Here is a 54774-nt window from a genome sequence, read left to right as displayed (position 1 = left end):
CGATCTCGGGGCTGGGCGGGTCCATCAGCCGATAGTGCAGCCCGCCCGGCGGCGGCGCGTAGTCGGGCGCGGCGAAGACGCGAGGGGGCTTGAGCTCGACCGAGGCGCCGGATTCGACGATCTCGGACACCACCTTGAACCCCACCCAGGCGCCCGAGAAGCGGCTGAGCGCGTAGCCGTATTCGCCGAACTCCAGATACTCGGCCACCGAGGCGGGCGACAGCACCGGCATGAACCAGCTCAGGAACGCCGCGTCCGACTGGTGCGGCATGGACGAGGACACGCAACCGTGATCGTCGCCCGCCACGGCCAGCACCCCGCCATGGGGCGACGAGCCATAGGCGTTGGCGTGCTTGAGCGCATCGCCCGAGCGATCGACCCCCGGGCCCTTGCCATACCACATGCCGAACACGCCCTGGACCTGGCGGTGGGGGTCGGTCTCGACCTGCTGCGAGCCGATGACGGCGCTGACGGCCAGATCCTCGTTCACGGCGGGCAGGAATTCGATGCGGTGGGCGTCGAGCAGCTTCTTCGCGCGCCACAGCTCCAGGTCCAGCCCGCCAAGCGGCGAGCCGCGATAGCCCGAGACGAAGCCGCCGGTCTTCAGCCCGGCGGCGCGGTCGCGGCGGGCCTGGTCGATGAGGATGCGGGTCAGCGCCTGCGTGCCGGTCAGAAAGACGCGGCCGCTTTCGGCGGCGTAGCGGTCGTCAAGCTTGTAGTCGCGAAGGGCTGGGGCGGCGTCGAGCATGGCGGCTGTCCTTGCGGGCGTCCTGGCGGGTTCGCGGCTCAGGATAGGCGGTTGCGCGCGGAAAGTTTCACCGTTTTTGCCGTCTTGCGTGGTGCAAACGGAAGGAATTTTCGTTTATGACTGAATTGCGAAAGGATTTGCCGATGACCGCGCCCAAGCTCGATTCCGCCGACCGCGCCCTGCTGCGCCTGCTCCAGACCGATGCGCGGCTCAGCAACGCCGAGCTGGCCGAGCGCGCGGGCCTGTCGCCCTCGGCCTGCTGGCGGCGCGTCCGGGCGCTGGAGGAGGCCGGCGTGATCCGCCGCCATGTGGCCGAGCTGGACCCGGCGCGCGCCGGCATCGGCTTTCGCGCCATCGTGCATGTCTCGCTGATCCGCCATGTGAAGGAGAACGCCGAGGCCTTCGCCCGCGCCGTCGCCGCCCGCCCCGAGGTGCGCGACTGCTGGTCCACCACCGGCGAGGCGGACTATCATCTGCATGTGGCCTGCGCCGATCTGGCGGCCTACAACGCGTTTCTCGAAATGCTGTTCGAGCTGCCGGGCGTGTCCAACGTGCGCACCAATCTGATCCTGCGCGACGTCAAGACCGGCGGTCCCCTGCCGCTTTGAGGCGGCGCAAGGCGAAATGCGAAAGGCTTGCGATGACCCGCATCGTCACCGTCACCCTCAATCCCGCGCTCGACCTGTCCACCAGCACGCCCAGGGTCGAGCCGGGGCGCAAGCTGCGCTGCGCGCCTGCGCGCATGGACCCGGGCGGGGGCGGGATCAACGTCTCGCGCGCGATCGCGCGCATGGGCGGCGCCAGCGTCGCGCTGGCGGCCATGGGCGGCGGCGTCGGGCGCGACCTGCGCGCGTTGCTCGAGGCCGAGGGAATCGAGACGCACGGCCTTGGGGTGCGCCGGCCCACGCGCCAGAGCCTGGCCGTGACCGAAGAGGAGACGGGCGCCCAGTTCCGCTTCGTCCTGCCCGGTCCGAGCTGGAGCGCCGAGGACTGCGAGGCCGCCGCCCGGCGCATCGCGCGCGCCGTCGGCGCGGGCGATCTGGCCGTGCTCAGCGGCAGCCAGCCCCCCGGCGTGCCGGCGGGCTTCGCGCCCGATCTGGCCGACCGGCTGGCGGCGAAGGGGGCGCGGCTGGCGCTCGACACCTCGGGCGCGCCGCTGCGCGCCGCCGCGGCCCATCGCGGCGCGCCCTTCGAGCTCTTGCGCATGGACTCGGTCGAGGCGGCCGAGCTGGCCGGCCGCCCGGTCGATCGGCCCGCCGAGGCCGCCGCGCTGGCCGCCCGGCTGGTCGCCGAGGGCGCCGCGCGCATGGCGGTGGTGGCGATGGGCGCGCGCGGCTCGGCGCTGGCGTGCGCCGATGGGCGGTGGATGTGCGCCCCGCCCCCGGTCAAGGTCGTCAGCGCGGTCGGGGCGGGCGACAGCTTCGTGGCCGCCTTCGTGCTGACGCTGGCGCGCGGTGGCTCGGCGCTCGAGGCGTGCCGCATGGGCGTGGCCGCCGCCGCCGCCGCGGTGCAGACCCCCGCCACCGAGCTGTGCGAGGGCGACGAGGTGCTGCGGCTTGCGCCCCTGGTGACCTGCGAGGCGCTTTGAGCGGGGCGCGGGGCATGGGGGCCTGAACCAAGGCGCCGCCTTGCGCGGACCGCGCCCTCTGGACGCGGCGCGCTCGGGCGGCGATAGTCGAGCCGACCGCGCGGCCCGCGACGCCGCGCCAGATCGGGAGGAAGGCGAAAATGGCTCGCAAGATCATGGGCGAAACGCGCCGCGCGGCGGCGCAAGGCTGGACGCGCCGCGCCGCGCTGGGGCTGGCGGCCGGCCTCGGGCTTGGCCTGGCGATGGCGGCGGGCGCCGCGGCGGCGGCCGAAAAGGTGGCCGTGGGCGCGCTGCGCTTCACCTCGCACGCGCCGACCTTCATCGCCTACGAGCGCGGCTATTTCGCCGATGAGGGGCTGGACGTCGAGCTCAAGTTCTTTCAGGCCGCGCAGCCCGTGGCGGTGGCGGTCGCCTCGGGAGACGTGGATTTCGGCGTCACCGCGCTGACGGGCGGCTTCTTCAGCCTGGCCGACAAGGGCGCCGTCAGGGTGATCGGCGGGCTGATGTCCGAGCATCCCGATCACGACGGCTCGGCGGTGCTGGTCTCGAACAAGGCGTGGGACGAGGGCGTGCGCTCGATGGCCGACCTGCGCGGGCGCAGCTTCGCGCTGACGCAGTTCGGCTCGTCCTTCCACTACATGGCGGGCCGCATCGCCGAGGCGAACGGCTTCGCGCTCGAGGACATGCGCCTTGTGCCGCTGCAGAAGGTCGGCGCCATGATCGGCGCGCTCAAGTCGGGGCAGGTCGACGCCATGGCCATCGTGCCGCACATCGCGCGGCCGCTCGATGCGGCGGGCGCGGCGCATATCGTCGGATGGGTGCGCGATCTGGGGCCGTATCAGGTCACGACCATCTTCACCTCGGCGGCCAACACGACCGAACGCCCCGAGCTGGTGCGCCGCTTCATGCGCGCCTATGCGCGCGGCATCGCCGACTATCGCGCCGTGATGCTGGACCAGGACCGCGACCCCGCCGCTACCGAGGCGATGGTCGATCTGATCCACAAATACGTCTATGCCGACCGTCCGCGCGAAAAGGCCGCCCCTTCGATCAAGGCCGGCGCGGTGCATCTGAACGCGGGCGCGGCGCTGGACGTCGCGGATGTCGAGCGGCAGTTGACCTGGTTCAAGAAGCATGGCCTGGCCCCCGCCGGGCTGACCATGGACAAGCTGGTCGATCCGCGCTTTCAGCCCGCGGGCGAGTGAGCGCGAGGAGAAGCCGATGGATCTGCGCGTCGTCGGCCTGACGCATGTCTATGCCGGCGCGCCGGTCCTGCAGGACATCGACCTCGAGATCCCCTCGGGGCGCATCCTGTGCGTGGTCGGCCCGTCGGGCTGCGGCAAGTCCACGCTCTTGCGCATGCTGGGCGGGCTCGAGCGGCCCGACGCGGGCGCCGTCCTTCAGGTCGGCGAGCCGCCCGAGGGCTGCCTGAACCCGCTCACCTACATCTTCCAGGACTTCGCGCTGCTGCCCTGGCGCAGCGTGGCGGGGAACGTGGCGCTGGCGCTCGAGGATCGCCGCCTGGGCCGGGCCGAAATCGCGCGCATCGTCGACGACGTGCTGGCGCGCACGCGGCTGAGCGCCTATCGCGACGCTCTGCCGCGCCAGCTTTCGGGCGGGATGCGCCAGCGCGTGGCCATCGCGCGGGCGCTGGCGGTGCGGCCGGCCTGCCTGTTGATGGACGAGCCCCTGTCCGCCCTCGACGCCCAGACGCGCGAGCTGCTGATGGACGATCTGGTCGGCCTGTGGCTGCGCGAGGGCTTCACCGCCTGCTACGTCACCCACAACCTTGCCGAGGCGGTGCGCCTTGGCCATCGCGTGGCGGTGCTGTCGCGCCGGCCCGGCCGGGTGCGCGAGGTGATCGAGATCGACATGCCGCTCGAAGAGCGCGCCGAGCGCATGCCCGAGCTGGCCGTTCACGAACGCCGCCTGTGGCAGCTTCTGCGCGAAGAGGCCGCCGCCGCCGATCAGGAGCTTGCCGATGTCTGAACCCGCCTGCGCCCATGCGCGCGAGGGCGCGCGGCCCGTGCCCTATCGCGGCGGCGGCTTTGCGCCGCGCCCGCGCCGCTGGGCGGGGGCGGCCTTTCTGGCGGGGCTGATCGCGTTCTGGGAGATGTGCTCGCGCCTTGGCTGGATCAGCCCGCTGGCGCTGCCGGCGCCGTCCGAGGCGCTGGCCGCGTTGCGCGACCTGGCCCAGTCGGGGCTGCTGGCCAAGCATCTGGGCGCCTCGCTGGGACGGCTGGCGCAGGGCTGGACGCTGGGCGTGCTGGCGGGGATCGCGGCCGGGCTGGCGGCGGGGCTGTTCTCTCTGGCGCGGGCGGGGATCGTGCCGCTGGTGGCGGCGCTGTTCCCGATTCCCAAGATCGCGCTCTTGCCGCTGTTCATCATCTGGTTCGGCATCGGCGAGGAATCCAAGGTCGCCACCATCCTGTTCGGCACGTTCTTTCCCATGACCATCGCGGTCTATGGCGGGGTCGACAACGTGGATCGGACGCTGATCCGCATGGGGCAGAGCTTTGGGCTGTCGCGGCTGTCGATCATCCGCAAGATCGTGCTGCCCGGCGCCATGCCGGCGATCCTGTCGGGCATGCGCATTTCCGCCTCGATCGCCATCATCCTGCTGGTCGCGGCCGAGATGATCGGCGCCGAATACGGCGTGGGCGCCTATATCCTGCTGGCGGGCAACCTGATGGCGACCGATCAGCTGATCGCCGGGGTGATGATCCTGTCGGCCATGGGGCTGACGGTCAGCTGGCTTCTGGGCATGGCCGAGCGCCGCCTGCTGCGCTGGCGCGCCTGAGCCGGATGCGCGGGCCGTGGCCCGGTTCAGCGGTTCAGCTGCCAGAAGGCGCCGTTCAGGACGGCGGCGAAGCTCACCCAACCAAGATAGGGCAGAAGCAGCAGCGCGGCGATGCGATCGACCCGCCAGGCGAGCGCCGCCAGCAGGGCGATCGAGACCAGCAGGCAAAGGATCACGGCGAACGCGCCGCGCAGATCATGCGCGCCGAAGAAGACGGGCGTCCACAGGGCGTTGAGCACCATCTGCAACGCCCACAGCCCGATGCAGGCGGCGACCGTCGCGCCGCCGCCCGACGCAAGCGCCAGGCGCGTTCCCGCCGCGGCGATCATCAGGTAAAGCACGGTCCACACGGGGCCGAACACCCAGGCCGGCGGGCGGAAGGACGGCGCGGCAAGGCCTTGATACCACGCTCCGCCCACGTCGAAGAACGCCCCCGAGGCCGCCGCCGCGAATGCGGCCGCGAAGAAGGGCAGGGCGACGAGCAGGGTCGTCATGTTCATGGAGCTTCTCCTTGCGCTTGCGCTTCGCGCTCTTCGGCCGCCGCCTTGGCGCCAAGGGCGCGATGCGCGTCCAGCGCCCGTTGGCGCGAAGCGGCCAGATCGACCAGCGGGCGCGGGTAGTCCCGCCCCAGCCGCAGCCCCGCCTGCGCCAGGACTTCGGCGGGGGCGGACCATGGCGCGCCCAGCCAACGGTCGGGCAGGCGCGCAAGCTCGGGGACGAAGCGGCGGATGTAGTCGCCTTGCGGGTCGAACTTCGCCGCCTGGGCGGCGGGGTTGAAGACGCGGAAATAGGGCGCGGCGTCGGCGCCCGATCCGGCCACCCATTGCCAGCTTGCCAGGTTCGAGGCGGGGCTGTGATCGACGAGGCAGTCGGCGAACCAGCGCGCGCCCGCGCGCCAGTCGATCAGCAGGTTCTTGGTCAGGAACGAGGCGACCACCATGCGCACGCGGTTGTGCATGTATCCCGTTTGCCACAGCTCGCGCATGCCCGCGTCGACCAGCGGAACGCCCGTGCGCCCGCGCCGCCATGCCTCCAGCCCCTCGGGGTCGTCGCGCCAGGGCATGGCGGCGAATTCGGGCCGCAGCGGCGCGTGCGCCAGCTTCGGGAAGTGGAACAGCAGATGGGCGCTGAACTCGCGCCAGCCAAGCTCGGCGCGAAACTTGGCCACGTCCTCGGGCGGGCCCGCCGCCTCGACCGCGTGCCAGACCTGGTTGGGCGAGAGCTGGCCATGCGCCAGATACGGCGACAGGCGCGAGGTCCGCCCCAGCGCCGGGAAATCGCGCCCCTTGGCGTAGCCGGCCAGGCGCTCCTGCACGAAGCCTTGCAGCGCGTCGTGCGCGGCGTCCTCGCCGATGCGCCAGAGGCGCCCCAGCCTGGCCTGCCATGGCGCCTCGTCGGGGGCGGCGAGGCCCGGCTCGTCGGGCGCGCGCGGCACAAGGTCGAGATGCGGCGCGGGCAGCGGCCGACGCGGCGGCGCCGCGCCCAGACATCCGCGCCGGTAGAAGGGCGTGAAGACGCGATAGGGCGCGCCGTCGGGCTTGAGCGTTTCCCACGGTTCCCAAAGCAAGGCGCCGTTGGCGCTGCGCGCCTGCAGCCGGGCGCCGGCAAGCGCGGCCTTGACGGCCGTGTCGCGCGCGATCGTCCAGGGCTCGTAGGCGCGGGTCCAGGTGATCAGGCTTGCGCCATGGCGCGCGGCCAGGGCCCGCAGCGCCTCGGCCGGGTCGCCGCGCAGCGCCCGCAGCGTTCCGCCCAGCGCGCGGTCGAGCGCGGCCAGCGCGCGCCCGCGCCACCAGGCGAAGGCGGCGCCGGCGGGGTGCGCGGCCACGAGCGCGGGATCTTCGATCGCCACCGGGATCACGCGCCCATGCGCCGCCGCCGCCGCAAGCGCGGGGTTGTCGGACAGGCGCAGATCGTTGCGGAACCAGTGGATCGCGACCGGGGCGGAAGAAGCGGCGCCCATGTCAGATGCGGAAGATCGGCTGCAGCGCCCGCGGGATCAGGCCGCGAAAGCGCAAGGGGGCGTCGGTGGCGGCGAGGCAGATGCAGGGCGCGCCCTCGTCGGCGACGGGCGTGTGCTCGAGGCTCTCGTCGGCGTATTCGACGTCGCCGACGCCAAAGCGCCCCGTCTCGTCATGGAAGGCGCCTTGCAGGACCAGCGTCAGCTCGCGCCCCTTGTGGCCATGATCGGGCACGGCCCGGCCCGGCGGGATGTAGAGAAGCCGCAGAGAGCCGTCCGGCCCGGCATGCAGCATGGCCTGCCGGATGCCCGCGCCCATGCTGCGCCATCGCGGCGGGCGTCCGCCCAGCGCCGCCATCACCGGCCCGGGGTAGATGCCCGAGGGCCGCGGCGGCTCGGGCGGCGCGGCGGCCGGATCGTCGAGGCGGGCCATGACGCGGGCCATCAGTTCGTCCGACACGGGTTCGGGGGGCAGGGTCTCGAGCACGGCGCCGCCCGCCGCCTCGTGCGCGGCCAGCCGGGCGCGGCATTCGTCGCACAGCGAGACATGCGCCGCCGTCGCGACCGAAAACGCATGCCCGAGGCGGCCCGCGGCGTAGTCCGCCAGCATCGGCTCGGGGATATGGTGCGTGACGTCGTGGGTCATGGGCGGCGAAGGTCCTTGAGTTCGTGGCGCAGGCGCGTCAGCGCCAGGCGGATGCGCGACTTGATGGTGCCCAGCGGCAGGCCGGTGACGGCGGCGATCTCGCCATGGGACAGCTCGCCCAGATAGGCGCGCTCGACCATCTCGCGCTGGGCCGGCGGCAGCGCGCCAAGCGCGTCGCGCAGGCGCCGGGTCTCTTGATCCAGTGCCAGCGCGTCGGCCGCGTCGGGGTCGTGCGCGGGCTCTTCGGCCAGCTCGTCGGGAACGGGACGCCCCTCGCGGCGGAACATGTCGATCTGCCGGTTGCGGGCGATGCGATAGATCCAGGCCGAGGCGCTGGCGCGCGCGGGGTCGAACTGGGCGGCCTTGCGCCAGACGGCCAACATGGCCTCCTGCACCACCTCTTCGGCCTGGGCGTCGGCCATGCCGCCGCGCCGCAGCATGGCCTTGAGCCGGGGCGCGTAATGCGCGAACAGCGCCGCGAAGGCCTGGCGGTCGCGCCGGTCGCGCACCGCGATCAAAAGCCGCGTCTGCTCGCTGAGCGCTTCGCCCGTTTCGCTCATGGATCCTGCCTGCCTCTTGCCCGCAGCGCGCGCGCACGCCGTCTTGCGCCCGTCGCCTTTCGCGCGAGCGTAGCCGAGCGGGGGCGCGGGGCAAAGCGCCGCGCGCGGGGCCGGCCCGGCCTTTGGCGCGGCGCCGCGGCAGGTTTCCATGTCGATCGCGCTGGTCATGCATCCTTTACGCGGCGCCGGGCGGGGCGGATCACTTGCGGCGCCGAAAAAACCGGGCCGCGCCCGCGCGAGTGATCCGACAGCGGTCTTCATGCGTATGTTCACAAAGACTTCACGCAGGAGAGCGACATGGCATTCGATTTGCGGCCCTCGGCCCCGCGGCGCATCGCGATCATCGGGGGCGGGGTGACGGGGCTTTACGCCGCGCGGCTTCTGGCGCCGGGGCGCCATGTCACGCTGTTCGAGGCCGCGCCCCGCCTTGGCGGACATGCGCGCACCGTCGCCGCGGGCCGACGCGGCGACAGGCCGGTGGATACGGGCTTCATCGTCTTCAACCACGCCAACTACCCGCATCTGGGCCGGCTGTTCGACGAGCTGGACGTGCCCCTGCTCAAGACCGACATGAGCTTCGGCGCCTCGCTCGAGGGCGGCGCGATCGAATACGGGCTGCGCAATCCCGGCGCCGTCTTCGCGCAGCCGTCCAATGCGCTGCGCCCGGCGTTCTGGGGCATGATCCGCGACGTCCTGCGCTTCAACCGCCTGGCGCCGGCCGCCGCCCGCGACGACATGACCCTGGCCGAGCTGTCGGCGCGCCTTGGCCTCGGGCGCTGGTTCGAGCGCCACTACCTGCGGCCCATGTGCGCGGCGATCTGGTCCACGCCCGCCGCGCAAATCGGCGCGTTTCCGGCGCGGCGGATGGTGCGCTTCTTTCTCAATCACGGGCTGATGTCGGTCTCGGGCCAGCACCAGTGGTGGACGGTCGCGGGCGGGTCGATCTCTTACGTCGAGCGCCTGGCCGCCGATCTGCGCCGCCGCGGGGTCGATCTGCGCATCGGCGCGCCGGTCGCGGCGGTCCTGCGCGGCGAGGGGGGCGTGCGCGTGCGCGCCGCGGGGGCCGAGCCCGAGCGCTTCGACGAGGTGGTCTTCGCCTGCCACGCCGACGTGGCGCTGCGCCTTCTGGCCGATGCCGCGCCCGAAGAGCGCGCGGCGCTGTCCGCCGTCCGTTTTCAGGACAACCGCGCCGTGCTGCACGCGGACGCCGCGCTGATGCCGCGGCGGCGCAAGGCATGGTCGGCGTGGAACTATGTGTCGGGCCGCGGCGGCGGCGACGCGGGCGTGGGGGTGACCTACTGGATGAATCGCCTCCAGAGCATCCCCGAGGACGATCCGCTGTTCGTCACGCTGAACCCGCCCGCCTCGCTGCGCGACGAGCTGATCCAGGACGAGACGACCTTTCGCCACCCGGTCTTCGACCACGGGGCCATTGCGGCGCAAGAGCGCATCGCCGCCATGCAGGGCGCGCGCGGCGCATGGTTCGCGGGCGCCTGGCTGCGCCACGGCTTTCACGAGGATGGCTGCGCGACCGCGGCCCGCGTCGCGCGCGCCATCGCGGCCAGGGGCGAGCGCGGCGCGGATGTGCGCTCGGGGGCGACGGCATGATCGCGCGCGCCTCGGGAAACGCCCCGCCCAACGCCCCGCCCGCGCGCCTGCCCCTGCGCCTTGCGGGCGCGACGACCCATCTGCGGCGGGGTTCGGTTCGCCACAGGCTGACCCATCGGGCCGAGATGGTGCTGATCGATCCCGAGTCGCCCATGCCCCCGCCCTTTCCCCTGCGGCGCAACCGCTTCGGCCTGCTTTCGGTGTCCGATCGCGACCATGGCGGCCCGCCCGGGCGCGGGCGCGGCGCGGCATGGGCGCGCCAGACCCTCGAGGCGCGCGGCGTGACGGCCGACCGGCTGGCCCTTCTGACCACGCCGCGATTCCTGTGGTGGGGGTTCAACCCCGTCAGCTTCTGGCTGGCGTGGCGGGACGAGGCGCTGGTCGCGGTCATCGCCGAGGTGACCAACACCTGGGGTCAGCGCCACGCCTATGTCTGCCGCCATGAGGACGGCCGCCCGATAACCCCGGACGACAGGCTGACCGCGGCCAAGATCTTTCACGTCTCGCCCTTTCAGGACGTGGCGGGCGACTACGCCTTCCGCTTCGACTTCGACTTCGGCGCGCGCGCGCTCGACATCCGCATCGTGCACCGGAACGGGCCCGAGGGCGTGGCCGCCAGCCTGGCGGGGCCGCTCATGCCGCTGGGCCGCCGCGCGCTGGCGGGCATGATGCTGCGCCATCCCTTCGGGCCGCTGCGCACGCTGGCCCTGATCCACTGGCACGCGCTGCGCCTTGCCCTCAAGGGCGCGCGCTGGCGCGAGCGCCCCGCGCCCCCCGCTTCGGAGACCAGCCCATGACCGCCCCTCTCGTCCGCCTCGCGCCCGCGCCGCGCGCCCGCCAGCCTGGCCCAAACGCGCGCTCGGCCTTTCTCGACGCCTGCGCGGCGATCGCGCACGGCAGCCTGCGGCTGACCACCCCCGAGGGCGCCGTGCGCCATTTCGGCGCTGGCGCGCCGCAGGCCGAGCTCATCCTGCACGACTGGGCCGCCCTGGCCGCCGCGCGCGATCGCGGCGAGGCCGGCTGGGCCGCGGCCTATGCCGCGGGCCTGTGGGACAGCCCCGACATCGAGGCCGTCTGCGCGCTGGCGCTGCGCAACCCGCGCGCGCCGTTCGGCTTGGGCGCGCCCCGGCCCGCGGCGCGGCTGGCGGCGAGGGCGGCGCGCGCGCTTGGGGCCGAGTCCCGCGCCGATGGCGGGCCGCTGATGCTTGTCCGGCCCGAGCTGGGCGCCGAGTTCTACCGCCAGTGGCTGGACGAGGGCATGCATTGCTCCGCGGCGCTTTTCGCGCGCGAGGGCGATTCGCTCGAGCGCGCGCAGCTTGCCAAATGCGACCGGATCCTGGATCTGCTCGGCCCCGCGCCGGGCGCGTTGCTCGAGCTCGGCTGCGGCTGGGGCGGCTTTGCCGAGCGCGCCGCCGAGCGCGGCCACCGGGTCACGGGCATCGCCGCCACGCCCAACCACAAGGCCTATGCCGACGCGCGCCTCGACGGCCGCGCCGAGATCCGCCTGCAGGGCGACCGCGAGGACCGGGTGCAATACGACGCCATCGTCGCGATCGAGTCCATCGGCGCCGTCGGCGCGCGCCGGCGGCCCGCCTGGTTCAAGAGCCTTGCCGCGCGCCTCAAGCCCGGCGGGCGGGCGGTGGTGCAGGCCGTCGTCACGCCCGACGAGGCGGCCGAAGCCGGGCCGGGCGCATTTCCCGGCGCCCTCGCCCCGCGCGAGGCGGCGATCGCGGCCGAGGCGCGGCGGGCCGGATTGACCGTGGCCGGGCGCCTGGCCTTCGGCGAGCACCATGCGCGCACGCTGCGCGCCTGGGATGAACGGATGCAGGCCCGTGCCGGGCGGCTGGCGCAATACGGCTTTGACGCCGCGACGCTGCGGCGCTGGCGCTATCGTCTGAACGCCGGCGCCGCGGCCTTCGCCGCCGGGCGGGTCGATGTGGTTCAGCTGGCGCTCGAACATGGCTGAGTCCGCGCCCCTTGCCGGCGCGCCGGAGGGCGCGCGTTGGCGCATGGCGCTGACGGCGGGTCTGCTGGCCTCGGCGGGGCTGCCGCTCTATGTGCATCTGCCGCGCTTCGTCGCCGCGCTGGATCTGCCGCTGGCCGCGGCGGGCGGGCTGCTGCTGGCGCTGCGCGCGCTTGATTTCGCGCAGGACCCGCTGCTTGGCCGCCTTGTGGACCGGATGCGCGCGCGCGCCGGGTTGCTGGCGGCGCTGGCGCTGGGCGGCCTTGGCGCCGGCTTCGCCGTCGTGTTCGCCGCGCAGCCCGGGATATGGGCGCTGACGGGCGGGCTTGCGCTTTTGTTCACCGCCTACAGCCTGGGCATGATCCTGCTTTACGCGGCGTCGGTCGATCTGGCGGCCAGTTCCGAGGCCGGGCCGCATCTGAACCTTGCCGCCTGGCGCGAAAGCGGCGCGCTGGCGGGCGTGCTGCTGGCCGCGGTCCTGCCGGCGGCGCTGACGGCGGCGGTGGGGCCGCGCGCGGGCTACGCCGCCTTCGGACTGCTCATGGCCGGGGCGGCGCTGGCGGTGTGGCTGGCGAGCCGTCCGCTCTGGCGCGCGCTGGCCCCGCGCCGCGCCCCGGCCTTCGCGCTGCGCCCGCTTTTCGCCGCGGGCGGGGGCTGGCTGCTGGCGCTGGCTCTGGCGAACACGCTGCCGGTGGCGATCACGGCGACGCTGTTCCTGTTCTTCGTCGAGGATCACCTCAGGCTCGGCGCGCTGGCGGGGCCGTATCTGGCGGCCTTCTTTCTTGCCGCCGCAATGGCCGCGCCCGGCTGGGCGGCGCTGGCGCGGCGTCTTGGAACCCGGCCGGTGCTGGCGGCGGCCATGGCGCTGGCCGTCGCGGCCTTCGCCTGGGCCGCCCTGCTGCCGGCCGGGGCGGCCTGGGCCTTTGCGGCGATCACGGTGGGCTCGGGCGCGGCGGTGGGGGCCGAGCTGGTGCTGCTGCCGGCGCTGTTCGCGGCGCTTCTTGCGCGCCATGACCTGCCGCAGGGCGTGGCCTTCGGCCTGTGGTCGCTGGCCGGAAAGCTGGCGCTGGCCATCGCCGCCGCCGTGGCGCTGCCGGCGCTGGCGCTGACGGGGTATGTCCCCGGCGCCCCGCCCGGGCCGGAGGCGGCGCGCGCCCTTGTGCTGGGCTACGCCGTCCTTCCCTGCATTCTGAAGCTGCTTGCGCTGGGCCTTCTGCTGGCGCTTCCACGAAAGGTGTTCTGATGCTCAAGCTCCTTGCCGCGCTGTTCGTCGTTCTTGCGCTGGCGCTGGCGATCCAGCGCCACTTCTTCAGCTTCGCGGCGCAGTCTCCGGCGCGCTACGCCGGCTCTGAGCCCGCCTTCGATCTGAGCCGGCATCTGGGCGGCGACATGATCTCGGAGGGCGTCATCTTCGGCCCCGCCGGCGCCGTGGTCAGCCGCTTCACCGCCCGGATGCGCGGCGTCTGGTCGGGCGCCGAGGGCCGGCTGTCGGAAAGCTTCCGCTATGCCTCGGGCGAGAAGCAGGAGCGCGAATGGACCATCGTCCGGGGCGAGAACGGCCGCTTCTCGGCGACGGCGCCCGACATCGTCGGCGTCGCGCGCGGTCAGGTTTCGGGCGCGGCCGCGCGCCTGACCTACAGGCTGCGCCTGCCGCAATCCTCGGGCGGGCATGTGCTGAGCGTGGTGGACTGGATGTATCTGACCCCGGACGGCGTCATCATCAACCGCTCCGAGATGCGCAAGTTCGGCGTCAAGGTGGCCGAGCTGATCGCCACCATCCGCCCGGCCGGGACGGATGCGCGATGAGCGCCGTCGCGGGGCTGCGCTGGTGGATCGTCGGGGCCAGCTCGGGCCTTGGGCGCGCGCTGGCGCTCGAGATGGCGCGCGCGGGCGCAGAGGTGATCGCCTCGGCCCGCAGCGCCGACGCGCTTGCGGCGCTGGCGGGCGAGGATGCGCGCATCTCGCCGCTGCCGCTTGACGTGACCGATCCGCGCTCGGTCGCCGAGGCGGCGGCGCGGATCGGCGCGCCCGATGGCGTGATCTACGCCGCCGGCGCCTATGAACCCATGCGCGCGCAGGACTGGCGTTTGGGTGTGGCCGAGGCGGTGGCCGAGGTCAACTTCATCGGCGCGCTGACCGTGCTGTCGCATGTCGTGCCGGGCATGGCCGAACGCGGGGCGGGGCGGGTGGTTCTGATCGGCTCGCTGGCGGGCTTTCGCGGTCTGCCCGGCGCGATCGGCTACGGCGCCTCGAAGGCCGCGCTGATGCATCTGGCCGAGAACCTGCGCGCCGATCTTGCCGGCTCGGGCGTGACGGTGCAGCAGGTCAATCCGGGCTTCATCCGCACCCGGCTGACCGCCAGGAACGATTTCCACATGCCGCAGATCATGACGCCCGAAGAGGCCGCGCGCCGCACGCTGGCGGCGATCCGCTCGGGGCGTTTCTCGACCAGCTTTCCCGCGCCCTTCGCCTGGCTGTTCACGCTGGGCCGCTTCGCGCCGCTGCCGCTGTTCCACGCCCTGTTCGGCGGCGGCGCGAAGGCGTCGGGGCGCGCCGACAGGAAGGAGAAGAAGGGATGATCCGCCGCCGAGACATCTTCCGCCTGGCCGCCGGCGCCGGCGCGCTGGCGCTTGCGCCGGGGGCCGCGCGCGCCGCCAGCGCCTGGGATTTCGTCTTCGAGGCCCTCGAGGGCGGGCCGATGCCCCTTGCGCAGTGGCGCGGCAAGGTGCTGCTCGTGGTCAACACCGCGTCCTTTTGCGGCTTCACGCCCCAGTATCGCGCGCTTGTCCGCATCTGGCGCGAATATCGCGACCGGGGCCTGGTCGTGATCGGCGCGCCCTCGACGGATTTCCGGCAGGAATACGCCGAGAAGGACAAGATCAAGACGTTCTGCGAGCTCACCTATGGCGTCGATTTTCCAATGACGGCGCCGGTGCATGTGGTGGGGCCGGACGCGCACCCCTTCTTCGCCTGGGCCGCGGCCGAGACCGGCGAGCGCGTGCGCTGGAACTTCAACAAGTATCTGATCGGCCGCGACGGTCGCGTCATCGCCTGGATGCCCAGCACGCTCGACCCCGCCGCGCGCAAGGTCCGCGAGGCGATCGAGGCGGCGTTGGCCGCGCCCGAGGCATGAGCCCCGCGCGCGCGGCGGCGCTTCTTGGCGCGGCGGGGCTGGGTCCCTTCTGGGGATTCGCGCTGGCCGCGCATGTGGCCGCCGCAAGCCCGGCCGCGGGGACGGCGCTTCGGGCCGAGCTGGCCTGGGGCGCGACGATCCTGGCCTTCATGGCCGGCGCCCGCTGGGCCATGGCGCTGGCGGCCGGGGCCGGCGCCGCGCGGCTGGCGGCCTTTGCGCTGGCCAGCCTGCCGGCCTTCGGCGCGCCGTTCATGCCGACGCCGGCCGGCCTTGGGCTGCTGGCCGCGGCCTTCGTCGCGCTGCTGGCGGTCGAGCTTGCCCCCGCAAGCCGGGCCGAGGCGCCGCCCTGGTATCCGGCGCTGCGCATCCGGCTGACATCGGGGGTTCTGGCGGCGCTGGGCGTCGCGGCGCTTGCCGCGTGAGGGGCGCGTCGGGGGCCGGCGGCGTGCCGGCTTGGGGCGGCCTTGCGGGCCGGGGCGCAACGGCGCCGGGGCGCGATCGCGGCGCGTCAGGGCGCCCGGCGCATGTCGGCGAAGGCCCGCGCGAGGCGCAGGCGCGCCCCGGCCGGCCGGAAAAGGCGCGCGGCGCGGTCGGCGCGCCCGCCGCCTGACCCAGCCGGGCCGCCGGCGGGCGCGCCGCAGACGGCCTCACCAGGCGGCGCGCAGCAGTTCGAGCGCGGCCTGCTCGGTCAGCTCGACCGGGTTGCCGCCCGCGCTCGGGTCCTTGACGGACATGGCGGCGATCTGGGCGAAGCTGTCCTCGGTCACGCCCAGCTCGCGCAGCCGCGCGGGCACGCCCAGATCGGCGCGCAGCCGCTCGAAGAACCGCACGAAGCCGTCGAAGCCGCCCTCGACGCCCAGATAGGCGGCGGCCTGGACGATGCGCTCTTCGATCGCGGGGCGGTTGAAGGCCATCACCGCCGGGATCAGCACCGCGTTGGTCGCCCCGTGATGGGTGTTGAACATGGCGCCGATCGGGTGCGAGAGCGCATGGACCGCGCCCAGCCCCTTCTGGAAGGCGACCGCGCCCATGGCCGCGGCGCTCATCATGTGGGCGCGGGCCTCGAGATCGCCGGGGGTGGCGTAGGCGCGGGGCAGCCACTCCTTGACCAGGCGCATGCCCTCGAGCGCGATGCCCTGGCTCATGGGATGGTAGAAGGGCGAGGAGAACGCCTCGAGGCAGTGCGCGAAGGCGTCGAGCCCCGTGCCGGCGGTGATGGCCGGCGGCATCGAGACGGTCAGCTCGGGGTCGCAGATCACCTGCGCGGGCAGCATGCGCGGGTGGAAGATGATCTTCTTCTCATGCGTGGCCGAGTTGGTGAGCACGCCCGCGCGCCCCACCTCGGACCCCGTGCCCGCCGTGGTCGGCACGGCCACGATCGGGGCGATGGCGTCGGCGTCGGCGCGCGACCACCAGTCGCCGATGTCCTCGAAATCCCAGACGGGGCGGGTCTGACCGGCCATGAAGGCGATCAGCTTGCCCAGGTCCAGCGCCGAGCCGCCGCCGAAGGCGACGACGCCGTCATGGCCGCCCTCGCGGAAGGCGGCGACGCCGGCGGCCAGGTTGCCCTCGTTCGGGTTGGGGTCCACCTGGCTGAACAGCGCGCGGCCCAGCCCCGCCGCGTCGAGCGCGTCGAGCGCGCGCGCGACGATGGGCAGCGGCGCGAGGCCGCGATCTGTGACCAGCAACGGACGGCGCATGCCCGCCGCCGCGCAGGCCTCGGGCAGCTCGGCGATGCGGCCGGCGCCGAAGCGGATCGCGGTCGGGTAGCTCCAGTTGGCGACGAGCTTCATGGCTCAGACCTTCTTCTTGAGGTGGTAGGATTTCGGACGCGTGAGGTTGTGGAACCCGATCACCGACAGCGCCCCGCCGCGGCCGGTGTCCTTGCAGCCGGTCCAGCACAGCGCGGGGTCGAGATAGTCGCAGCGGTTCATGAACACCGTGCCGGTGCGCAGCCGCTCGCCCACCCGCGCGGCGCGCGCCGCGTCGCGGGTCCAGAGCGAGGCGGTCAGCCCGTAGTCGCTGTCGTTCATCAGCGCCACGGCCTCGTCGTCGTTCTCGACCTTCATGATGCCGACGACGGGGCCGAAGCTTTCCTCGCGCATCACGCGCATCTGGTGGTTGACGTCGGTCAGCACCTGCGGCGCCAGATAGGTTCCGCCGTCATCCTCGGGGAACAGGGCCGGGTCGATATGGGCCTTCGCGCCCTGGGCCAGGGCCTCGGCGATCTGCTCGCGCACGGTGCGGGCCACGCGCAGATTCGCCATCGGGCCAAGAGTGGTGGCCTTGTCCAGCGGGTTGCCCAGCCGGTATCCCTTGACGATCTCGACCGCCTTCTCGACGAAGGCGTCGTAAAGCGGCGCGGCGACGTAGATGCGCTCGATGCCGCAGCAGCACTGGCCCGAGTTGAACATCGCCCCGTCGATCAGCCCCGCGGCCGCGGCGTCAAGGTCGGCGTCGTCCATCACATAGCCCGGATCCTTGCCGCCCAGCTCGAGCCCGAGCGGGGTGAAGGTGCCGGCGGCGGCGCGCTCGATGGCGCGGCCGGCCTCGACCGAGCCGGTGAAGTTCACGAAGTCGAAGCTGCGCGCGGCGATCAGCCCCTCGGTGGTCTCGTGGTCGAGGAAGAGGTTGACGAAGACATCCTCGGGCACGCCGGCCTGGTGGAAGGCCTCGGCCAGGCGCTCGCCGGCCAGAAGGGTTTGCGTGGCGTGCTTGAGCACCACCGCGTTGCCGGCCATCAGCGCCGGGGCAAGGGTGTTGATGGCGGTCAGATAGGGGTAGTTCCACGGCGCGATGACGAATACGACCCCGTGCGGCTCGCGGGCGATGCGGCGCTCGAAGGCGTCGGAGTTCTCGATCACGAGGGGGGCGAGCGCCTCGTCCGCGATCGAGGCCATGTAGGCCGCGCGCTCGCGCACGCCGCCGAACTCGCCGCCATAGCGCACGGGCCGGCCCATCATGTGGGCCAGCTCGACCACGAGGCGGTCGTTCATGCGGCCCAGATTCTCGACGCCCTTCATCACCAGCTCGACGCGCTCGGCCAGCGGGCGGGCGGCCCAGGCGGCCTGGGCGACGCGGGCCGCCTCGACGGCGTGCGCGGCCTGAACGGGGTCGGCGACGGGCCGCTCGGCATAGACCGAGCCGTCGATGGGCGAAATGCAGCGCAGGGTCTTGGTCATGGGTCAGGCTCTTTCGAATCCGCGGCGCAGCTCCCAGTCGGTCACCGCGCGGTCATGTTCCATCTGCTCCCAGCGGGCGGCGTGGACATAGTGGTCCACCACCGCGTCGCCGAAGGCTTCGCGCAGCAGCGCCGAGCGGTCCAGAAGCTCGGTCGCCTCGCGCAGCGTGCGGGGGATCTCGGCGACGTCCGCGCCGGCATAGGCGTCGCCGACATAGGGCGGCTCCAGTTCCATGTTCTTCTCGACTCCGTCAAGCCCCGCCGCGATCAGGGCCGCCATGGCCAGATGGGGGGTCAGATCGGCGCCGCCGATGCGGCACTCGACGCGCACGGCCTTGCTCGCCTCGCCGACCACGCGGAAGCCCGCGGTGCGGTTGTCCAGCGACCAGACGGTCTTGGTCGGCGCGAAGGTGCCGGGCGCGAAGCGCTTGTAGGAGTTGACGTGCGGCGCGAGGAAATAGGTGATCTCGCGCGCGTGGCGCAGCAGGCCGGCCAGCCAGGCGCGCATCAGCGCCGACATGCCGTGCGGCGCCTCGGGGTCGAAGAACAGCGGCTTGCCGTCCATGTCGACCAGCGACTGGTGGATGTGGCTGGAGTTGCCGGCGTGGCGGGCGCTCCACTTGGCCATGAAGGTGACGGCGTGACCCTTGGCCCAGGCGATCTCCTTGGCGCCGTTCTTGATGATGGCGTGCCGGTCGGCCATGGTCAGCGCGTCGGCGTAGCGGACGTTGATTTCCTCCTGCCCGGCGTCGGCCTCGCCCTTGGTGTTCTCGATCGGGATGTCGGCGCCGTAAAGCCCGTTGCGGATGGCGCGCATCACCGCCTCTTCCTTGGTGGTCTGGAAGATGTGGTAGTCCTCGTTGTAGGCGCTGATGGGCTCGAGCCCCACATGGCCGGCGGCCTGGGCCTGCTCGTAGCTCTGGCGGAACAGGAACAGCTCCAGCTCGGTGGCCATCATGGCGCGCATGCCCATGGCTTCGAGGCGCGCGACCTGCTTCTTGAGCATCGCGCGCGGCGAGTGGGGCACGGGCGCGTGGTCGTGGTGGTCGAGCACGTCGCAGATCACCAGCGCCGTGCCCTCGAGCCAGGGAACGCGGCGCAGCGTGTCGAGATCGGGCTTCATGACGTAGTCGCCATAGCCCGACTCCCACGAGGTGGCCTTGTAGCCCTCGACGGTGGACATCTCGAGGTCGGTGGCCAGCAGGTAGTTGCACGAATGCGTCTCCTCCCAGGCGGAGTCGACGAAATGGCGCGCGTGGAAGCGCTTGCCCATCAGGCGGCCCTGCATGTCCACCTGCGCGGCGAGAACGGTGTCGATCTCGCCCGTTTCGGTCAGCGCGCGAAGCTCGTCCAGTGTGAGTTTGCCAGGCATGGGCGTGTCGTCCTTCGTTCTCGTCGCGGCGCCGCCCCCGGCGCGCGGCGGCGGCGGGGGCGGCGGATGATCGGCCTTGGCGGGCCGCTCAGTCGTAGCGGTAGGGGCGGCCGGCCTTGGCCATGACCTCGTTGTATTCCTTGAAGATCTGCACCACGCGGGCCGCGCGCGGCGAGGTCTGGGCGATCTCGTCCCAGAACTTGTGCGCCTCGGCCTCGACCTTGGCCCATTCCTCGTCCGGGATGGTGGTCAGCTGCATCTTCTTGCCATGCACGCGCAGCTTGGCCTCGCCGCCCCAATACCAGTGCTGGCGGTAGTAGTGCGAGCTGTCCATGCACACGCGGAACAGCGCCTTGAGGTGCTCGGGCAGCTCGTTCCAGCGTTCTTCGTTGGCGAAGTAGCTGCCGATCCACGCGCCCGAGATGTTGTTGGTCAGGAAGTAGTCGGTCACGTCGGCCCAGCCGACGGTGTAGTCCTCGGTGATGCCCGACCAGGCGATGCCGTCAAGCTCGCCGGTCTGCACGGCGACCTCGACGTCCTCCCAGGGCAGCGTCACGGGCACGACGCCGAAACGCGACAGGAAGCGGCCCGCGGTCGGGAAGGTGAACACGCGCAGCCCCTCCAGATCCTTGAGCGAGCGGATGGGCTTCTTGGTGGCGAAGTGGCACGGGTCCCAGGCGCCGGCCGACAGCCACTTGACGCCCTCGACCTCGTCATAGGCCTCTTCCCAGATCTCCTTGAGGCCGTATTGCTCGAACAGCACCGGCACGTCCAGCGAGTAGCGCGTGGCGAAGGGGAAGTAGCCGCCGAACACGCTCACATCCGTCGGCGCTGCGATCGAGTCGTCGTCCGACTGCACCGCGTCCACCAGCCCGCGCTGCATGGCGCGGAACAGCTCGCCCGTGGGCACCAGCTGGTCGGCGTAGTAGAGCTGGATCTCCATCTCGCCGTTGGCGATCTTGTTGAACATGTCGATCGACGGCTTGATGACGTGCTGCGCCAGCGCCGGGCCGGCATAGGTCTGAAGGCGCCACACGATCTTCGACTGCCCGTGAACGGCGGGGGCGGCCAGCGCGCCGGCGCCCGCGGCCGCGCCGACGGCGGTGGTGCGGAGGAAATCTCGTCTCGTCGTCATGGTCGTTTTCCCTGTCTGAGGGGCCCTCGGGCCCGGTTTGCGCCCGCCTTGTGCGCCGGCGGGTCTTGTGGTTGTCGCTCGCCCCATCCTTCGGCCTCAGCGCCCGTAATGCTGCTCGGGCAGCCAGAGGGCGATCTGCGGGAACATCATCACCAGCGCCAGCGCCAGGATCATCACCCCCACGAAGGGAATGATCGAGGCGTAGATGTCCCGCAGCCGCACCTCGGGCGGCGCCATGGCGCGCATCAGGAACAGGTTGTAGCCGAAGGGCGGGGTCATGTAGGCGATCTGGCAGGTGATGGTGTAGAGCACGCCATACCACACCAGGTCGAAGCCCAGCGCCTTGACCAGCGGCACATAGAGCGGCGCGACGATGACCAGCATGGCCGTGTCGTCCAGGAACGTGCCCATGAGCAGGAAGCTCAGCTGCATCAGGATCAGCACTTCCCACGGGCCAAGGCCCAGATCCTGCAGGAAGAAGCCCTCTATGGCCCGCACCGCGCCCAGCCCGTCGAACACCGCGCCGAAGCACAGCGCCGCCAGGATGATCCACATGAACATGCAGGTCACGCCAAGGCTCTTTTGCAGGATCACGCCCATGACCTGCCGGTTGAGCCGGCCCTTGGCCAGCGCCGCCAGCGTCGCCGCCAGCGCGCCCACGGCCGAGCTTTCGACCAGGCTGGTGTAGCCCATCAGGAACAGCCCGGTCATCGAGAAGAAGATCGCCAGAGGCGTGATGCCCGCGCGCAGCAGGCGCAGCTTGTCGGCCAGCGGCATGGCGCGCTCTTCGGGCGGCAGGGCCGGCCCCAGCGCCGGGTTCAGCCTGCAGCGCACGACGATGTAAAGGATGAACAGCCCCGCCATCATCAGGCCGGGGAACACCCCCGCCAGCCACAGCTGCCCCACCGGCTGGCGGGCGATCATGCCGTAAAGCACCAGAACCACCGAGGGCGGCACCAGGATGCCAAGGCTCGATCCCGCCTGAATCACCCCCGTGACCATGCGCTTGTCATAGCCGCGGCGCAAAAGCTCGGGCAGGGCGATGGTCGCGCCGATGGCCATGCCCGCCACCGACAGCCCGTTCATGGCCGAGATGGCCACCATCAGCACGATGGTCCCGATCGCCAGCCCGCCCGACAGGCCGCCGAACCAGACGTGGAAGGCCTCGTAAAGGTCGTCGGCGATGCGGCTTTCGGACAGGACGTAGCCCATGTAGATGAAAAGCGGCAGCGTCAGCAGCGGATACCACTTCATCAGCTTCATCGCCGCCGAGAAGGCGAACTCGGCCCCGCCGTCGCCGTAAAGGAACAGCGCCGACAGCGCGCCCACCGCTCCGATGGCCGCGAACACGCGCTGCCCGGTCAGCAGCATGACCATCATCGAGGCGAACATGGTCGTGGCGATCAGCTCGTAGGACATGTCAGAGCTCCTCGCCGCGCAGCTTGGCGACGTCCTTGAACAGCAACGCGAAGGCCTGGAGCAGCATCAGGAAGATGCCGATGCAGGCCACGATCTTGATCGGCGCCATGTAGGGCGCCCAGGACGAGTAGCTGCGCTCGCCATATTTCAGCGCATAGGCGGTCGAGGACAGGCCGCCATAGAACAGCAGCGCCAGATAGGCGATCAGGAACAGCACGGTGAAGCTGTCCATCCACGCCTTCGCACGGTCCGACAGCGCGCCGTAGAGCAGGTCCATGCGCACATGCTCGCCCGCCTGCAGCGACCACGGGCCGCCCAGGATGTAGTAGGCGACCATGGTGAACTGCGCCATTTCCAGCGTCCAGTTCGCCGGCATGAAGAAGGCCTTCGAGATCGAGGACCACAGCAGGATGCCCATCAGCGCAAAGATCAGCAGCATCGCGAAGCGGCCGATCGCGGCGTTGACCGCATCGACGGCGCGGACGTAGCGGCGGATCATGTCGGGCATGGCGCGGCTCCTGCTTCGGTCATCGGTCGTCATCGGTCGTCATCGGTTGCGCTTGGCGCCAGGCGCGCAAGCGCGTCGCGCAGCGCGCCCGAGAGGAGCTCGGCCATGGCGCGCTGGGATTGGGCGTCGGCGATCAGGTCGTTGCGGATCTCGATCATCACATTCGCCAGACCGCGGGGCAGGGCGTGGGCGCGCAAGGTGTGGGTCACGCCGTCCTGCGGGCCGTAGGGCCGGTTGCGCGCCGCCGGGGCGCCGGCCGCGTCCAGCGCGGCCAGAAGGGCGTCGGCCAGGCGCGCATCCTCGTCATGCAGCACGCCCAGACGCACGTCGCGCGGCCGGCCCATCCAGACGGGCGTGAAGCTGTGCACCGTGACCAGCGCGGCGGGCGCGCGCGCGTCAAGCATCGCGCCCAGCGCGTCGCGGAACGGCTCGTAGATGCGGCGCGTGCGGTCGGCGCGCGCCTCGGGGGTCAGGTTCTCGTTGCCGGGAATGCGGAATCGCTCGACCTGCGCGGGCATGGCGCCGGGCGCCTCGGGCGGGCGGTTGCAATCGTAGATCAGGCGCGACACCCGGCCCGCCACCAGCGGCGCATCCAGGATGCGCGACATCTCCTCGGCCACGGCCAGCGCGCCGGGGTCCCACGCGGCGTGGCTGAGCCGCGCCTCGGGCGCAAGGCCCATGTCGCCGAACTCGGGCGGTATCCGCGGCGAGGCATGCTCGCACGCCAGGACGACGGGTCCGAGGCCGTCCGCGTTGCGGACAAGGGGCGCGTAGACGGGCTTGGACTGGGGCGCGGCGGCGTGCATCGTCTGTCTCCTCGGGTTCGAGCATTCCAGAACCGCCGCGCCAGTCAACCAATTTTTGTAAGAAATGTTTCGCGCCGCTTCATTCTGGCGCATACTTTACACCAAGGGGGCGCAAGGGGCCGCGCCCCGAACAAGCGGAGGCGCCCATGGCGGCCGACGACAGGACCGTGGCCGAAAGGCTGCGCGCCCGTTTCGAGGATCTGACCCGCGCCGAGCGCCAGCTGGCCGACGCCATGCTGCGCGACTATCCGATGCTGGGTCTGGGCAGCATCACCGCGCTGGCCGAGGCGGCGCATGTGTCCTCGCCCACGGTGGTGCGGCTGGCGCGCAAGCTGGGCTATGGCGGCTTTTCCGATCTTCAGGCGGCGCTGCGCGACGAGCTGCAGGCCACCATCTCGAACCCCATCGCCCGCCACGACCGCTGGGCCGAGGACGCGCCCGCGGCCCATGCGCTGAACCGTTTCGCGGATGTGGCGCTGAGCAACATGCGCCAGACGATCAGCAGCATCGACCCGGCCGATTTCGACGCCGCCGCGGCGCTGCTCGCGGACCGCAGGCGCGCGGTGTTCGTCACCGGGGGGCGCATCTCGCACGCGCTGGCCGACTACCTTTACACCCATCTGCAGGTGATCCGCGCGCGCGTGACGCTGGCGCCCGGCCATGGCGCGACCTGGCCGCACCACGCGCTCGAGATCCGCGCGGGCGACGTGCTGATGATGTTCGACATGCGCCGCTACGAGCGCGACCTGCTGCGCTTCGCCGAGGCGGCGTCCGAGGCCGGGGCGCAGATCGTGCTCATCACCGATCAGTGGGGCTCGCCCATCGCCAAGCTGGCCGCGCACAGCTTCCACGCCCGCATCGAGGCCCCCTCGGCGTGGGATTCGAACGTGGCGCCCATGGTGCTGGTCGAGGCGCTTCTGGCCGCGGTCGAGGCGCGCGACTGGGACGACACGCGCGAGCGCATGCGCCGGCTCGAGGCGCTGTTCGACCGCAGCCGCACCTTCCGCAAGTTCACCTGAGGGCTCAGAGCCGCACGGCCTGGCTTGCGGTGCGTTCGGCCGCGCTCCAGCCCATGGCGTGCAGGGCGCGGTCCGCGGCGATGGCGATGACGATCATGGCCGCCAGGGCGGCGAGAAAGGCGCGCATGGTCATGCTCCTTGCGATCGCGTCGGTCAGCCTTGCCCGGCCGGGGCCGAAGGCGCGGGCGCCTTGCCCTGCGCCTCGAGCTCGGCCAGCCACAGATTGTGATGCTCGGCCGCCCAGTTGCGGTCCACCTCGCCCGAGCCCATGGCCTCGAACCCGCCCTCCATGCCGATCGTGCCGATGTAGATGTGCGCCAGGATGATGGTCGTCAGCCCCAGCGCCACGATGGCGTGCCAGATGCTGGCCAGCTGCATTTCCTCATGCGGGGCCAGCTGCGTGGGCAGGCCGGCGTCGAACCCCGCCAGCGCGGCCAGGTCGTTGATGTGCGCGAAGGTGGCGGCGAAAAGCGGCAGCTCGAAGGGGAACAGCAGCGACAGGCCCGAGACCGCCAGCGAGGCGCCCAGCACCACCACCGACCAGAAGATCAGCTTCTGCCCGGCGTTGAACTTGCGCGAGGGCGGATGGCCGCCCCCGAAGAACCCGCCGCCCATGGCCAGCCATTTCAGATCGTGCCGGTTGGGCAGGTTCTGCCCGACCCACATGACGAACACCATGACCAGGCCCGCCATGAAGGCCCAGGCGACGTTGTTGTGGGCCCATTTGCCCGCGGCCGCCAGGGCGGCGAAGGCCTCCTTGCCCATCAGCGGGATGAGCGCCGGGCGGCCGTAGGTGACCATCAGTCCGGTCAGCGCCAGCACGATGAAGCTGCTGGCCAGCAGCCAGTGGGCGAAACGCTCGACGCCGGCGAAGCGGCGCACCTTGACGCCCGAGCGGCCGCCCTCGATGCGGATCGGGCCGCGCAGCAGGTAGAAGACCGCCAGCAGCGCCAGCATGCCGCCCATCGCCCACAGCCCGTATTCGCGCAGCGGCCCGTTGCGCGCCGCCAGCCAGCGCATGCCGCCGTCCTGCACCAGCACCCGATCGACCGGGCGCCGGGTCGAGACCGTGACCTCGGCCGTGCCGAAGCGCAGGGCGCGCCATACATCCGCATCCGACGCCCCGCCCAGCGTGCCGAGCGGCGCGCGCATGCCCATGGGCGGCGGCAGATCGAGGGGCGGGTTGGCGGCGCGCCGCCGCTCGACCGCCGCGCGGTCGCCGGCCTGTCGGCGCAGGATGTCCTCGAGCGTCTGGGACGTGGGCGCGGGCGGCGCCGGCGCCACGACGGCCTCGGCGCGCGCCGCCCCGTTCGGCGCCGGCGCGGCGGCCAAGAGCAGCGCCGCGCCAAGCGCAAGCGTCAGCCGCGCGACGGCGCGGCGGATCTGGCTGCAAGAGATCATGCGCAGGTCTCCGGGTCCTGGCCGCTGGGGCCGGTGCAGAATTCCACGCCGCGGGGGCGGGCGCGCCGCCCCCGCGGATCGGCCGCGGCGGCGCTCAGCCGCCCTTGAGTCCGTAGGCCGTTCCCCAGCCCCAGGCGCCCGAGCCGAAGCCGCGGGCGACGACGCGCTCGCGGTAGATGGCGGACACCTCGTCGCCGTCGCCGGCGAGCAGGGCCTTGGTCGAGCACATCTCGGCGCAGATGGGCAGCTTGCCCTCGGCGATGCGGTTGCGCCCGTATTTCTGGAACTCGGCCTGCGAGTTGTCCTCTTCGGGGCCGCCGTTGCAGAAGGTGCACTTGTCCATCTTGCCGCGCGAGCCGAAGTTGCCCGCCTGCGGATATTGCGGCGCGCCGAAGGGGCACGCGTAGAAGCAATAGCCGCAGCCGATGCACAGATCCTTCGAGTGCAGCACCACCCCGTCCTCGGTCTGGTAGAAGCAGTCGACGGGGCAGACCGCCATGCACGGCGCATCCGAGCAGTGCATGCAGGCGACCGAGATCGAGCGCTCGCCCGGCTTGCCGTCGTTGATGGTGACCACGCGCCGGCGGTTGATGCCCCAGGGCACCTCATGCTCGTTCTTGCAGGCGGTCACGCAGGCGTTGCATTCGATGCACCGCTCGGCGTCGCACAGGAACTTGGCCCGCGCCTTTCCTCCGAGTGCCATGTCTGACGTCCTCCCTTATGCCGCCCAGATCTTGCACAGCGTCGCCTTGGTCTCCTGCATCTGGGTGACCGAGTCGTAGCCGTAGGTCTGCGCCGTGTTGGTGGATTCGCCGAGCACATAGGGGTCGGCGCCCTTGGGGTATTTCGATCTGCGGTCCTCGCCCTGGAACCAGCCGCCGAAGTGGAACGGCATGAAGGCGACGCCGGCGCCCACGCGCTCGGTGACCATGGCCTTGACCTTGACCTTGCCGCCCTCGGGGCCCTCGACCCACACCATCTGACCGTCGCGGATGCCCAGGTCGTTGGCGTCGCGGGTGTTGACCTCGACGAACATGTCCTGCTGCAGCTCGGCCAGCCAGGGGTTCGAGCGGGTCTCGTCGCCGCCGCCCTCGTATTCCACCAGGCGCCCCGAGGTGAGGATGATCGGGTAGTCCTTCGAGAAGTCCTTCTTCTGGATCGACGCGTAGAGCGTCGGCAGACGGTAGAACTTGCGGTCCTCGTAGGTCGGATAGTCGGCCACGAGGTCGCGCCGGTTGGTGTAGAGCGGCTCGCGATGCAGCGGCACCGGGTCGGGGAAGGTCCAGACCACGGCGCGGGCCTTGGCGTTGCCGAAGGGCGCGCACTCGTGCTTGATCGCCACGCGCTGGATGCCGCCCGACAGGTCGGTCTTCCAGTTGGTCTTGTCGCCGGCGATGCCTTCGATGACCGCGCGCTCCTGATCCGTCAGGTCCTTGTCCCAGCCCAGCTCCTTGAGCATGGCCATGGTGAACTCGGGATAGCCGTCGCGGATCTCGGACCCGGCCGAGTAGACGCCCTCGGCCAGCAGGCTCTGGCCGTCGCGCTCGACCCCGAAGCGGGCGCGGAAGGTCAGGCCGCCCTTGCTGACGGGCTTGGACATGTCATACAGGATCGGCGTGCCCGGATGGCCCATCTCGGGCGTGCCCCAGCACGGCCAGGGCAGGCCGTAATACTCGCCGTCATTGGGCCCGCCCACCGCCTGAAGCGTGGTCCGGTCGAAGGTGTGCTGGTTCTGCATGTGCGAGCGCAGGCGCTCGGGCGACTGGCCGGTGTAGCCGATGGTCCACATGCCGCGGTTGAACTCGCGGGTGATGTCCTCGACCTTGGGCTCGGGGCCGCGGTCGGTCTCCTGCACCTCGATGTTGCGGAACAGCCGGTCGGCGAAGCCGAACTTGCGCGCGAACATCGCCATGATGGTGTGGTCGGGCCGGCTTTCGAACAGCGGATCGACGACCTTCTCGCGCCACTGGATCGAGCGGTTCGACGCGGTGACCGAGCCGTAGGTCTCGAACTGGGTGCAGGCGGGCAGCAGGTAGACGCCGTCCTTGCGGTCGTGCAGCACGGCCGAGACGGTGGGGTAGGGATCGACCACCACCATCAGGTCCAGCTTCTCCATCGCCTTCTTCATCTCGGGAAGGCGGGTCTGCGAGTTGGGGGCGTGGCCCCACAGGACCATGGCGCGGACGTTGTCGGGCTGGTCGATATTCTCCTTGGCCTCGAGCACGCCGTCGATCCAGCGCGAAACCGGGATGCCGGTCTCGTTCATCAGCGGCTTGTCCTTGCCGTCCTTGCCCTTGAGCGTGGCGAAGCGCGACTTGAGCCAGTCCAGATCCTCGCCCCACACGCGCGCCCAGTGCGCCCAGGCGCCGGCCGACAGGCCGTAATAGCCCGGCAGGGTGTGGCTGAGCACGCCAAGGTCCGTCGCGCCCTGCACGTTGTCATGGCCGCGGAAGATGTTCGTGCCGCCGCCGGCCGTGCCCATGTTGCCCAGCGCCAGCTGCAGGATGCAGTAGGCGCGGGTGTTGTTGTTGCCGTTGGTGTGCTGCGTGCCGCCCATGCACCAGATGACGGTGCCGGGCCGGTTGTTGACCAGCGTGCGCGCCACGCGCTCGAGCTGCGCGCCGGGCACGCCGGTGACGCGCTCGGTCTCGGCCGGGTTCCACTTGGCCACCTCGGCGCGGATCTGGTCCATGCCCCACACGCGGGTGCGGATGAACTCCTTGTCCTCCCAGCCGTTCTCGAAGATGTGCCAGAGGATGCCCCAGACCAGCGCCACGTCCGAGCCCGGGCGGAAGCGGACGTATTCGTCGGCATGCGCGGCGGTGCGGGTGAAGCGCGGATCGCACACGATCAGCGGCGCGTTGTTGCGCTCCTTCGCGCGCAGGATGTGCAGCAGCGAGACCGGGTGCGCCTCGGCCGGGTTGCCGCCGATGACGAAGATGGCCTTCGAGTTGTGGATGTCGTTGTAGGAGTTGGTCATCGCGCCATACCCCCACGTGTTCGCGACGCCCGCGACCGTGGTGGAGTGGCAGATCCGCGCCTGGTGATCGACGTTGTTCGTGCCCCAGTAGGCGGCGAACTTGCGGAACAGGTAGGCCTGCTCGTTCGAGTGCTTGGCCGAACCCAGCCAGTAGACGCTGTCGGGGCCGCTCTTCTCGCGGATCTCCAGCATCTTGTCGCCGATCTCGTTGATGGCCTCGTCCCAGCTGATGCGGACCCACTCGCCGTCCACCAGCTTGGTGGGATATTTCAGCCGGCGCTCGCCATGGGCGTGCTCGCGCACCGAGGCGCCCTTGGCGCAATGGGCGCCCATGTTGAAGGGGCTGTCCCAGCCGGGCTCCTGCCCGACCCAGACGCCGCTCTGCACCTCGGCGACCACCGTGCAGCCGACCGAGCAGTGGGTGCAGACGGACTTGATGATCTCGACGTTGTCGGCCGCGGACTGCGCGCGCGCGCGCGTCACGCCGGCGCCCGTGGCGCCCAGCGCCGCCAGGCCGCCGACCGCCAGACCCGAGCCGCGCAGGAAGCTGCGGCGGTCGATGGATTTCGATGCGATGCGCGACAGGACCGATGCGGCGCGGGGGCCTTGCGCAACCCCGTCGCTCTTTTTCCTGAGCATGGTTCTCTCCCTTGGCTTGACCTTCCTGCGGAAGGCTTGGCTTGCCGGCGCGCGCCCCGCGTCGCCGGAGCGCCCGGCCCGCGGGCGTCGGGGCCTTTCGCAACCCTTCGCCGCGTCAGCGGGCCGGACGGATGAGCGCGGGCGCGCTCAGAAACGCGCCGAGCGCAGGTATTTCTCGACGTGTTCGGTCCGGCGCAGCCCGGCCGGCGCCTTGGCGGGCGCGGCGGCCTTTGCTGCGGCGGGGGCGACCACGGCCGCGGCGGCGGCCGGCGCGGCCGCCCCCGCCAGCTTCAGGAAGTCGCGCCTGGTCGCGGCGGCGTCTTTCTTGCTCATCCTTTCCTCCCATCATGAACCGCGGCGAGCGGTCCGGTTTCGCGCGCTCAGCCCTCGAGGCGGAAGGCCTCGCGCTCGATCTGCATGAAGGTGCGGCCCAGAAGGCCCACCGGCGCATAGAGCGCCGACGACTCGGCGCCCTCGAGATCGGTGAAGAAGTGTTCGGCCCAGGGGGCCAGATGCGCGTTGAAGAAGTCGCGCTGCGTGCGCAGATCGGCCGGCGCGCCATAGGCGCCGCGGATCAGGCCCGCCATCATCTCGCACAGCGAGGCGATGTTGTCCTCGGGCTCGAACACGCCCTCGGCGCGGGCGATGCCCAGACGGGTCATGTCCGCGCGCAGCCGCGCCAGCGGCTTTTCGTTCAGGAACCCCGTCGTGTAATACGAGCCATAGGGCAGCAGCTCGCCCCGGCCGACGCCGATGAACAGGGCGTCGAACTCGCGCCGGGCCGAGGTTTCGGTCGCCGCGCGCGCAAGACGGGCCAGCGCCGTCACGGCGCGGCCCACGGGGGTGTCGTCGCCCTCGAGCCCGGCGGCGCGGTCCAGAAGATCGCGCGAGGGGGGACGCGCCAGCAGCGCGGCGAGAAAGCCGTAGAGGTCCGCGCGCAGCAAATCCTCGGGCGCGGGGGCGTGCGGCGTCTGCGCGGTTTGGCCGGATGTCGACATGTCCTCCCCAGGCGTCGGTTTCAGGCAGCATCCAGTAAGCGCCAGGCGCGCCGCAATGTCGATCCGTTCGATGGTCGGATGAGGGACGTTTTCATCAGGCGGCGCCCCGCCTCGCGCGGCGGACTCGCGCGGCGGACTTGCGCGGCGGACTTGCGCGGCGGACTTGCGTGGCGGACTTGCGTGGCGGACTTGCGTGGCGGACTCGGGCGGCGGGGCGGGTCAGCCGCGGGGGTCGGCGCCGCCCGGCTCGTCGTCGAAGACGAAGCGCATGCGCGGGCGCGGCCGGGCCGGCGTCGCGTCGCGGGCGGCGTCGAAGCGCGCGGGGGCGCCGCCGGCGGCGGCGGCGTCGGCTGCAGCGTCGTCGGCCGAGGCGCCATGGGCGGGGGCGGTTCTTGCGGCGTCGGATCGGGCCAGGCCCGCCGCCGGGCCCGAGTCCGGCGCGGGCCGGGGCGCGAGGGTCGCATCCGCCGGCTGCCGCGCGGCCCGAGAGGGCGCGTCATCGCGCGCGTCATCGCGCGCGTCATCGCGCGCGTCGTCGGGCGCGTCGTCATGTGCATGGCGGGGCGAGACGGCGCGCCCGGCGGCGTCGCCTGAAGCGGGCGCGGTCTCGGGCTCCGACCCGGGGGCGGCCGCGCCCGCCTCGGCGGCCGGGCGCGGGTCTTGCCGCGGCGCCTCGGGCGAGTCGCTCTCCCACGCCGCGGCAAGCCCCTTGCCGACCTGGTAGATCGTGGAGACCGCGCCGGCGCCCACGGCCCGGTCGGTGAAATCCTCGGCGTAGTCGAGCAGTCCGTCCGGGGCGCCCAGGCCCGGCTTGGCCCGCCACAGCGCGCGCAGCGCGCGCCTGCGCAGCGATTCGGGCGCGTCGGCGCGCAGGAAGGCCGAGAAATCGCCCTCGGGGCCCAGCGTTTCCGGGGCGGGCAGGTTCAGGCGGGCCAGGGCCTCTTCGTCGCTTTCCTCGCGCCCGGGCGCGCCGGCCTCGCCGCCTTCGGGGGCGGGCCGGGCGCCGGGCGAGCGGGCCTGAGGCGTTGGCGCGGCCTCGGGCGGCGCGGGGTGTGCGGGGCCCTCGGCGCGTTCGGCGGGGGGCGCGGGCGGCTTGGCCTCGCGCGGGGCGGCGGCGCGGCGTTTGCGCGCCGACCAGCGGGCCAGGAACCCGTCGGGGCGGTCGCTGTCGGGCGGGGTCATTCGCTTTCGTCTCCTGGGGTCAGGCGGGGCTTGACCTGCGCGGGCGCGCGGTAGACGTCGGCGGGCTGGCGGATGCGCGGATCGCCCACGCCCTGCGCGGCGCCGGCCGGGCGCGCCTTGTCGCGGCGGCGCTTGACGAAGGGCGTCTCGCGGTGATGCGCGGCGCAGAAGGCGCGCACGAACTCGGCCAGCGCCGGGGGCATGGGCGCCGGCTCGACCAGCTCGTCGCCGCCGTCCTGGTGGTCCTGCGCCTCGTAGGCCGAGGCGGTGACCGCATGCACGCGCCACTCATGCGGGGCGTCGGGGTCCTCTTCGGGGCGCAGGATCACGAAAGCCGTCGGCTGGGCCATGTTCAGCGAGACCATGTAGGCCTCGGCGTCGGCGCGGTGCAGCTCCATGTCCACCGTGGCCGCATGGTATTCGACCGCCTCGCCCTCGCGCCGCAGCTCGCGCCAATCGGCCGGGCCGGCGCCGGGCAGGAGCGCCGCGACGCGCCAGTTCCAGCGCGCCCAGCGGGTGGCGCCGGGGGTGCGGCGCAGGACGACGCCGACGGGAATGGTGGCGGCGGGCGTGGTCAATTTTCCATCCTCCGGCGGGCGCGGGGCGTTTGCGCCCTTGCCGCGGCGGGCTGCGCGGCTAGGCTGCGGGTCGAGGATAGCCGGTTCGGCGCGCCTGTCCATGGGGCGCCGCAGCGAAAGGGAGAGGACCGCATGCCCCAGTTCGACGCCTTGCTTGTGTGCGACTGCGCGGGCAGCATGAGGCTGAACCCCGACGCGCTGGCCGACGCGGCCGGCGTGCCGCGCGAGCGCACGCGGGCATGCTCGCGCCTGTGCACGGCCGAGCTGGACGCGGCGCGCGAGGCGCTCGGGAGCGGCGCGACGCTGATCGCCTGCGGCCAGATGGCGGGCCTGTTCCACGATCTGGCGGCCGAGCTGGGCGCGGAGGAGCGGCTGACCTGCGTCGACATCCGCGATCGCGCCGGCTGGACCGATGCGGGCGATCCCACGCCCAAGCAGGCCGCCTTGCTGGCCGAGGCCGCCCTGGACGCGCCGCCCATGCCGGCGATGGACGTGCGCTCGGACGGCGTGTGCCTGGTGCTGGCCGGCGCCCGCCCCGAACCCGCGCTCGAGGCCGCGCGGCTTCTGGCGCCGAGCCTGTCGGTGACCGTGATCGCCGAGGCCGCGCCCGATCTAGCCGCCCCGCCCGAGGGGTTCGAGCTGGCGCTGGGGCGGCTGCGCGCGGCGCGCGGCGCGCTGGGCGGGTTCGAGGTGACGATCGACGGGTTCGCGCCGCTCGATCCCGCCGGGCGCGGCGCGCCGCGTTTCGGCCAGCCGCGCGACGGCGCCCGCTCGGGCTGCGACGTGATCGTGGACCTGCGCGGTGGTGCGCCGGCCTTTCCCGCGCCCGACAAGCGCGACGGCTATGTGCGCGTCGATCCGGCCGAGCCGGGCGCCGCGGCGCGCGCGGCCCTGGAGGCGGGGCAGCTGCGCGGCGAGTTCGAGAAGACCCTGCACATCCGCTTCGACCCGATGCTCTGCGCCTACTCGCGCGCGCGCAAGCCGGGCTGCTCGCGCTGTCTCGAGGTCTGCCCGACCGGCGCCATCCAGCCCGCCGGCGACGCGGTCTCGATCGATCCGATGGTCTGCGCGGGCTGCGGCGCATGCGCGGCGGTCTGTCCCTCGGGGGCGGCCAGCTACGACGCGCCCCCCGTCGCCCATCTTTTCGCGCGGCTGCGCACGCTGGCCTCGGCCTGGCGCGCCGCGGCGGGGCCGGGGGGCGGCGCGCCGCGGGTCCTGTTTCACGACGCCTGGGGCGCCGAGATGATCGCCCTGTCGGCCCGCTTCGGCCGCGGCCTGCCGGCCGACGTGATCCCGGTCGAGGTTCCCGAGGTCGAAGGCGTGGGACATGCCGAGCTGATGGCGGCGCTGGGCTCGGGCTTCGCGCAGGCGCTGATCCTGGCCGGCCCGCGGACCGAGCGCGCGGCGCTTGCGCCGCAGCTGGCGCTGACCCGCGCCCTGCTGCGCGGCGCGCGAAGCGACGAGGAGCGCGCGGGGCTGATCGAACCGGCCGACCCCGACGCGCTCGAGGCCGCGCTGCGCGCCCCCGCGCCGCCGCCGCATGGCGCGGCGCCGATCATGGCGCTGGGCGGCCGGCGCGAGGTCGCGCGCCTTGCCGTCGCCGCCCTTGCGGGCGATCCGCCGCCCGAGCCTTTCGCCCTGCCCGCGGGCGCGCCCTATGGCGCGGTCGAGGTGAACGCCGACGCCTGCACGCTGTGCCTCGCATGCGTGTCGCTGTGCCCGGTCGGCGCGCTGGGCGACAATCCCGACCGCCCGCAGCTGCGCTTTCAGGAGGCCGCGTGCCTGCAATGCGGCATCTGCGCCGCGACCTGTCCCGAATCGGCCATCACGCTGGTTCCGCGCTTCGACCCGCGCCCGCAGGCCCTGTCGGCAAGGGTGCTGCACGAGGAGGAACCCTTCGAATGCGTCGAGTGCGGCAAGCCCTTCGGCGTGCGCTCGACCATCGAGCGGATCGCGGCCCGGCTCGAAGGCAAGCACTGGCTCTACGCCAACCCCGAGGCCGGGCGGATGATCCGCATGTGCGACGATTGCCGCGTGCGCGCGCAGTTCCACGCCAGGGACAACCCCTTTGCGCTGGGCGCGCCGCGCCGCCCGCGCACCACCGACGACTATCTGTCCGCCGATGACGAGGACTGAGCGCCCGCCATCCCCGACCCCCGAGCAAGGAGGCTCCATGACCGAAGACAGCTTCGACACGTCCCTGCGCAAGTTTCTCAAGACCGTCGGCGTCACCTCGCAGCAGCGCATCGAGCAGGCCGTGCGCGAGGCCCGCGCGCGCGGCCAGCTGCCGCCGGCGCTGCGCGCGCGCATGACGCTGCGCGTCGAGGAGCTGGGCCTTGAGCACGTCGTCGAGGGCGAGATTCGTCTGGACGAGGCATGAGCATGTCCGCCGACCGACCCGAATCCCGCCCCGACGATGCGGCCTTGCGCGAGGCGGCGCTGCAGGCGCTGTCGCGCGTGGCCGACCCGGCCGACGGAACCGACCTCGTATCCGCCGGGCGCGTGCAGGGGCTGAGCGTGCGCGACGCCGTCGCCCGCTTCGCCATCGAGGCCGATCCCGCCCGCGCCGCCGCGCTCGAGCCGCTGCGCCGCGCCGCCGAAGAGGCCGTGCGCGCCGTTCCGGGAATGGCGGGCGCGCTGGCCGTGCTGACCGCGCATGCCGAACCCGGCGCCGCCCGCCCCGCGCCCTCCGCGGCCGCGCCCCGTCCCGCCGCGCCCCGTCCCGCCGCGCCCGATCCCGCCGCGTCTCGACCGGCCGCCGCGTCCGCCTCGGCCCCGCCGCCCGACCTGCGCGGCGCGCGTCCCGATGCGCGCGCCCCGGCGCAGGCGCCCGGCCCCGCGCCCATGCCCGGCGTCGGCGCGGTGGTGGCGGTGGCCTCGGGCAAGGGCGGCGTCGGCAAGTCCACCGTCGCGGCCAACCTCGCCGTCGCGCTGGCGGCGCGCGGGTTGCGCGTGGGGCTGCTGGACGCCGACGTCTACGGCCCCAGCCAGCCGCGCATGCTGGGCGTGTCGGGCCGGCCCTCGAGCCCGGACGGCAAGACGATCCTGCCGCTGCGCAATCATGGCGTGACGATGATGTCCATCGGCCTGATGACCCCCGAGGACCAGGCCGTGATCTGGCGCGGCCCCATGCTGATGGGCGCGTTGCAGCAGATGCTGGGGCAGGTGGCCTGGGGGCGGCTCGACGTTCTGCTGGTGGACCTGCCGCCGGGCACGGGCGACGTGCAGATGACCCTGTGCCAGAAGGTGCGCGTGGCCGGCGCGGTGATCGTCTCGACCCCCCAGGACATCGCGCTGATCGACGCGCGCAAGGGCATCGACATGTTCCGCCGCATGCAGGTCCCCATCCTTGGCGTGATCGAGAACATGGCCGCCTTCGTGTGCGACGGCTGCGGCAAGGTGCACCACCCCTTCGGCCATGGCGGCGCGCGCGCCGAGGCCGAGAAGCTGGGCGCGCCCTTCCTGGGCGAGATCCCGCTCGACCTGGCGATCCGCACGGCCGCCGACGGCGGCGCGCCGATCGTCGTCCAGGCCCCCGAAAGCCCGCAGGCGCGCGCCTTCGCCAATGTCGCCGCTGCGCTGGCCGATGCGTTGCGCGATCCGGCCGGCGCGCCGGAGGGCGCATGAGCGCGCCGCTCTTCCCGCCGCTCTTGCGCGGCGAGGCGGTGCGCGCCGGCATCGACCCGCTGGGCAAGGCCATGGCGGCGGGCATGCTGGGCGCGGATCCGGGGCTTGTGGTCTGGTCCGAGGACCCGGACGCGCTGGATGCGGCGGTGCTGCTGGCGCCCGAGATGCCGCTGCGCCAGGCGGCGGGGGCGGCCTTCGCCGTCATGCTGGGCTTCGCCGACGCGCTGGGCGCGCTGGCCCCGCCCGAGGTGGCGGTGCATTTCGACTGGCCCTTCGGGCTGCGCGTCAACGGCGCCGCCTGCGGGCGGGTGCGCGCGGCGGCGGGCGGGGCCGATCCCGACCGGGCGCCCGACTGGCTGGCGCTGGCGCTGCGCGCGCCGCTGCGGCTGCGCGGGCGCGAGCCGGGCGAGGATCCCGCCGTCACGGCGCTGGCCGAGGAGGGCTGCGCCGAGCTGACCGCGCCGCAGCTGCTCGAAAGCTGGTCGCGGCACTTCCTGGTCTGGCTGAACCGCTTCGTCGATGACGGCATGCCCCCTCTTCACGCCGCCTGGCGCGGGCGCTGCGAGGCCATCGGCGGCGCGGTCGAGAGCCCGGCGCGGGGGCTGTTCCTGGGGCTTGACGAGGATGGTGGCATGATCTTGCGCGAAGGCGCGGCGACGCGGATCATACCCCTGACCGACATGATGGAGCCCGAGCGATGAGCCCCGATCCGACCCTCAAGCTGGCGCGCACCCTGCGCCTTGACGACAGCGACGCGCTGGTGTTCGAGCGCCCGGCCGAGCCGTTCGAATGGGCGATCTCGGGGGCGTTCGAGTTCTCGAACTGGACCGAGGCCGACCTTGCGGGCAAGCGCCGCCAGGCCTTCGCCAATGGCTGGCTGGGGCTCGAGTCCTTCGGCCGCGCGACGCTGGTCGCGGTGACGGCGATCTCGCCGGCCGAGTATGACGCGCTGATCGAGCGGCTGAGCGCGCATTTCGTCGAGCGCTACGGCGCGCCCGACCTCGAGGCCGCGCGCGGCCCCGCGCGCGAAGAGCTCGAGCACATGCGCGCCATGTGCGAGGACCAGCCCGACAACGCCATCCTGACCGTCTCGCGCGAGCTGGTCCCGGCCGGCGTCAAGGAAAGCTTCCGCGTCATCCCCCCGCGCGAGGCGGGGCTTGAAAGCTTCGCCGTCCACGGCGGCTGACCGCGGCGAGCATCCCCGCCGCGGCCCCGCGCGGCATCGGCCCCCGCCGCGGCCCCGCGCGGCATCAGCCGACGATGGTCGGCGCGCCCAGATGCGCCCCCTGCGCCGCCGCTTCCTCGCGCGCGGGCAGAAGGTGGCGCATGTAGCGCCGCTCGATCAGGCGGAACAGCCCGACCAGCGCGAAGGTGATGGCCATGTAGAGCAGCGCCGCGGTCACGAAGCCCTCATAGGCCACGTAATACTTGGCGTTGAGCGTGCGCCCCGCGCCCAGGATGTCCTGGATGGTGATGACCGAGGCGACCACCGATCCGTGCAGCATGAACACGATCTCGTTCATGTATTGCGGCGCGGCGCGGCGCAGCGCCGAGGGCAGCAGGATCAGCCAGGTGATCTGGCGCGGCGTGAAGCCCAGCGCCGCGGCGGCCTCGAGCTCGCCGCGCGGTGTCGTCTGGAAGGCGCCGCGCAGGATCTCGGTCGCATAGGCGCCCGAATTGAGCGAGAAGGCGATCAGCGCGCACCACCACGCCTCGCGCAGAATGCTCCAGGCCCAGCTTTCGCGCACGAAGTCGAACTGCGCCAGGCCGTAATAGATCAGATAGGTCTGCACCAGCAGCGGCGTGCCCCGAAAGACATAGGCGTAGCCCGCCGCCAGCCGCCAGCCCGGCGACTTGCGCCAGATCGCCAGCGCGCAGGGCAGGGCGATGAAGAAGCCCGCGCCGACGGACAGAAACGTCAGGACCAGCGTCGTCCACACCCCGGTGGCGAACAGGTCCCAGTGCTTGAGCGGCAGCCAGATGTCCATCTCAGCGCCCCTGCCCAAGGTTCAGCCGCGCCTCGGCGCGCGCCAGCAGCGCGTTCGAGACCGAGGTGATGGCCAGATAGACCAGGATCACCGCCAGGAAGAAGGTGAAGGGCTCGCGCGTCGATTTCGCCGCCTTGTCCGCAAGGCCGACCAGATCGTCCAGCCCGATCACCGACACCACCGCCGTGGATTTCACCAGCACCTGCCAGACATTGCCGTAGCCGGGCAGGGCGAAGCGCGCCATCTGCGGCCCGGTCACCGTCCAGAGCGTGGCCAGCGGCCGCATGCCCAGCGCCTTGGCGGCCTCGGCCTGGCCGCGCGGGACGGTCAGGTAGGCGCCGCGGAAGGTCTCTGTCAGATAGCCGCCATAGATGACCCCGATCGACAGGACGCCGGCCCAGAATTTCGAGATCTCGACATAGTCCCAGCCCAGCGCGCCGCCGATGTCGTTCGCCAGCCGCTGGCCGCCGAAATAGACCAGCAGGATCAGAACCAGGTCGGGCACGCCGCGGATCAGCGTCGTGTAGGCGGCCGCCAGCGCGCGCGCGACGGCGCCGCCGGCCAGCTTGGCCGCGGCGCCCAGCGCGCCCAGCGTCGTGGCCAGGGCCATCGAGGCCAGCGCAAGCGCGATGGTGACGAGCGCGCCGCGTCCAAGCAGCGGCGCGTAGGCGATGAGCGCGTCCATGTCGGGCTTCTCGCTGAAGGGAAGGCGCCGGGCCGCGGCCCGGCGCCTTCGAGCGCGGCGTCAGCCGCCGTAGATGTCGTAGTCGAAATACTTGTGCATGATCTCGTCATACTTGCCCGACTCGCGCAGGCGCTTGATGGCCTTGGACCACTCGTCCTTCATCGGGTCGCCCTTGCGCACGCCGATGCCGGCGCCCTCGCCGTGATACTTGGGCACCGAGTAGGCCGGGCCGACGAATTCGAAGTCCTTGCCCGCCTCGGTCTTGAGGAAGCCGTCGTCGATGGCCACGCTGTCGGCCATGAGCGCGTCGACGCGCCCGGCGGCCAGGTCAAGATAGGCCTCGTCCTGCGTGCCGTAGAGCTTGAGCTCGACGCCGGGGAACTCGCCTTCCATGAAATCCTGGTGGATGGTGCCGCGCTGCACGCCCACCACCTTGCCCTTCAGGCCCTCGGGGGTGAACTCGATGTTCGCGCCCTTGCGCGCCACGAAGCGGGCGGGGGTGTTGTAATACTTGTCCGAGAAGTCGATGACCTTCTGGCGCTCGGGCGTGATCGACATCGAGGCGATGATGGCGTCGCACTTGCGCTCGAGCAGGGCGGGGATGATGCCGTCCCACTCGGTCTTGACCAGTTCGCAGGTCTTGCCCATCTCGTCGCACAGGGCCTTGGCGATGTCGATGTCGAAGCCCTTGAGCTCGCCCGAGGGGGTGGTTTCGGAGAAGGGCGGGTAGGCGCCCTCGACGCAGATGCGCAGATCCGCGGCGCCGGCGGCGCCGGTCAGAAGGCCGAACGCGGCCAGGGCCGCGGCGATGGTGTTCTTCATTGGGGAAGCTCCCTGTTCGTTGTCTGTCGGCCATCCTTATCGCCGCCCGCGCCGGGGTCAAGCGCCGCGCGGCGGCCCGCCCCGGCGCGCGCGCGCCGGAACGGGCCCCTCGCGGCGTCAGCGGCCTCAGCCGATCTGCGAGCCCTTGCCGAACTCGGGATAGGCCTCGAGCCCCAGCTCGACCTTGTCGAGGCCGGCCAGCTCTTCCTCCGCGCTCACGCGCAGGCCCATCGTGCGGTCAAGCAGCAGCCACAGCGCGCCCGAGACGGCGAAGGTCGCCGCGCCGACGATGGCGATCGAGGCCAGCTGCCCGAACAGCGTCGCGTCGGGGTTGGTCAGCACGACGGCGATCGTGCCCCAGACGCCGCACATCAGGTGGACCGGAATGGCGCCCACCACGTCGTCGATGCGCAGCCGGTCGAGCAGCGGCACCGCGAAGACCACGATCGCGCCGCCCGCCGCGCCGATCAGCGTGGCCTGGCCCAGCGTCGGGGTCAGCGGCTCGGCGGTGATCGAGACCAGCCCCGCCAGCGCGCCGTTGAGCGCCATGGTCAGATCGACCTTGCGGTAGATGGCCTGCGTCAGCGCGATGGCGGCCAGCGCGCCGCCCGCGGCCGCGGCGTTGGTGTTGGCGAAGATGCGCGAGACGTCCGCCGCGTCGCCCACCGAGCCCAGCGCCAGCTGCGAGCCGCCGTTGAACCCGAACCAGCCCAGCCACAGGATGAACGTGCCCAGCGCCGCCAGCGGCAGGTTCGAGCCGGGCATGGGGTGCACGCGCCCGTCCTTGTACTTGCCCATGCGCGGGCCCAGGATCAGCGCGCCGGCCAGCGCGGCCCAGCCGCCCACCGAATGCACGACCGTCGAGCCGGCGAAGTCCAGAAAGCCCAGCTGCGCGTCCAGGAACCCGCCGCCCCATTTCCACGACGCCTGGATCGGGTAGATGAGCGCCGTCAGGATGGCGGTGAAGACCAGGAACGGCCACAGCTTGATGCGCTCGGCCAGCGTGCCCGACACGATCGAGGCGGTGGTGGCGCAGAACATCAGCTGGAAGAAGAAGTCCGACGCCGTCGCGGCGTAGTCCAGCGCGTCGGCCTGCTCGGGCGCGACGCCGACCGGCTCGAGCGTCGCCGGGCCGAAGGCGCCCAGCACGCCGGCGATGGTCCACCCGTCGCCCGGATACATCAGCCGGTAGCCGATCAGGTGATAGGCGACCGCGGCGATGGCGAACAGCGCCAGGTTCTTGGTCAGCTGCATGGTCACGTTCTTGGAGCGCACCAGGCCGGCCTCGAGCATGGCGAAGCCGGCGGCCATCCACATGACCAGAAATCCGCCGATCAGGAACAGCAGCGTGTTGAAGATGAAGACGGTCTGCGCCGCCGGCGCGCCGGCGGCCGCGGCATCCTGCGCGGCGGCGGGCAGGGCGGCCAGCAGGGCCGGCGCCGCCAGGGCGGCGGCAAGGGCGGTGCGGGTCTTGGATCGCATGGCGGTGACCTTCTTGGACATGGCGGAAAGGGGTTCGATGCGGGCGGGGATCACAGCGCGTCCTCGCCCTGTTCGCCGGTGCGCACGCGCACGGCCTGCTCGAGGTCGAGGACGAAGATCTTGCCGTCCCCGATGCGGCCGGTGCGGGCGGCGCCGGCGATCGCCTCGACCGTGCGCTCGACCGCCGCGTCGGGCACGGCGACCTCAAGCTTGATCTTGGGCACGAAGTTCACGACGTATTCCGCGCCGCGGTAGATCTCGGTGTGGCCCGCTTGGCGTCCGTATCCCTTGATCTCGGACACCATGAGGCCCTGAGCCCCGCTCGAGGCCAGCGCCTCGCGCACCTCCTCGAGCTTGAAGGGCTTGATGACGGCGATGACGAGCTTCATTCGCTTTCTCCGCATGGTTTCTCGGCCCGCCGGGGCGGGCGCGGATATTGCGATGCACAAAGCGTGCCAAGTCGCGCCGGGCCGGAAACATGCGGTCATGATCGAAAAATGAGCAGATGCGGCGCCCGCTTCCGGGGCGAAAAACGATCAAATGCCCAAAATTTGTGCAGAGTGGTGCGCGCGATTTCGCCCCATCCTCTCCACATTCCCGCCGCGGCGCGGTAGTGTGAAGCCCGAGGCGGGCGCGCCGCTTCCGAGAGCCGGGCAACGGCTCCGGGCGGCCGACGGATCATGCCGGCGAAGAGGACGAGCGTGAGCAGACGCAGCAAGCCAAAGGCGCGGGTCGAGCCCGCCCTGTCGGCCGCGCGCCCGGCGGCGGGGACGCGGCCGGGGGGCGGGCGGGCGCGCGCGCGCCGGCGCGGCGCCCTCGATCGCGCGCTTGGCGCCGCGGTGCGCTTCATGCTGCGCTGGATCTGGCTGCTGGGCAGCCGCTTCGCGCTGGGGGTGGCGCTGATCCTGGGCGCGGCGACGTTGTTCTTCTACGCGCAGCTTCCTCCGGCCGAGGCGCTGCTGGACGGGCGCGCGCGCGGCTCGGTGACGCTGCTTGACCGCGACGGGCAGGTCTTCGCCTGGCGCGGGCAGCAATATGGCGGCGCGATCCGCGCGGGCGAGCTGTCGCCGCATCTGGTCAACGCCGTCATCGCCACCGAGGACCGCCGCTTCTGGCGCCATTGGGGCGTCGATCCGCTTGGCCTTGCGCGCGCCATGGCCGCCAACCTGCGCGCCGGGCGGCTGGTGCAGGGCGGCTCGACGCTGACGCAGCAGACGGCCAAGAACGTGTTCCTGACGCAAGAGCGCTCGCTCGAGCGCAAGCTCAAGGAACTGCCCATGGCCCTGGCCATGGAGATGAAATACACCAAGGAGGAGATCCTCTCGATCTACCTCAACCGCGTCTATCTGGGCGCCGGCGCCTATGGCTTCGAGGCCGCCGCGCAGCGCTATTTCGGCAAGTCGGCGCGGGTCGTGACCCCGGCCGAGGCGGCGATGCTGGCCGGGCTGCTCAAGGCGCCCTCGCGCTATGCGCCGACCTCGGATCTGAGCCAGGCGCAGAACCGCGCACAGCTCATCATCGGCCTGATGGAGGAGCAGGGCTACCTGACCCCCGTCCAGGCGGCCGAGGCGCGTGCGCACCCCGCCACGCTGTCGCGCGCGGCGGCGGCGCGCGCGGGCGGCGCCTTCGCCGATTGGGTGATGGAGGAGGGCCCCGCCTATCTGACCGAGGACACGCGCGAGGATGTGCGCATCGCCACCACCTTCGACCCCCGCATCCAGCGCGCCGCCGAAGAGGCGCTGGCCCATGTGTTCGAGACGCGCGTGCGCCCCGGCTCGCGCGCGCAGGCGGCGATCGTGGTCATGTCGCCCGACGGGGCGGTGCGCGCCATCGTCGGCGGGCGCGAGCCCTCGGACGGCGCCGGCCGCTTCAACCGCGCCACCCAGGCCAAGCGGCAGACCGGCTCGGCGTTCAAGCCGGTGGTCTACGCGGCCGCGCTCGAGGCCGGGCGCACGCCCTGGGACGTGGTCGAGGACCGCCCCGTCGAGATCGACGGATGGCGCCCGCGCAACTATGGCGGCGATCATGCGGGGCCGGTCACCTTGACCGAGGCGCTGGCGCGCTCGATCAACACGGTGGCGGTGCGCCTGGCGCAAGAGGTCGGCATGGCCCGCGTCGCCCAGACGGCGCGGCGGCTGGGGATCGAGTCGCCGCTTGCGCCGGGGCTGGCCTCGGCGCTGGGAACCTCCGAGGCGACGCTGCTCGAGATGACCGGCGCCTATGCCGCGATCGCCGCCGAGGGGCGGCGCACCATTCCCTACGGCATCCGCGAGATCCGCCTGATGGGCGACCCGGCGCCGCTCATGCGCCGCGAGCCGCCCGCGCCGGAGCAGGCCGTCTCGGCGATGACGGCGCGGCGGCTGACCGGGATGCTCGAAGAGGTGATCCGCTCGGGCACGGGCCGGCGCGCCGCGCTGCCAGACCGGCCCGCCGCCGGCAAGACCGGCACCACCCAGGCGGCGCGCGACGCCTGGTTCATCGGCTTCACCGCCGATTACGTCGCCGGCGTGTGGATGGGCTATGACGACAACACCTCGCTCAGCGGCGTGACCGGCGGCGGGCTGCCGGCCGAAATCTGGCGCGAGACGATGATGCGCATTCACGACGGCCTGCCGCCGCGCTCGCTCGATTCCGAGCGCGCCCCCCCCGCCGGCGGGCCGCAGGTTCCGGGCGCGATCGCCGACGCGCTTGCCGAGTCGCTTGCCGGGCGCATCCTTTCGGACGTGGTGGGTTTTTTCACGCGCGAGGCGGGCGGCGCGGCGCCGGCCCGCCCGGCGCCCGCGGGCGCGCGGCCCGAGCGGCCCGAGCGGATCGAGCGCTGAGGCGCGGCGCGCTCAGCCCGCCGGATCGAAGCGGAAGCGGTGCAGCGCGGCGCCGTTGGCCCGCAGCCAGGCGCGCTGTTCGCGCCAATCGGGGCGCAGCCGCTCGACCAGCGCCCAGAAGCGCGGGCCGTGGTTCATCTCGACCAGATGCGCGGCCTCATGCGCGGCGACATAGTCCTGCACCGCGGGCGGGGCCATGGCCAGCCGCCAGCTGAAGGACAGCGCCCCCTCGGCGGTGCAGGAACCCCAGCGCGAGCGCGTGTCGCGCAGCGTCACCCGCGCCGGCGCCTTGCCCAGCGCGGCGGCGTGGCGGCGCGCGGCCGGGGTCAGCGCATCGCGCGCGCGCGCGATCAGAAAGGTCTTGACGGCCGGGCCGGGCCCCGCGGCCGAGGGCGGGATCAGCAGGGCGTCGCCGCTCAGCGCCGGCGCGCCGCGCCGGCGGGCGGGATCGGCGCGCAGCACGACCGGCCGGCCGCCGATGGGCAGCGTCATGCCCTCGGTCACCGGCAGGGCGCCCGGCGCGCGGTCCAGCGCCCCGCTCAACCATTCGGCGTGGCGTTCGAGAAAGCCGCGCGCCTCGTCCAGGCTGGCGGCGTCGGGGATCGTCAGCAGGGGCCGCCCGTCGATCCGGCTGACCGACAGCGAGAACCGCCGCGAGCGCGCCGAGCGCCGCACCGTCACGCTGACGGAGGGCCGCTCGAGCCGGATCGACACGCCCATGCGCGCGGTCAGTCCGCCTTCGCGCCGACGGCGGCGGGGAAGGGCGTGACGTTGCCTTCCTCGGCGGAAGGCGCGGCCTTCCCGGCGGCGCCGACGCGCGCCGGGGCGTCCTCGTCCTCGACCATGGCGCGGTGGGCGCGGATGAAGTCGCGCACGCGCGGCTGGATGAACCGGCGCCAGCGCGAGCCGTTGAACACGCCGTAATGGCCCACGGTCTCCTGCACGTAATGGGCGCGCATCTCGTCGGGCAGGTTGACGCAAAGATCGTGCGCGGCCTCGGTCTGGCCAAGGCCGGTGATGTCGTCCTTCTCGCCCTCGACGGTCATGAGCGCGATGTCGACGATGGCCTCGGGGCGCACGAGGCGCTCGTCGCGATACATGAACTCGCCCACGGCCAGGAGGCGCTTCTGGAACACGCGCTCGATGGTCTGGAGATAGAACTCGGCGGTCAGGTCCATGACCGCCATGTATTCGTCGTAGAAGGCGCGATGGGCCGCCGCCGAATCGCCGTCGCCGCGAATCAGGTGGCGGAACTGCTTGAGATGGGCGTCCACATGCCGGTCGAGATTCATCGACATGAAGCCCGACAGCTGCAGAAAGCCCGGATAGACGCGCCGCATGAAGCCCAGATTGGGGAACGGGACGGTGGTGATGACGTTCTGCTCGAACCAGCTGAGCGGGCGAGTCGTGGCCAGCTCGTTGGGCTGCTTGGGGTTGCGGGCTGTGTCGATGGGCGAGCCCATCAGCGTGATCGACGAGGGCCGGCAGGGGTCTTCGTCCTCGGCCATCATGGCGGCGGCGGCCAGAACCGGCACGCCCGGCTGGCACACGGCCAGCACGGCGGGGCGCTCGCCGCCCGCGCCCAGCACCTGGCAGAACTCGATGACGTAGTCGATGTAATCGTCCAGATCGAAGGGGCCGGCGGCCAGCGGCACGTTGCGCGCGTCTTCCCAGTCGGTGATGTAGACGTCGTGCTCGGGCAGCATCTTCTCGACCGTGCCGCGCAGCAGCGTGGCGAAATGCCCCGACATGGGCGCGACGATCAGCACCTTGGGATCGTCGCGCCCCTCGGCGCCCTCGCGGCGGAAGTGCAGCAGCCTGGCGAAGGGCAGGCTGTGGACCACCTCTTCGACGACCGGCAGCTCGCGCCCGTCGACGACGACGCTGTCGATGCCGAACTCGGGCTTGCCGTAACGGCGCGTCGCGTTCACGAACATCTCGAGCGCGGCCGCCGTGGCGCGCGCCGGAAAGGTCGCCGCGGCCGGGTTGAGCGGGTTGCTGAGCGCCTGCTGCCCGATCTTCGCCGCCGCGCGCCACGGGGCGATGGCCGCGTGGGTCAGTTCATAGGCCTGGTAAAGCATGGCTGTCCTCCGAAGATCGCCGGACCCATGGCCCGGCGCTTTGCTTCACGCTAGCGTCATGCCGCGCTGCAAACAAGCCGTTTCGCGGGTGCAACCATCAAGCGGGTTTGACAGCGGGGCGATCTTGTGGCAACCGGCCCGTTCGCTGCAGCAGCGACGCGCGGGCGGTCCGTGCGCCGACACAGACATCCCTGGGGGTTTAGATGGCCAAAGCTGAATGGGGCGCCAAGCGCATCTGCCCGAGCTGCGCCGCCCGTTTCTACGACTTGATGAAGGATCCCGCGATCTGCCCCGCCTGCGGCGCGGAAACGCCGCAATCGGCGTTCGTCGAGCGGCGCGGCGGCGCGGCGGCCCCGGTCAAGGCCAAGGCGGCGCCGGCGACGGCCGCCGTGGTGGACGACGACGATCTGGTGGTCGACGACGCGGACGACGCGGAGGATCTGGTGGTGGACGACGCCCTTCTCGAGGACGAGGAGGACGACGATCTGGGCATCGAGGTCGTCGAGAAGCCCGACGACGAAGAGTGACATCGGCGCCCGCGGCCGGCGGGCGGAGAATTTCGCGGCGGATGCATTTTTCGCTTGATACTCCCGCCGGCGCAAAATAAAGAGCGGTCAGCCGCGGCGAGGGGGGCTCCCAACGCCCCGAAGCGACGGCGCGGCGACCCGGATGGGGCCATAGCTCAGTTGGGAGAGCGCTTGCATGGCATGCAAGAGGTCAGGGGTTCGACTCCCCTTGGCTCCACCAAATTTCCCAGAATTTCCAAACGCATAGCGCCGCGCCTGAGCGCCCCGCGCCGTGGCGCGGGTCGTGAGGCCCGGCGATGCGGGCGGCGAGTCGGCCGTGGCCGCGGCCGGGCCTTTGCGACGGCGCCCGCCACGGCGCGTCGCCGCCCAGGGCGGATGGATGCGGCCGATCCCGATCCGATTCCCCAACCCTGACCGCGTGCGATTCGCGGCCCGAGCCTGCGAAACCTCTGGCCTTCGCGGCCCGATGGGCGGCACAATCGACCCACATCGAACGGAGCGGAAAGTCACATGACACCATTCGCAATCGCCGGCATCCAGATGCATGTCGCGGCGCTGCATTCCAACGTCGAGGGCATGCGCCACCGCCTCGACGTGCTGATGGCGCGGTTTCCCTGGACGCAGATGGTCGTGTTCAGCGAGCTGGCGCCCTTCGGCCCGCTCGAGCAGTTCGCCCAGCCCTTTCCGAACGACACGCTGGCGCTGTTTCAGGAGGATGCGCGCCGGCATGGCGTATGGCTTCTGCCCGGCTCTATGTTCGAGAAGCGCCCCGACGGGCGGATCTTCAACACCGCGGCGGTGATCAATCCCGATGGCGAGATCGTCGCCAAATACTCGAAGATGTTTCCCTTCCGGCCCTACGAGGCCAATGTCTCGGCGGGGACCGAGTTCTGCATCTTCGACGTGCCCGGCGCGGGGCGCTTCGGCGTCTCGATCTGCTACGACATCTGGTTTCCCGAGACCACGCGCCACCTGACCAGCCAGGGCGTCGAGGTTCTGCTCAACCCGGTGCTGACCGGCACCACCGACCGCGACGCCGAGATCGCCATCGCCCGCGCCACGGCCGCGCAGTTCCAGTGCTACGTCTTCGCGGTCAACGGCCTGGCGGCCGGCGGGGTGGGGCGCTCGGTGGTGGTGGATCCGGCGGCCATGGTCCTGCACCAGAGCCATGGTCAGGAAGACATGTTCCCGATCGAGATCGACTTCGACCTGGTGCGGCGCCAGCGCGAGACCGGCCTCAAGGGCCTTGGGCAGGTGCTCAAGAGCTTCCGCGACCGCGAGGTGGACTTTCCGGTCTACGACCGCGCCAGCGGCGCGGATGCGTGGCTGCACACGCTCGGCCCGCTCGAGATGCCGCGCAAGGGCTCGACGGCCGCCGCGCCGGCGCCCGATCCGCGCATCGCGCCGGGCTATCGCGAGGACCCGGCGCGCCCGGTGCGCAACGAGGCGCCTTTCGGCGCAAGAACCGGCGCCGACTGAGGGCGCCGCCAAGCAGGGGGGAAGGCATGAAGCTGCACGACCAGGGAGGGCGAGGGCACACGATAAGGGACTATTACAGCGCCTCGCAGCTGAGGATGGACCGGTGGAGCACGCTGCGCGAGACGATGGAATCGCTGCAGCGCGCGGGCCCCGCGGGCCGTTCGGCCGACAAGCTGGCGCGGCGGGCGGCCGAGCTGCTCGAGGCGCTGGCGCCGATCGAGCTCTATTTCGCCTTTCCGGGCGCCGCCGCCTTCGAGCACATGCGCCGGCTGCTCGAGGCGCGCAACATCGACGACCTGTCGCATGTCGTGCGGCGCGTGGCCCGGGCGCTGACCTCGGGCGCCTACCGCCGCCGCTCGATCCAGCTGGTGGGCGAGACCGGAGACAACGAGGATTTCGAGGACGAATCCACCCTTCCCGTCGATGCGCGCGCCCTGGGCCGGCCCTATTTCGAGGTGCTGGTGGTCGACGACGTCAACGAGCATCACGAGCGCTTCCTCAAGGCCAGCCTGCAGCGGATGCGCCGCGTCGAGGATCCCTTCATCTACGAGGCGGTCGTGGCGCCCAGCGTCGAGGACGCGCTGATCGCGGTGCTTTTCAACCCCAACATCCAGGCGGTGGTCGTCCGGCCGGGGCTGTCGCTCAAGTCGCGCAACAAGCTCGACATCCTCAAGCGCTATCTCGACCGCGTGGGCGACGACGAGACCGTCGACGCGATGGAGCCGTGGGACTACGGCCCCGAGCTGTGCCGCCTGATCGCCCGCATCCGGCCCGAGCTGGACGCCTATCTGATCACCGACCGCTCGGTCGAAGAGATCGCCGGCCTCGATCTGGGCCTGTGCCGGCGGGTGTTCTACAATCAGGAAGATTTCCTCGAACTGCACCTGAACATCCTGCGCGGCGTCAACCGGCGCTACAAGACGCCGTTCTTCTCGGCGCTGAAGGAATATTCCAAGCAGCCGACCGGCGTGTTCCACGCCATGCCGATCAGCCGCGGCAAGTCCATCTCGCGCTCGCACTGGATCCAGGACATGGGCGCCTTCTACGGCCCCAACATCTTCCTGGCCGAAACCTCGGCGACGTCGGGCGGGCTTGACTCGCTGCTCGAGCCGCGCGGCCCGATCAAGGAGGCGCAGCTGGCCGCGGCGCGGGCTTTCGGCTCGAAGCAGACCTTCTTCGCCACCAACGGCACCTCGACCTGCAACAAGATCGTGGTGCAGGCCCTGGTGCGCCCGGGCGACATCGTGCTGGTGGACCGCGACTGCCACAAGTCGCACCATTACGGCCTGGTGCTGGCGGGGGCGCAGGTGGTCTACCTGGAAAGCTACCCGCTGCACGAATATTCGATGTATGGCGCGGCGCCGCTGTCCGAGATCAAGGGCAAGCTGCTGGAGCTGCGCGCGGCGGGCAAGCTGGACCGCGTGCGCATGGTGCTGCTGACCAACTGCACCTTCGACGGCATCGTCTACAACGTGCAGCGCGTGATGCAGGAATGCCTCGCCATCAAGAAGGACCTGGTCTTTCTGTGGGACGAGGCCTGGTTCGCCTTCGCCCGCTTCGATCCGACCTATCGCGAGCGCACCGCGATGGAGGTCGCCAACCGCCTGCGCCAGACGCTGCGCACCCCCGAGCACGCCGCCGCATGGAAGGCCCAGCAAGAGGCGCTGCGCGACGCGGACGACCAGGCCTGGCTCGACGCGCGCCTGCTGGCGCCGCCCGACGCGCGGGTGCGCGTCTATGCCACCCAGTCCACCCACAAGACGCTGACGGCCCTGCGGCAGGGCTCGATGATCCATGTGAACGATCAGGACTTCAAGGGCGAGGTCGAAGAGGCCTTTCACGAAGCCTACATGACCCACACTTCGACCAGCCCGAACTACCAGATCATCGCCTCGCTGGACGTCGGGCGCCGGCAGGTCGAGCTGGAGGGCTTCGAGTTCGTCCAGCGCCAGATCGAAAGCGCCATGGCGATCCGGCGCGCCGTGGCCGACCATCCGCTGCTGAGCAGGTATTTCCGCGTTCTCTCGCCCGCCGACATGATCCCCGAACGCCACCGCGAAAGCGGCGTGACCCGCTACTACGACAAGGAGCGCGGCTGGACCGACATCTGGGAGTGCTGGGCCTCGGACGAGTTCGTGCTGGACCCCACGCGCATCACGCTTCTGGTCGGCGCCACGGGCTGGGACGGCGACACCTTCAAGACCAAGGTGCTGATGGATCGCTACGGGATCCAGATCAACAAGACCTCGCGCAACACCGTGCTGTTCATGACGAACATCGGCACCACGCGCTCGTCGGTGGCCTATCTGATCGAGGTGCTGGTCGAGATCGCCAAGGAGCTGGACGAGGTGCAGGACGACGCCTCGAAGATGGAGCGCCTCGCCTTCGAGAAGCGCGTCTCGAGCCTGATCGAGCACGTTCCGCCGCTGCCGGACTTCAGCCGCTTTCACGACGCCTTCCGCAGCCCCGGCGCCACGCCCGAGGGCGACCTGCGGGCGGCCTTCTTCCTCGCCTATGACGAGGAGATGTGCGACTACGTCGAGCTTGACGAAAAGCTGCTCGAGCGGCTCGAGGGCGGCGAAGAGCTGGTGTCGGCCGCGTTCATCATCCCCTATCCGCCGGGCTTTCCGATCCTGGTGCCGGGGCAGGTCATCAGCCCGCAGATCCTGCGCTTCATGATGGCGCTGGACGTGAGCGAGATCCACGGGTTCCGGCCCGATCTGGGCCTGCGGGTCTTCAACGAAAAGGCTCTCAAGAGCGCCGAAAAAACCAAGTCCAACGGGAGATCCTGACCATGGTCAAGAAGGTCTTGAAGAACATATCCGAAATACGTCGGTATTTTCACACGAACGAAGAGCCCATATACTTCGTGTCGGCGACGAACTTCAATCTTCTCGGCATCGACGAGTGGGTGAAGAATTTCAAGTATATCTGCTACATGGACTGCTTCGACGGCCGGCATCCCAACGTCTTCGTGCCCTCCGAGATGCCGCATGACGAGTTCCAGTCGATCGAGGACATCAACAACTATCTCCTCCAGCACAAGGAAGTCATCGACCTGATCAAGCGCCGGGGCGGCAAGCCGCGCTTCGTGTTCCTGATGTTCGACGAAAGGACCGAAGAGCTGGTCAAGGAGCTTGGCGGCGAGATCTGGTTCCCCAAGGCGAAGCTGCGCAAGAAGCTCGACAACAAGATCGAGACCGTGCGCGTCGGCAACAAGGCGGGCGTGCCGTCGGTTCCCAACGCTCTGTCCGAGGTCCACAGCTACGAACACCTGCGCCAGATCGCCGACAAGGCGGGCCTGGGCGACGACCTGGTGCTGCAATCGGCCTTCGGCGACAGCGGGCACACGACCTTCTTCATCCGCTCGGAGGCCGATTTCCGCAAGCACGAGCACGAGATCGTCGGCCAGGGCGAGATCAAGATCATGAAGCGGATCGACTGCCGCGGCTCGGCGATCGAGGCCTGCGCCACGCGCGAGGGCACCATCGTCGGCCCCCTGATGACCGAGCTGGTGGGCTTCAAGGAGCTGACCCCCTATCGCGGCGGCTGGTGCGGCAACGAGATCTTCGCCACCGCCTTTTCGCCCAAGGTCCGCCAGCAGGCGCGGGATCTGACCTTCAAGTTCGGCGAGCAGCTGCGCAAGGAGGGCTATCGCGGCTATTTCGAGCTGGATTTCCTGATCGACAAGAAGACCGGCGAGCTTTGGCTGGGCGAGCTGAACCCGCGCATCACCGGCGCCAGCTCGATGACGAACCACGCCGCCTTCGCCCATGCCGACGCGCCGCTGTTCCTGTTTCACCTGCTCGAATTCTCGCGCAAGCCGTTCAAGCTGGACGTCGACGAGATCAACGAGCGCTGGGCCGATCCCGACATGATCGACAGCTGGTGCCAGCTGGTGATCAAGCACACCGAGGACAGCGTCGACATCATCACCGACGCGCCCCAGTCGGGCATCTACAAGATGCTCGAGGACGGCCGCGTGGTCTACGACCGCTTCGACTACCACCGCCGCGCGGTCGGCGAGAACGAGGCCTTCTTCCTGCGCATCCTGCGTCAGGGCGACTACCGCTACGAGGGCGCAGATCTCGGGATCCTGGTCATGCGGGGCCGGGCGATGACCAACGCCTTCAAGCTGACCGAGAACGCCAAGCGTTGGATCCACGGCATCAAGTCGGCCTATTCGGCGCGTCCGCTGCCGGCCGCCGCGACCCTTGAAGAGCCGGCGTTCAAGATCATGTGACGGGGGATGACGCTGATCTTCCGCGCCCTTTGCGAAGCGCAGCCCGGTCCGCGCGTGGCCGGGCTGTTTCACGAGTTCTGGCCCGCCTATCGTCGCTGGTGGGCCTCCGAAGGCATGACCGCCCGCCCCACCTACATGGAGTGCCGCCGCGCGCTGGCGCGGCACATGCCCGAGATGCTGGGCCTTTACGACCAGCTGTGCGAGCTGGCGGGCGGCGGCGACAACGCGGCAAGGTTCCTCAGCTTCTACTGTCCGCCCAGATATCTGGCCGGCTGCAGCCAGGCGATCTGGCCGGGCGACGAGCCGCTTTTGGTGCGCAATTACGACTACAGCCCCGCGGCCTTCGACGCGGTCGTGCTGAAGACGGGCTGGCTTGGCAGGCGGGTCATGGGCATGTCCGACGGCGTCTGGGGTCTGCTGGACGGCGTCAACGACGCGGGGCTGGCGGTGTCGCTGACCTTCGGCGGGCGGCGCGAGGTGGGCGAGGGCTTCGGGGTGCCCTTGATCCTGCGCTACGTGCTGCAGACCTGCTCGACCGTCGCCGAGGCCTGCCGCACCCTTGCCCGCGTGCCCTGCCACATGAGCTACAACGTGACGGCGCTTGACGCCGCGCGCCGCTTCGCCACCGTTCATCTGGCGCCCGACCGCGACGCCGTCGTGACCAACGCGCCGGTGGCCACCAACCATCAGGAGCGGGTCGAGTGGGCCAGCCACGCCCGCTTCACCGCAACCGTCGAGCGCGAGCGATTCCTGCTCCACCGCCTGACCCTGCACCCCGAGACGCAAGAACGCTTCATCGAGGCGTTCCTGCGGCCGCCGCTTTACTCGACCGCCTTCTCGTCGGGCTTCGGCACGCTTTACACGGCCGCCTATCGCCCCCGGCTGGGCGAGCTCGACATCCATTGGCCCGGCGCGCGATGGCCCATGTCCTTCGACGCCTTTCCCGACGGCGAGCGGCGCCTTCTGGCGATTCCCGCCTGAATGGCCGTCCCGGGCCGGGGCGCGTTCCCCGGCCGCGCGGGCGGCGCGGCTTGACAATCGGCGCCCGGCCGTCCACATAGCTTGCACCAGTTGCCCCGCGATAGCGCGAAGCGTCCGTCAAGGACGTCACGTCCCGGGACCAATCCTCTGAATACATTCCGCCCCGGCCGCGCCCGGCAGGCGGGCGACGCCGGGACCGGCCGCGCACAGGCGCGCTCCGTCCCGAGCATGGGAATCATCTGTGACCAACGTCAAATTCGCCGAACTCGGCCTTGCCGAGCCCCTTCTCCGCGCGCTTGCCGCGCGGGGCCACGAAGAAGCCACGCCCATCCAGGCGCAGGCCATCCCCGCGCTGCTCGAGGGCCGCGACATGCTGGGCATCGCCCAGACCGGCACGGGCAAGACCGGCGCCTTCGCGCTGCCCATCCTTCACCGCCTGTCCGGCGCGCGGGGCGGCTCGCGCCGCGAGCCGCGCGCGCTGATCCTGGCGCCGACGCGCGAGCTGGCCATACAGATCGGCGAAGAGATGCAGGCCTATGGCAAGTTCGCCGGCCTGCGCCACACCGTCATCTTCGGCGGCGTCAAGCACGGCCCGCAGTTCCGTGCCCTGTCGCGCGGCGTGGACGTGGTCATCGCCACGCCGGGCCGGCTGCTCGACCATCTCGACCAGGGTTCGCTGTCGCTGCGCGCCGTCGAGGTGCTGGTGCTGGACGAGGCCGACCGCATGCTGGACATGGGCTTCGTGCGCGACGTGCGCCGCATTCTCAAGGCCCTGCCCGCGCAGCGCCAGTCGCTGCTGTTCTCGGCCACCATGCCGCGCGAGGTCGCCGGGCTGAGCGCCGAGATCCTGCACGACCCGATCCGCGTCGAGATCGCGCCCCAGTCCACCACCGTCGAGCGCATCGCCCAGTCGGTGCGTCATGTGAATCCGGGCATGAACAAGCGTCAGCTGCTGGAAGAGACGCTTGCCGATCCCGAGATGACCCGCGTCATCCTGTTCACCCGCACCAAGCATCGCGCGAACAAGGTGGCCGAGGATCTGGCCCGCGCCGGCATCGAGGCGGACGCCATCCATGGCGGCAAGTCGCAGAACGCGCGCCAGCGCGCGCTGGCGCGGTTCAAGTCGGGGCGCGCGCGCGTGCTGGTCGCCACCGACATCGCCGCGCGCGGCATCGACGTGGACGCCGTCTCGCATGTGGTGAACTACGAGCTGCCCAACGAGCCCGAAAGCTATGTCCACCGCATCGGCCGCACCGCGCGCGCCGGCGCGGCGGGCTCGGCGATCTCGTTCTGCGATCCGTCCGAGCGCGGCTATCTGCGCGATATCGAGCGCGTGATCCAGATGCGCCTCGACGTGATCGGCGATGGACCCGAGGGCCGCGACGAAAAGCCCGCCCCGCGCGGCGGCCTTGGCCGCGGCCGGCCCGCGCAGGGGCCGCGCGGCGGCGCGCCCAAGAAGGCGGGTGGACGTCCCGCGGCCGGCAAGCCGGCCTTCGGCAAGCCCGCCTTCGCCAAGCCCGGCGGCCGCAGGCCCCGGCGCGGCGGCGCGGGGCGTCCGGCGCAGGCCACCGCCTGAGCCGCGCGCTTGCGGGGCGGCGCGGTTTCGCGCCCCCCGAAGCGGCGGAAAACGAAACGCCCCGGCGCCTTGCGCCGGGGCGTCGCCATGTCCGGGGCCGCGCGGCTCAGCGGTAGACGTGATCCTCGGCGGGAAAGGCGCGGCTCTTGACCTCGTCGGCATAGGCGCGCACCGCCTCTTCGATCGCGGGGCCAAGCGCGCCGTAGACCTTGACGAATTTCGGTGGCGTCGGGTTCAGCC

At 71.6% G+C, this 54774-nt stretch carries 54 protein-coding genes and 1 tRNA gene (2 of these 55 running past the window's edge); 27 read left to right on the top strand and 28 right to left on the bottom strand.

The window, feature by feature from the left end; all coding sequences use genetic code 11:
* Positions 1–748, bottom strand: partial view of an indolepyruvate ferredoxin oxidoreductase family protein gene (locus BMW67_RS02595; protein WP_072748169.1) — the beginning only. Its footprint begins 2675 nt before the window's first position; the window shows 748 of its 3423 coding nt (coding positions 1–748); its start codon is at positions 746–748; its stop codon lies off the left edge, out of view.
* 143 nt (positions 749–891) lie between these two features.
* On the opposite strand from BMW67_RS02595, the gene BMW67_RS02590 reads away from it, so the two are divergent.
* From BMW67_RS02590 to BMW67_RS02570, 5 genes are all read left to right on the top strand, one after another.
* The gene (locus tag BMW67_RS02590; RefSeq protein ID WP_072748168.1) at positions 892–1356 is read left to right on the top strand and encodes an Lrp/AsnC family transcriptional regulator; all 465 of its coding nucleotides are present in this window, start codon (positions 892–894) and stop codon (positions 1354–1356) included.
* Between the two features lie 32 nt (positions 1357–1388).
* Positions 1389–2336: a 1-phosphofructokinase family hexose kinase gene (locus BMW67_RS02585; RefSeq protein WP_072748167.1), complete on the top strand. Its 948-nt coding sequence runs from the start codon at positions 1389–1391 to the stop codon at positions 2334–2336.
* Positions 2337–2476: 140 nt separating this feature from the next.
* A complete protein-coding gene (locus BMW67_RS02580; protein WP_245728432.1) occupies positions 2477–3541 on the top strand; it encodes an ABC transporter substrate-binding protein in 1065 nt (354 codons plus the stop codon).
* A 16-nt stretch (positions 3542–3557) separates the two neighbouring features.
* Positions 3558–4325 carry an ABC transporter ATP-binding protein gene (locus BMW67_RS02575; protein WP_072748166.1) on the top strand — a complete coding sequence of 256 codons (768 nt, stop codon included), beginning with the start codon at positions 3558–3560 and terminating at the stop codon, positions 4323–4325.
* Entirely contained in the window at positions 4318–5136 is an 819-nt protein-coding gene (locus BMW67_RS02570) for an ABC transporter permease (protein ID WP_072748165.1), read from the top strand. The genes BMW67_RS02575 and BMW67_RS02570 overlap by 8 nt, the downstream gene beginning before the upstream one ends.
* Positions 5137–5162: 26 nt before the next feature.
* On the opposite strand, the gene BMW67_RS02565 is transcribed toward BMW67_RS02570, so the two are convergent.
* Genes BMW67_RS02565 through BMW67_RS02550 form a run of 4 tightly spaced genes read right to left on the bottom strand, consistent with a single transcriptional unit; the run spans position 5163 to position 8299 of the window.
* Complete coding sequence (locus BMW67_RS02565) at positions 5163–5636, bottom strand: TspO/MBR family protein (RefSeq protein ID WP_072748164.1); 474 nt, start codon at positions 5634–5636, stop codon at positions 5163–5165.
* Positions 5633–7096, bottom strand: a complete 1464-nt coding sequence (locus tag BMW67_RS02560) for a cryptochrome/photolyase family protein (protein WP_072748163.1) — start codon at positions 7094–7096, stop codon at positions 5633–5635. Before BMW67_RS02560 ends, BMW67_RS02565 begins: the two co-directional genes overlap by 4 nt.
* Position 7097: 1 nt before the next feature.
* On the bottom strand, positions 7098–7739 hold the full coding sequence (locus BMW67_RS02555; RefSeq protein ID WP_072748162.1) for a ChrR family anti-sigma-E factor: 642 nt from the start codon (positions 7737–7739) through the stop codon (positions 7098–7100).
* The gene (locus BMW67_RS02550) at positions 7736–8299 is read right to left on the bottom strand and encodes a sigma-70 family RNA polymerase sigma factor (RefSeq protein ID WP_072748198.1); all 564 of its coding nucleotides are present in this window, start codon (positions 8297–8299) and stop codon (positions 7736–7738) included. Before BMW67_RS02550 ends, BMW67_RS02555 begins: the two co-directional genes overlap by 4 nt.
* A gap of 297 nt (positions 8300–8596) precedes the next feature.
* On the opposite strand from BMW67_RS02550, the gene BMW67_RS02545 reads away from it, so the two are divergent.
* From BMW67_RS02545 to BMW67_RS02510, 8 genes are read left to right on the top strand one after another with little or no spacing between them, the layout of a single operon-like run.
* Positions 8597–9907, top strand: a complete 1311-nt coding sequence (locus BMW67_RS02545) for an NAD(P)/FAD-dependent oxidoreductase (protein ID WP_072748161.1) — start codon at positions 8597–8599, stop codon at positions 9905–9907.
* Positions 9904–10704, top strand: coding sequence for a DUF1365 domain-containing protein (locus BMW67_RS02540; protein WP_072748160.1), 801 nt, complete (start codon positions 9904–9906; stop codon positions 10702–10704). The genes BMW67_RS02545 and BMW67_RS02540 overlap by 4 nt, the downstream gene beginning before the upstream one ends.
* Positions 10701–11873 carry a class I SAM-dependent methyltransferase gene (locus BMW67_RS02535; protein WP_083581543.1) on the top strand — a complete coding sequence of 391 codons (1173 nt, stop codon included), beginning with the start codon at positions 10701–10703 and terminating at the stop codon, positions 11871–11873. The genes BMW67_RS02540 and BMW67_RS02535 overlap by 4 nt, the downstream gene beginning before the upstream one ends.
* Positions 11866–13113, top strand: a complete 1248-nt coding sequence (locus BMW67_RS02530) for an MFS transporter (protein ID WP_083581541.1) — start codon at positions 11866–11868, stop codon at positions 13111–13113. The genes BMW67_RS02535 and BMW67_RS02530 overlap by 8 nt, the downstream gene beginning before the upstream one ends.
* On the top strand, positions 13113–13676 hold the full coding sequence (locus BMW67_RS02525) for a DUF3833 domain-containing protein (RefSeq protein WP_072748158.1): 564 nt from the start codon (positions 13113–13115) through the stop codon (positions 13674–13676). Before BMW67_RS02530 ends, BMW67_RS02525 begins: the two co-directional genes overlap by 1 nt.
* The gene (locus BMW67_RS02520; protein ID WP_072748157.1) at positions 13673–14449 is read left to right on the top strand and encodes an SDR family NAD(P)-dependent oxidoreductase; all 777 of its coding nucleotides are present in this window, start codon (positions 13673–13675) and stop codon (positions 14447–14449) included. Before BMW67_RS02525 ends, BMW67_RS02520 begins: the two co-directional genes overlap by 4 nt.
* A complete protein-coding gene (locus tag BMW67_RS02515) occupies positions 14446–15003 on the top strand; it encodes a glutathione peroxidase (protein WP_072748156.1) in 558 nt (185 codons plus the stop codon). Before BMW67_RS02520 ends, BMW67_RS02515 begins: the two co-directional genes overlap by 4 nt.
* Positions 15000–15425 (top strand): DUF3429 family protein, encoded by a 426-nt coding sequence (locus BMW67_RS02510; protein WP_072748155.1) that lies wholly within the window; start codon positions 15000–15002, stop codon positions 15423–15425. The genes BMW67_RS02515 and BMW67_RS02510 overlap by 4 nt, the downstream gene beginning before the upstream one ends.
* A gap of 225 nt (positions 15426–15650) precedes the next feature.
* On the opposite strand, the gene BMW67_RS02500 is transcribed toward BMW67_RS02510, so the two are convergent.
* The 7 genes from BMW67_RS02500 to BMW67_RS02470 form a co-directional block, all read right to left on the bottom strand.
* Positions 15651–16796 carry an iron-containing alcohol dehydrogenase gene (locus BMW67_RS02500; protein ID WP_072748153.1) on the bottom strand — a complete coding sequence of 382 codons (1146 nt, stop codon included), beginning with the start codon at positions 16794–16796 and terminating at the stop codon, positions 15651–15653.
* Between the two features lie 3 nt (positions 16797–16799).
* Positions 16800–18185, bottom strand: a complete 1386-nt coding sequence (locus BMW67_RS02495; protein WP_072748152.1) for an aldehyde dehydrogenase family protein — start codon at positions 18183–18185, stop codon at positions 16800–16802.
* Between the two features lie 3 nt (positions 18186–18188).
* Complete coding sequence (locus BMW67_RS02490; protein ID WP_072748151.1) at positions 18189–19556, bottom strand: glutamine synthetase family protein; 1368 nt, start codon at positions 19554–19556, stop codon at positions 18189–18191.
* 88 nt (positions 19557–19644) lie between these two features.
* Positions 19645–20691 carry a TRAP transporter substrate-binding protein gene (locus tag BMW67_RS02485; protein ID WP_072748150.1) on the bottom strand — a complete coding sequence of 349 codons (1047 nt, stop codon included), beginning with the start codon at positions 20689–20691 and terminating at the stop codon, positions 19645–19647.
* Between the two features lie 96 nt (positions 20692–20787).
* Complete coding sequence (locus BMW67_RS02480; protein ID WP_072748149.1) at positions 20788–22110, bottom strand: TRAP transporter large permease; 1323 nt, start codon at positions 22108–22110, stop codon at positions 20788–20790.
* 1 nt (position 22111) lies between these two features.
* On the bottom strand, positions 22112–22618 hold the full coding sequence (locus BMW67_RS02475; RefSeq protein WP_083581539.1) for a TRAP transporter small permease subunit: 507 nt from the start codon (positions 22616–22618) through the stop codon (positions 22112–22114).
* A 29-nt stretch (positions 22619–22647) separates the two neighbouring features.
* Entirely contained in the window at positions 22648–23424 is a 777-nt protein-coding gene (locus BMW67_RS02470; protein WP_072748147.1) for an N-formylglutamate amidohydrolase, read from the bottom strand.
* Positions 23425–23570: 146 nt separating this feature from the next.
* Between BMW67_RS02470 and BMW67_RS02465 the strand changes: the two genes are divergently transcribed.
* Positions 23571–24443: a MurR/RpiR family transcriptional regulator gene (locus BMW67_RS02465; protein ID WP_072748146.1), complete on the top strand. Its 873-nt coding sequence runs from the start codon at positions 23571–23573 to the stop codon at positions 24441–24443.
* A 4-nt stretch (positions 24444–24447) separates the two neighbouring features.
* Here the strand turns inward: BMW67_RS02465 and BMW67_RS16130 are convergent, their stop codons facing one another.
* The 8 genes from BMW67_RS16130 to BMW67_RS02430 form a co-directional block, all read right to left on the bottom strand.
* A complete protein-coding gene (locus BMW67_RS16130) occupies positions 24448–24570 on the bottom strand; it encodes a hypothetical protein (protein WP_256598400.1) in 123 nt (40 codons plus the stop codon).
* Positions 24571–24596: 26 nt separating this feature from the next.
* On the bottom strand, positions 24597–25844 hold the full coding sequence (locus BMW67_RS02460) for a formate dehydrogenase subunit gamma (protein ID WP_072748145.1): 1248 nt from the start codon (positions 25842–25844) through the stop codon (positions 24597–24599).
* Positions 25845–25938: 94 nt separating this feature from the next.
* A complete protein-coding gene (gene fdh3B / locus BMW67_RS02455; protein ID WP_072748144.1) occupies positions 25939–26547 on the bottom strand; it encodes a formate dehydrogenase FDH3 subunit beta in 609 nt (202 codons plus the stop codon).
* A 15-nt stretch (positions 26548–26562) separates the two neighbouring features.
* A complete protein-coding gene (locus BMW67_RS02450) occupies positions 26563–29463 on the bottom strand; it encodes a molybdopterin-dependent oxidoreductase (protein WP_072748143.1) in 2901 nt (966 codons plus the stop codon).
* A 147-nt stretch (positions 29464–29610) separates the two neighbouring features.
* Positions 29611–29796 carry a hypothetical protein gene (locus tag BMW67_RS02445; RefSeq protein WP_072748142.1) on the bottom strand — a complete coding sequence of 62 codons (186 nt, stop codon included), beginning with the start codon at positions 29794–29796 and terminating at the stop codon, positions 29611–29613.
* 47 nt (positions 29797–29843) lie between these two features.
* Positions 29844–30461 (bottom strand): TorD/DmsD family molecular chaperone, encoded by a 618-nt coding sequence (locus BMW67_RS02440; protein ID WP_072748141.1) that lies wholly within the window; start codon positions 30459–30461, stop codon positions 29844–29846.
* A gap of 219 nt (positions 30462–30680) precedes the next feature.
* Positions 30681–31643, bottom strand: a complete 963-nt coding sequence (locus BMW67_RS02435; RefSeq protein ID WP_072748140.1) for a DUF3306 domain-containing protein — start codon at positions 31641–31643, stop codon at positions 30681–30683.
* Positions 31640–32221, bottom strand: a complete 582-nt coding sequence (locus BMW67_RS02430) for a DUF3305 domain-containing protein (protein WP_245728431.1) — start codon at positions 32219–32221, stop codon at positions 31640–31642. Before BMW67_RS02430 ends, BMW67_RS02435 begins: the two co-directional genes overlap by 4 nt.
* Positions 32222–32353: 132 nt before the next feature.
* Between BMW67_RS02430 and BMW67_RS02425 the strand changes: the two genes are divergently transcribed.
* The 5 genes from BMW67_RS02425 to BMW67_RS02405 are packed head-to-tail and all read left to right on the top strand — an operon-like array spanning position 32354 to position 37034.
* Positions 32354–34357: a 4Fe-4S dicluster domain-containing protein gene (locus BMW67_RS02425; RefSeq protein WP_072748139.1), complete on the top strand. Its 2004-nt coding sequence runs from the start codon at positions 32354–32356 to the stop codon at positions 34355–34357.
* A gap of 37 nt (positions 34358–34394) precedes the next feature.
* Positions 34395–34601 carry a DUF6494 family protein gene (locus tag BMW67_RS02420; RefSeq protein WP_072748138.1) on the top strand — a complete coding sequence of 69 codons (207 nt, stop codon included), beginning with the start codon at positions 34395–34397 and terminating at the stop codon, positions 34599–34601.
* Positions 34602–34603: 2 nt separating this feature from the next.
* A complete protein-coding gene (locus tag BMW67_RS02415) occupies positions 34604–35848 on the top strand; it encodes an Mrp/NBP35 family ATP-binding protein (protein ID WP_072748137.1) in 1245 nt (414 codons plus the stop codon).
* Complete coding sequence (locus BMW67_RS02410) at positions 35845–36549, top strand: biotin/lipoate--protein ligase family protein (protein WP_072748136.1); 705 nt, start codon at positions 35845–35847, stop codon at positions 36547–36549. The genes BMW67_RS02415 and BMW67_RS02410 overlap by 4 nt, the downstream gene beginning before the upstream one ends.
* Positions 36546–37034, top strand: a complete 489-nt coding sequence (locus BMW67_RS02405; RefSeq protein WP_072748135.1) for a DUF6505 family protein — start codon at positions 36546–36548, stop codon at positions 37032–37034. Before BMW67_RS02410 ends, BMW67_RS02405 begins: the two co-directional genes overlap by 4 nt.
* A gap of 64 nt (positions 37035–37098) precedes the next feature.
* Here the strand turns inward: BMW67_RS02405 and BMW67_RS02400 are convergent, their stop codons facing one another.
* The 5 genes from BMW67_RS02400 to BMW67_RS02380 all read right to left on the bottom strand — a co-directional run bounded on the left by BMW67_RS02400 (position 37099) and on the right by BMW67_RS02380 (position 41214).
* A complete protein-coding gene (locus BMW67_RS02400; RefSeq protein WP_072748134.1) occupies positions 37099–37836 on the bottom strand; it encodes an ABC transporter permease in 738 nt (245 codons plus the stop codon).
* 1 nt (position 37837) lies between these two features.
* Positions 37838–38521 (bottom strand): ABC transporter permease, encoded by a 684-nt coding sequence (locus BMW67_RS02395; RefSeq protein ID WP_072748133.1) that lies wholly within the window; start codon positions 38519–38521, stop codon positions 37838–37840.
* 60 nt (positions 38522–38581) lie between these two features.
* Positions 38582–39343: an ABC transporter substrate-binding protein gene (locus tag BMW67_RS02390; RefSeq protein ID WP_072748132.1), complete on the bottom strand. Its 762-nt coding sequence runs from the start codon at positions 39341–39343 to the stop codon at positions 38582–38584.
* Between the two features lie 126 nt (positions 39344–39469).
* A complete protein-coding gene (locus BMW67_RS02385; protein ID WP_072748195.1) occupies positions 39470–40825 on the bottom strand; it encodes an ammonium transporter in 1356 nt (451 codons plus the stop codon).
* Positions 40826–40875: 50 nt separating this feature from the next.
* Complete coding sequence (locus BMW67_RS02380) at positions 40876–41214, bottom strand: P-II family nitrogen regulator (RefSeq protein ID WP_072748131.1); 339 nt, start codon at positions 41212–41214, stop codon at positions 40876–40878.
* 291 nt (positions 41215–41505) lie between these two features.
* On the opposite strand from BMW67_RS02380, the gene BMW67_RS02375 reads away from it, so the two are divergent.
* Positions 41506–43647, top strand: a complete 2142-nt coding sequence (locus tag BMW67_RS02375; RefSeq protein WP_083581535.1) for a transglycosylase domain-containing protein — start codon at positions 41506–41508, stop codon at positions 43645–43647.
* 12 nt (positions 43648–43659) lie between these two features.
* Here the strand turns inward: BMW67_RS02375 and BMW67_RS02370 are convergent, their stop codons facing one another.
* Entirely contained in the window at positions 43660–44367 is a 708-nt protein-coding gene (locus tag BMW67_RS02370; protein WP_072748129.1) for a M48 family metallopeptidase, read from the bottom strand.
* A gap of 8 nt (positions 44368–44375) precedes the next feature.
* Positions 44376–45728, bottom strand: coding sequence for a polyhydroxyalkanoate depolymerase (locus BMW67_RS02365; RefSeq protein ID WP_072748128.1), 1353 nt, complete (start codon positions 45726–45728; stop codon positions 44376–44378).
* 203 nt (positions 45729–45931) lie between these two features.
* Here BMW67_RS02365 and BMW67_RS02360 point away from each other — a divergent pair, with 203 nt between their 5' ends.
* From BMW67_RS02360 to BMW67_RS02330, 7 genes are all read left to right on the top strand, one after another.
* Entirely contained in the window at positions 45932–46255 is a 324-nt protein-coding gene (locus tag BMW67_RS02360; protein WP_072748127.1) for a TIGR02300 family protein, read from the top strand.
* Positions 46256–46399: 144 nt separating this feature from the next.
* Positions 46400–46475, top strand: a tRNA-Ala gene (locus BMW67_RS02355).
* A 290-nt stretch (positions 46476–46765) separates the two neighbouring features.
* Positions 46766–47734 carry a carbon-nitrogen hydrolase family protein gene (locus BMW67_RS02350; RefSeq protein ID WP_072748126.1) on the top strand — a complete coding sequence of 323 codons (969 nt, stop codon included), beginning with the start codon at positions 46766–46768 and terminating at the stop codon, positions 47732–47734.
* A gap of 26 nt (positions 47735–47760) precedes the next feature.
* Positions 47761–50526: an aminotransferase class I/II-fold pyridoxal phosphate-dependent enzyme gene (locus BMW67_RS02345; protein WP_072748125.1), complete on the top strand. Its 2766-nt coding sequence runs from the start codon at positions 47761–47763 to the stop codon at positions 50524–50526.
* Between the two features lie 2 nt (positions 50527–50528).
* A complete protein-coding gene (locus tag BMW67_RS02340) occupies positions 50529–51977 on the top strand; it encodes a biotin carboxylase (RefSeq protein ID WP_072748124.1) in 1449 nt (482 codons plus the stop codon).
* 6 nt (positions 51978–51983) lie between these two features.
* Positions 51984–52958: a C45 family autoproteolytic acyltransferase/hydrolase gene (locus BMW67_RS02335; protein WP_177174476.1), complete on the top strand. Its 975-nt coding sequence runs from the start codon at positions 51984–51986 to the stop codon at positions 52956–52958.
* 241 nt (positions 52959–53199) lie between these two features.
* Complete coding sequence (locus tag BMW67_RS02330) at positions 53200–54534, top strand: DEAD/DEAH box helicase (protein ID WP_072748123.1); 1335 nt, start codon at positions 53200–53202, stop codon at positions 54532–54534.
* A gap of 106 nt (positions 54535–54640) precedes the next feature.
* Here the strand turns inward: BMW67_RS02330 and panB are convergent, their stop codons facing one another.
* Positions 54641–54774: the end of a 3-methyl-2-oxobutanoate hydroxymethyltransferase gene (gene panB, locus BMW67_RS02325; RefSeq protein ID WP_072748122.1), read on the bottom strand. The gene runs 676 nt beyond the window's last position; only the last 134 of its 810 coding nucleotides appear in the window; the start codon falls outside the window, past its right edge — the gene reads right to left on this strand; the stop codon is at positions 54641–54643.

The organism is Oceanicella actignis (assembly GCF_900111545.1).
GTDB classification, from domain to species: domain Bacteria; phylum Pseudomonadota; class Alphaproteobacteria; order Rhodobacterales; family Rhodobacteraceae; genus Oceanicella; species Oceanicella actignis.
The sequence above is the reverse complement of the archived record's forward strand: the minus strand, read 5'-3'. Positions and strand labels throughout refer to the sequence as shown.

Bases quoted from the DNA above. Each gene is read 5' to 3' on its own strand.
- BMW67_RS02590 (WP_072748168.1), top strand. From the start codon at position 892: ATGACCGCGCCCAAGCTCGATTCCGCCGACCGCGCCCTGCTGCGCCTG.
- BMW67_RS02585 (WP_072748167.1), top strand. From the start codon at position 1,389: ATGACCCGCATCGTCACCGTCACCCTCAATCCCGCGCTCGACCTGTCC.
- BMW67_RS02580 (WP_245728432.1), top strand. From the start codon at position 2,477: ATGGCTCGCAAGATCATGGGCGAAACGCGCCGCGCGGCGGCGCAAGGC.
- BMW67_RS02575 (WP_072748166.1), top strand. From the start codon at position 3,558: ATGGATCTGCGCGTCGTCGGCCTGACGCATGTCTATGCCGGCGCGCCG.
- BMW67_RS02570 (WP_072748165.1), top strand. From the start codon at position 4,318: ATGTCTGAACCCGCCTGCGCCCATGCGCGCGAGGGCGCGCGGCCCGTG.
- BMW67_RS02565 (WP_072748164.1), bottom strand. From the start codon at position 5,636: ATGAACATGACGACCCTGCTCGTCGCCCTGCCCTTCTTCGCGGCCGCA.
- BMW67_RS02560 (WP_072748163.1), bottom strand. From the start codon at position 7,096: ATGGGCGCCGCTTCTTCCGCCCCGGTCGCGATCCACTGGTTCCGCAAC.
- BMW67_RS02555 (WP_072748162.1), bottom strand. From the start codon at position 7,739: ATGACCCACGACGTCACGCACCATATCCCCGAGCCGATGCTGGCGGAC.
- BMW67_RS02550 (WP_072748198.1), bottom strand. From the start codon at position 8,299: ATGAGCGAAACGGGCGAAGCGCTCAGCGAGCAGACGCGGCTTTTGATC.
- BMW67_RS02545 (WP_072748161.1), top strand. From the start codon at position 8,597: ATGGCATTCGATTTGCGGCCCTCGGCCCCGCGGCGCATCGCGATCATC.
- BMW67_RS02540 (WP_072748160.1), top strand. From the start codon at position 9,904: ATGATCGCGCGCGCCTCGGGAAACGCCCCGCCCAACGCCCCGCCCGCG.
- BMW67_RS02535 (WP_083581543.1), top strand. From the start codon at position 10,701: ATGACCGCCCCTCTCGTCCGCCTCGCGCCCGCGCCGCGCGCCCGCCAG.
- BMW67_RS02530 (WP_083581541.1), top strand. From the start codon at position 11,866: ATGGCTGAGTCCGCGCCCCTTGCCGGCGCGCCGGAGGGCGCGCGTTGG.
- BMW67_RS02525 (WP_072748158.1), top strand. From the start codon at position 13,113: ATGCTCAAGCTCCTTGCCGCGCTGTTCGTCGTTCTTGCGCTGGCGCTG.
- BMW67_RS02520 (WP_072748157.1), top strand. From the start codon at position 13,673: ATGAGCGCCGTCGCGGGGCTGCGCTGGTGGATCGTCGGGGCCAGCTCG.
- BMW67_RS02515 (WP_072748156.1), top strand. From the start codon at position 14,446: ATGATCCGCCGCCGAGACATCTTCCGCCTGGCCGCCGGCGCCGGCGCG.
- BMW67_RS02510 (WP_072748155.1), top strand. From the start codon at position 15,000: ATGAGCCCCGCGCGCGCGGCGGCGCTTCTTGGCGCGGCGGGGCTGGGT.
- BMW67_RS02500 (WP_072748153.1), bottom strand. From the start codon at position 16,796: ATGAAGCTCGTCGCCAACTGGAGCTACCCGACCGCGATCCGCTTCGGC.
- BMW67_RS02495 (WP_072748152.1), bottom strand. From the start codon at position 18,185: ATGACCAAGACCCTGCGCTGCATTTCGCCCATCGACGGCTCGGTCTAT.
- BMW67_RS02490 (WP_072748151.1), bottom strand. From the start codon at position 19,556: ATGCCTGGCAAACTCACACTGGACGAGCTTCGCGCGCTGACCGAAACG.
- BMW67_RS02485 (WP_072748150.1), bottom strand. From the start codon at position 20,691: ATGACGACGAGACGAGATTTCCTCCGCACCACCGCCGTCGGCGCGGCC.
- BMW67_RS02480 (WP_072748149.1), bottom strand. From the start codon at position 22,110: ATGTCCTACGAGCTGATCGCCACGACCATGTTCGCCTCGATGATGGTC.
- BMW67_RS02475 (WP_083581539.1), bottom strand. From the start codon at position 22,618: ATGCCCGACATGATCCGCCGCTACGTCCGCGCCGTCGATGCGGTCAAC.
- BMW67_RS02470 (WP_072748147.1), bottom strand. From the start codon at position 23,424: ATGCACGCCGCCGCGCCCCAGTCCAAGCCCGTCTACGCGCCCCTTGTC.
- BMW67_RS02465 (WP_072748146.1), top strand. From the start codon at position 23,571: ATGGCGGCCGACGACAGGACCGTGGCCGAAAGGCTGCGCGCCCGTTTC.
- BMW67_RS16130 (WP_256598400.1), bottom strand. From the start codon at position 24,570: ATGCGCGCCTTTCTCGCCGCCCTGGCGGCCATGATCGTCATCGCCATC.
- BMW67_RS02460 (WP_072748145.1), bottom strand. From the start codon at position 25,844: ATGATCTCTTGCAGCCAGATCCGCCGCGCCGTCGCGCGGCTGACGCTT.
- fdh3B (WP_072748144.1), bottom strand. From the start codon at position 26,547: ATGGCACTCGGAGGAAAGGCGCGGGCCAAGTTCCTGTGCGACGCCGAG.
- BMW67_RS02450 (WP_072748143.1), bottom strand. From the start codon at position 29,463: ATGCTCAGGAAAAAGAGCGACGGGGTTGCGCAAGGCCCCCGCGCCGCA.
- BMW67_RS02445 (WP_072748142.1), bottom strand. From the start codon at position 29,796: ATGAGCAAGAAAGACGCCGCCGCGACCAGGCGCGACTTCCTGAAGCTG.
- BMW67_RS02440 (WP_072748141.1), bottom strand. From the start codon at position 30,461: ATGTCGACATCCGGCCAAACCGCGCAGACGCCGCACGCCCCCGCGCCC.
- BMW67_RS02435 (WP_072748140.1), bottom strand. From the start codon at position 31,643: ATGACCCCGCCCGACAGCGACCGCCCCGACGGGTTCCTGGCCCGCTGG.
- BMW67_RS02425 (WP_072748139.1), top strand. From the start codon at position 32,354: ATGCCCCAGTTCGACGCCTTGCTTGTGTGCGACTGCGCGGGCAGCATG.
- BMW67_RS02420 (WP_072748138.1), top strand. From the start codon at position 34,395: ATGACCGAAGACAGCTTCGACACGTCCCTGCGCAAGTTTCTCAAGACC.
- BMW67_RS02415 (WP_072748137.1), top strand. From the start codon at position 34,604: ATGTCCGCCGACCGACCCGAATCCCGCCCCGACGATGCGGCCTTGCGC.
- BMW67_RS02410 (WP_072748136.1), top strand. From the start codon at position 35,845: ATGAGCGCGCCGCTCTTCCCGCCGCTCTTGCGCGGCGAGGCGGTGCGC.
- BMW67_RS02405 (WP_072748135.1), top strand. From the start codon at position 36,546: ATGAGCCCCGATCCGACCCTCAAGCTGGCGCGCACCCTGCGCCTTGAC.
- BMW67_RS02400 (WP_072748134.1), bottom strand. From the start codon at position 37,836: ATGGACATCTGGCTGCCGCTCAAGCACTGGGACCTGTTCGCCACCGGG.
- BMW67_RS02395 (WP_072748133.1), bottom strand. From the start codon at position 38,521: ATGGACGCGCTCATCGCCTACGCGCCGCTGCTTGGACGCGGCGCGCTC.
- BMW67_RS02390 (WP_072748132.1), bottom strand. From the start codon at position 39,343: ATGAAGAACACCATCGCCGCGGCCCTGGCCGCGTTCGGCCTTCTGACC.
- BMW67_RS02385 (WP_072748195.1), bottom strand. From the start codon at position 40,825: ATGCGATCCAAGACCCGCACCGCCCTTGCCGCCGCCCTGGCGGCGCCG.
- BMW67_RS02380 (WP_072748131.1), bottom strand. From the start codon at position 41,214: ATGAAGCTCGTCATCGCCGTCATCAAGCCCTTCAAGCTCGAGGAGGTG.
- BMW67_RS02375 (WP_083581535.1), top strand. From the start codon at position 41,506: ATGCCGGCGAAGAGGACGAGCGTGAGCAGACGCAGCAAGCCAAAGGCG.
- BMW67_RS02370 (WP_072748129.1), bottom strand. From the start codon at position 44,367: ATGGGCGTGTCGATCCGGCTCGAGCGGCCCTCCGTCAGCGTGACGGTG.
- BMW67_RS02365 (WP_072748128.1), bottom strand. From the start codon at position 45,728: ATGCTTTACCAGGCCTATGAACTGACCCACGCGGCCATCGCCCCGTGG.
- BMW67_RS02360 (WP_072748127.1), top strand. From the start codon at position 45,932: ATGGCCAAAGCTGAATGGGGCGCCAAGCGCATCTGCCCGAGCTGCGCC.
- BMW67_RS02350 (WP_072748126.1), top strand. From the start codon at position 46,766: ATGACACCATTCGCAATCGCCGGCATCCAGATGCATGTCGCGGCGCTG.
- BMW67_RS02345 (WP_072748125.1), top strand. From the start codon at position 47,761: ATGAAGCTGCACGACCAGGGAGGGCGAGGGCACACGATAAGGGACTAT.
- BMW67_RS02340 (WP_072748124.1), top strand. From the start codon at position 50,529: ATGGTCAAGAAGGTCTTGAAGAACATATCCGAAATACGTCGGTATTTT.
- BMW67_RS02335 (WP_177174476.1), top strand. From the start codon at position 51,984: ATGACGCTGATCTTCCGCGCCCTTTGCGAAGCGCAGCCCGGTCCGCGC.